49 protein-coding genes (2 of these 49 only partly in view) are annotated in these 57,671 nt (G+C 63.1%); 22 read left to right on the plus strand and 27 right to left on the minus strand.

Translation table 11 applies throughout. The features are described 5' to 3' along the window. The 5 genes from NMG70_RS09575 to NMG70_RS09595 all read left to right on the plus strand — a co-directional run. A protein-coding gene (locus tag NMG70_RS09575; protein ID WP_254024258.1) for a UDP-glucose dehydrogenase family protein crosses the window boundary here: on the plus strand, positions 1–74 show its 3' portion. The gene continues 1,258 nt to the left of window position 1, outside the view; 74 of the gene's 1,332 nt are visible here — the last part of the coding sequence; its start codon lies off the left edge, out of view; its stop codon occupies positions 72–74. Positions 75–161: 87 nt separating this feature from the next. Beyond that, positions 162–1,622, plus strand: a complete 1,461-nt coding sequence (locus NMG70_RS09580) for a GMC oxidoreductase (RefSeq protein ID WP_254024259.1) — start codon at positions 162–164, stop codon at positions 1,620–1,622. Beyond that, positions 1,619–2,068 (plus strand): hypothetical protein, encoded by a 450-nt coding sequence (locus tag NMG70_RS09585; RefSeq protein WP_254024260.1) that lies wholly within the window; start codon positions 1,619–1,621, stop codon positions 2,066–2,068. The genes NMG70_RS09580 and NMG70_RS09585 overlap by 4 nt, the downstream gene beginning before the upstream one ends. Before the next feature lie 187 nt (positions 2,069–2,255). Continuing rightward, entirely contained in the window at positions 2,256–2,441 is a 186-nt protein-coding gene (locus NMG70_RS09590; protein WP_254024261.1) for a hypothetical protein, read from the plus strand. Next, positions 2,438–3,508 carry a glycosyltransferase gene (locus NMG70_RS09595; protein WP_254024262.1) on the plus strand — a complete coding sequence of 357 codons (1,071 nt, stop codon included), beginning with the start codon at positions 2,438–2,440 and terminating at the stop codon, positions 3,506–3,508. Before NMG70_RS09590 ends, NMG70_RS09595 begins: the two co-directional genes overlap by 4 nt. 310 nt (positions 3,509–3,818) lie before the next feature. Here NMG70_RS09595 and NMG70_RS09600 read toward each other — a convergent pair whose 3' ends face one another. The 3 genes from NMG70_RS09600 to NMG70_RS09610 form a co-directional block, all read right to left on the minus strand. Beyond that, positions 3,819–4,697: a glycosyltransferase family 2 protein gene (locus NMG70_RS09600; protein ID WP_254024263.1), complete on the minus strand. Its 879-nt coding sequence runs from the start codon at positions 4,695–4,697 to the stop codon at positions 3,819–3,821. A gap of 71 nt (positions 4,698–4,768) precedes the next feature. Beyond that, the gene (locus tag NMG70_RS09605) at positions 4,769–5,794 is read right to left on the minus strand and encodes a phosphoribosyltransferase family protein (protein WP_367185515.1); all 1,026 of its coding nucleotides are present in this window, start codon (positions 5,792–5,794) and stop codon (positions 4,769–4,771) included. Positions 5,795–5,865: 71 nt separating this feature from the next. After that, a complete protein-coding gene (locus NMG70_RS09610; RefSeq protein WP_367185516.1) occupies positions 5,866–7,362 on the minus strand; it encodes a lipopolysaccharide biosynthesis protein in 1,497 nt (498 codons plus the stop codon). Positions 7,363–7,553: 191 nt separating this feature from the next. On the opposite strand from NMG70_RS09610, the gene NMG70_RS09615 reads away from it, so the two are divergent. From NMG70_RS09615 to NMG70_RS09640, 6 genes are all read left to right on the plus strand, one after another. Then, positions 7,554–8,723 (plus strand): glycosyltransferase family protein, encoded by a 1,170-nt coding sequence (locus NMG70_RS09615; RefSeq protein ID WP_254024266.1) that lies wholly within the window; start codon positions 7,554–7,556, stop codon positions 8,721–8,723. 25 nt (positions 8,724–8,748) lie between these two features. After that, positions 8,749–9,747: a glycosyltransferase family 2 protein gene (locus NMG70_RS09620; RefSeq protein ID WP_254024267.1), complete on the plus strand. Its 999-nt coding sequence runs from the start codon at positions 8,749–8,751 to the stop codon at positions 9,745–9,747. Further along, the gene (locus tag NMG70_RS09625) at positions 9,747–10,697 is read left to right on the plus strand and encodes a glycosyltransferase family 2 protein (protein ID WP_254024268.1); all 951 of its coding nucleotides are present in this window, start codon (positions 9,747–9,749) and stop codon (positions 10,695–10,697) included. The genes NMG70_RS09620 and NMG70_RS09625 overlap by 1 nt, the downstream gene beginning before the upstream one ends. Beyond that, entirely contained in the window at positions 10,687–11,655 is a 969-nt protein-coding gene (locus NMG70_RS09630; RefSeq protein WP_254024269.1) for a glycosyltransferase family 2 protein, read from the plus strand. The genes NMG70_RS09625 and NMG70_RS09630 overlap by 11 nt, the downstream gene beginning before the upstream one ends. A gap of 56 nt (positions 11,656–11,711) precedes the next feature. After that, entirely contained in the window at positions 11,712–12,608 is an 897-nt protein-coding gene (locus NMG70_RS09635; RefSeq protein ID WP_254024270.1) for a UTP--glucose-1-phosphate uridylyltransferase, read from the plus strand. 267 nt (positions 12,609–12,875) lie between these two features. Beyond that, on the plus strand, positions 12,876–15,257 hold the full coding sequence (locus NMG70_RS09640; protein WP_254024271.1) for a polysaccharide biosynthesis tyrosine autokinase: 2,382 nt from the start codon (positions 12,876–12,878) through the stop codon (positions 15,255–15,257). A gap of 300 nt (positions 15,258–15,557) precedes the next feature. Here the strand turns inward: NMG70_RS09640 and NMG70_RS09645 are convergent, their stop codons facing one another. From NMG70_RS09645 to NMG70_RS09715, 15 genes are all read right to left on the minus strand, one after another. Continuing rightward, complete coding sequence (locus tag NMG70_RS09645; RefSeq protein WP_254024272.1) at positions 15,558–16,640, minus strand: acyltransferase family protein; 1,083 nt, start codon at positions 16,638–16,640, stop codon at positions 15,558–15,560. Positions 16,641–16,774: 134 nt separating this feature from the next. Then, complete coding sequence (locus NMG70_RS09650; protein WP_254024273.1) at positions 16,775–18,682, minus strand: propionyl-CoA synthetase; 1,908 nt, start codon at positions 18,680–18,682, stop codon at positions 16,775–16,777. 196 nt (positions 18,683–18,878) lie between these two features. Further along, complete coding sequence (dhaK, locus tag NMG70_RS09655) at positions 18,879–19,865, minus strand: dihydroxyacetone kinase subunit DhaK (RefSeq protein ID WP_254024274.1); 987 nt, start codon at positions 19,863–19,865, stop codon at positions 18,879–18,881. A 36-nt stretch (positions 19,866–19,901) separates the two neighbouring features. Further along, positions 19,902–20,327 (minus strand): hypothetical protein, encoded by a 426-nt coding sequence (locus NMG70_RS09660; RefSeq protein WP_254024275.1) that lies wholly within the window; start codon positions 20,325–20,327, stop codon positions 19,902–19,904. An 8-nt stretch (positions 20,328–20,335) separates the two neighbouring features. Then, positions 20,336–21,937, minus strand: coding sequence for a phosphoenolpyruvate--protein phosphotransferase (gene ptsP / locus NMG70_RS09665; protein ID WP_254024276.1), 1,602 nt, complete (start codon positions 21,935–21,937; stop codon positions 20,336–20,338). Beyond that, positions 21,921–22,223, minus strand: a complete 303-nt coding sequence (locus tag NMG70_RS09670) for an HPr family phosphocarrier protein (RefSeq protein WP_254017504.1) — start codon at positions 22,221–22,223, stop codon at positions 21,921–21,923. Before NMG70_RS09670 ends, ptsP begins: the two co-directional genes overlap by 17 nt. Positions 22,224–22,244: 21 nt before the next feature. Then, positions 22,245–22,634: a dihydroxyacetone kinase phosphoryl donor subunit DhaM gene (dhaM, locus tag NMG70_RS09675; protein ID WP_254024277.1), complete on the minus strand. Its 390-nt coding sequence runs from the start codon at positions 22,632–22,634 to the stop codon at positions 22,245–22,247. Beyond that, a complete protein-coding gene (dhaL, locus tag NMG70_RS09680) occupies positions 22,631–23,266 on the minus strand; it encodes a dihydroxyacetone kinase subunit DhaL (RefSeq protein WP_436798365.1) in 636 nt (211 codons plus the stop codon). The genes dhaM and dhaL overlap by 4 nt, the downstream gene beginning before the upstream one ends. Next, complete coding sequence (locus NMG70_RS09685; protein ID WP_254024278.1) at positions 23,263–24,282, minus strand: ABC transporter ATP-binding protein; 1,020 nt, start codon at positions 24,280–24,282, stop codon at positions 23,263–23,265. The genes dhaL and NMG70_RS09685 overlap by 4 nt, the downstream gene beginning before the upstream one ends. Further along, positions 24,275–25,402, minus strand: coding sequence for an ABC transporter ATP-binding protein (locus tag NMG70_RS09690; protein WP_254024279.1), 1,128 nt, complete (start codon positions 25,400–25,402; stop codon positions 24,275–24,277). Before NMG70_RS09690 ends, NMG70_RS09685 begins: the two co-directional genes overlap by 8 nt. Before the next feature lie 3 nt (positions 25,403–25,405). Beyond that, a complete protein-coding gene (locus tag NMG70_RS09695) occupies positions 25,406–25,612 on the minus strand; it encodes a hypothetical protein (RefSeq protein ID WP_029347717.1) in 207 nt (68 codons plus the stop codon). Beyond that, positions 25,609–26,559, minus strand: a complete 951-nt coding sequence (locus NMG70_RS09700; RefSeq protein WP_254024280.1) for a carbohydrate ABC transporter permease — start codon at positions 26,557–26,559, stop codon at positions 25,609–25,611. Before NMG70_RS09700 ends, NMG70_RS09695 begins: the two co-directional genes overlap by 4 nt. Further along, a complete protein-coding gene (locus NMG70_RS09705; RefSeq protein WP_254024518.1) occupies positions 26,556–27,503 on the minus strand; it encodes a carbohydrate ABC transporter permease in 948 nt (315 codons plus the stop codon). The genes NMG70_RS09700 and NMG70_RS09705 overlap by 4 nt, the downstream gene beginning before the upstream one ends. 124 nt (positions 27,504–27,627) lie before the next feature. Beyond that, the gene (locus tag NMG70_RS09710) at positions 27,628–28,959 is read right to left on the minus strand and encodes an ABC transporter substrate-binding protein (RefSeq protein ID WP_254024281.1); all 1,332 of its coding nucleotides are present in this window, start codon (positions 28,957–28,959) and stop codon (positions 27,628–27,630) included. A gap of 237 nt (positions 28,960–29,196) precedes the next feature. Beyond that, positions 29,197–29,886 (minus strand): PIG-L deacetylase family protein, encoded by a 690-nt coding sequence (locus NMG70_RS09715; protein WP_254024282.1) that lies wholly within the window; start codon positions 29,884–29,886, stop codon positions 29,197–29,199. A gap of 360 nt (positions 29,887–30,246) precedes the next feature. On the opposite strand from NMG70_RS09715, the gene hrpB reads away from it, so the two are divergent. The 4 genes from hrpB to nhaA all read left to right on the plus strand — a co-directional run bounded on the left by hrpB (position 30,247) and on the right by nhaA (position 36,444). Continuing rightward, positions 30,247–32,865 (plus strand): ATP-dependent helicase HrpB, encoded by a 2,619-nt coding sequence (hrpB, locus tag NMG70_RS09720; protein ID WP_254024283.1) that lies wholly within the window; start codon positions 30,247–30,249, stop codon positions 32,863–32,865. A gap of 32 nt (positions 32,866–32,897) precedes the next feature. Then, positions 32,898–34,223, plus strand: coding sequence for an ActS/PrrB/RegB family redox-sensitive histidine kinase (locus tag NMG70_RS09725; RefSeq protein WP_254024519.1), 1,326 nt, complete (start codon positions 32,898–32,900; stop codon positions 34,221–34,223). Between the two features lie 64 nt (positions 34,224–34,287). Further along, positions 34,288–34,851, plus strand: coding sequence for an ActR/PrrA/RegA family redox response regulator transcription factor (locus tag NMG70_RS09730; RefSeq protein ID WP_254024284.1), 564 nt, complete (start codon positions 34,288–34,290; stop codon positions 34,849–34,851). A 396-nt stretch (positions 34,852–35,247) separates the two neighbouring features. Continuing rightward, positions 35,248–36,444 carry a Na+/H+ antiporter NhaA gene (gene nhaA, locus NMG70_RS09735; protein ID WP_254024285.1) on the plus strand — a complete coding sequence of 399 codons (1,197 nt, stop codon included), beginning with the start codon at positions 35,248–35,250 and terminating at the stop codon, positions 36,442–36,444. Positions 36,445–36,670: 226 nt separating this feature from the next. On the opposite strand, the gene NMG70_RS09740 is transcribed toward nhaA, so the two are convergent. Continuing rightward, the gene (locus tag NMG70_RS09740; protein ID WP_254024286.1) at positions 36,671–37,171 is read right to left on the minus strand and encodes an MmcB family DNA repair protein; all 501 of its coding nucleotides are present in this window, start codon (positions 37,169–37,171) and stop codon (positions 36,671–36,673) included. A 176-nt stretch (positions 37,172–37,347) separates the two neighbouring features. On the opposite strand from NMG70_RS09740, the gene NMG70_RS09745 reads away from it, so the two are divergent. Further along, the gene (locus NMG70_RS09745; RefSeq protein ID WP_254024287.1) at positions 37,348–37,581 is read left to right on the plus strand and encodes a hypothetical protein; all 234 of its coding nucleotides are present in this window, start codon (positions 37,348–37,350) and stop codon (positions 37,579–37,581) included. Positions 37,582–37,661: 80 nt separating this feature from the next. Next, on the plus strand, positions 37,662–38,480 hold the full coding sequence (locus NMG70_RS09750; RefSeq protein ID WP_367185518.1) for a TSUP family transporter: 819 nt from the start codon (positions 37,662–37,664) through the stop codon (positions 38,478–38,480). A 115-nt stretch (positions 38,481–38,595) separates the two neighbouring features. On the opposite strand, the gene cueR is transcribed toward NMG70_RS09750, so the two are convergent. After that, positions 38,596–39,018: a Cu(I)-responsive transcriptional regulator gene (gene cueR / locus NMG70_RS09755; RefSeq protein ID WP_254024288.1), complete on the minus strand. Its 423-nt coding sequence runs from the start codon at positions 39,016–39,018 to the stop codon at positions 38,596–38,598. A gap of 226 nt (positions 39,019–39,244) precedes the next feature. Here cueR and NMG70_RS09760 point away from each other — a divergent pair, with 226 nt between their 5' ends. Continuing rightward, positions 39,245–39,862, plus strand: a complete 618-nt coding sequence (locus tag NMG70_RS09760) for a L,D-transpeptidase (RefSeq protein WP_254024521.1) — start codon at positions 39,245–39,247, stop codon at positions 39,860–39,862. Between the two features lie 114 nt (positions 39,863–39,976). On the opposite strand, the gene NMG70_RS09765 is transcribed toward NMG70_RS09760, so the two are convergent. The 5 genes from NMG70_RS09765 to NMG70_RS09785 all read right to left on the minus strand — a co-directional run bounded on the left by NMG70_RS09765 (position 39,977) and on the right by NMG70_RS09785 (position 47,286). Continuing rightward, positions 39,977–40,546 (minus strand): NifU family protein, encoded by a 570-nt coding sequence (locus NMG70_RS09765; protein ID WP_023796710.1) that lies wholly within the window; start codon positions 40,544–40,546, stop codon positions 39,977–39,979. Positions 40,547–40,735: 189 nt separating this feature from the next. Next, a complete protein-coding gene (locus tag NMG70_RS09770) occupies positions 40,736–41,227 on the minus strand; it encodes a universal stress protein (protein WP_095483040.1) in 492 nt (163 codons plus the stop codon). A gap of 88 nt (positions 41,228–41,315) precedes the next feature. Then, positions 41,316–42,383 (minus strand): tryptophan--tRNA ligase, encoded by a 1,068-nt coding sequence (gene trpS, locus NMG70_RS09775; protein WP_254024289.1) that lies wholly within the window; start codon positions 42,381–42,383, stop codon positions 41,316–41,318. 456 nt (positions 42,384–42,839) lie between these two features. Continuing rightward, on the minus strand, positions 42,840–44,438 hold the full coding sequence (gene murJ / locus NMG70_RS09780) for a murein biosynthesis integral membrane protein MurJ (protein WP_254024290.1): 1,599 nt from the start codon (positions 44,436–44,438) through the stop codon (positions 42,840–42,842). Between the two features lie 46 nt (positions 44,439–44,484). Beyond that, positions 44,485–47,286, minus strand: a complete 2,802-nt coding sequence (locus NMG70_RS09785; protein WP_254024291.1) for a [protein-PII] uridylyltransferase — start codon at positions 47,284–47,286, stop codon at positions 44,485–44,487. Positions 47,287–47,595: 309 nt separating this feature from the next. Here NMG70_RS09785 and NMG70_RS09790 point away from each other — a divergent pair, with 309 nt between their 5' ends. The 3 genes from NMG70_RS09790 to NMG70_RS09800 all read left to right on the plus strand — a co-directional run bounded on the left by NMG70_RS09790 (position 47,596) and on the right by NMG70_RS09800 (position 51,480). Next, a complete protein-coding gene (locus tag NMG70_RS09790; RefSeq protein WP_254024292.1) occupies positions 47,596–50,100 on the plus strand; it encodes a heavy metal translocating P-type ATPase in 2,505 nt (834 codons plus the stop codon). Positions 50,101–50,143: 43 nt separating this feature from the next. Then, positions 50,144–50,545 carry a CopM family metallochaperone gene (copM, locus tag NMG70_RS09795; RefSeq protein WP_254024293.1) on the plus strand — a complete coding sequence of 134 codons (402 nt, stop codon included), beginning with the start codon at positions 50,144–50,146 and terminating at the stop codon, positions 50,543–50,545. An 89-nt stretch (positions 50,546–50,634) separates the two neighbouring features. Then, positions 50,635–51,480: an aldo/keto reductase gene (locus tag NMG70_RS09800; protein WP_254024294.1), complete on the plus strand. Its 846-nt coding sequence runs from the start codon at positions 50,635–50,637 to the stop codon at positions 51,478–51,480. Between the two features lie 205 nt (positions 51,481–51,685). On the opposite strand, the gene mutS is transcribed toward NMG70_RS09800, so the two are convergent. Further along, complete coding sequence (gene mutS / locus NMG70_RS09805; RefSeq protein WP_254024522.1) at positions 51,686–54,373, minus strand: DNA mismatch repair protein MutS; 2,688 nt, start codon at positions 54,371–54,373, stop codon at positions 51,686–51,688. Positions 54,374–54,576: 203 nt separating this feature from the next. Between mutS and NMG70_RS09810 the strand changes: the two genes are divergently transcribed. Continuing rightward, complete coding sequence (locus NMG70_RS09810; RefSeq protein ID WP_254024295.1) at positions 54,577–56,856, plus strand: NADP-dependent malic enzyme; 2,280 nt, start codon at positions 54,577–54,579, stop codon at positions 56,854–56,856. Positions 56,857–57,034: 178 nt separating this feature from the next. Here NMG70_RS09810 and NMG70_RS09815 read toward each other — a convergent pair whose 3' ends face one another. Beyond that, on the minus strand, positions 57,035–57,671 hold the 3' portion of the coding sequence (locus NMG70_RS09815; protein WP_254024296.1) for an adenosine kinase. 356 nt of this gene lie beyond the right edge of the window; only the last 637 of its 993 coding nucleotides appear in the window; its start codon lies off the right edge, out of view; its stop codon occupies positions 57,035–57,037.

A 57,671-nucleotide genomic window follows, 5' to 3' on the forward strand; every position in this document is an offset into this window, starting at 1 on the left:
GAAACCTCTACGATCCCAAGGTCATCACTCGCTACGGCATCGAATATCACTCGATCGGCAGGATGGCGGCGTGAGATCACGCGGGAAAGGCCGGTGGCAAGACCGGCTGGGGCACCAAGGACGCTGATGAACGCGCTCGTATCAACAAAGGGTTTTATCTGATGGTGCTGGGCATCAGGCCGGAACAGATCGCCAACGAGCATTTTGATCTGGTCGCTGTCGGTTCCGGTTTCGGTTCGGCCTTCTTCCTGCATGCGTTCGCCAAGCAGCGAAAGGCGCGCATTCTGGTTCTGGAATGGGGCCGGCACAACACGCATGAATGGCAGCTCGAGCAGAACGTCAACACCGACATCGAGGACGAGACCACCTACAAGACCAACTCTGACAAGCCGTGGAACTATACCATCGGATTGGGTGGCGGGACGAATTGCTGGTTCGCGCAGACGCCTCGCTTTCACCCGAACGACTTCAGGCTGAAAAGCCTCTACGGCGTCGGTAACGATTGGCCGATCAGCTATGACGAGCTCGAGCCGTTCTACTGCGATGCTGAGGACGTCATGTCGATTTCAGGCGACCCCGACATGGCGGCGATGATGCCGCGTTCCAGGCCATTTCCCCAGCCACCGCATCACATGTCGACGCCGGACCGGATGATGAAAGCGGCGCAGCCGGACCAGCATTTTGTCATGCCGACAGCCCGGGCGCGCGTGCCGACTGCGCAGCGGTCTTCGTGCTGCGCCAACTTGCGATGCGGATTATGCCCGGTCGATGCCAAATTCACCGCCAACAATGGCCTGATGCACGTCTTCGAGCATCCCGACGTTTCGGTCTGCCTTGGCGCTGAAGTGCGCCGGCTCGACCATATCGGCGGTTCGGTCCGTTCGGTCGCATTCCTGCATGAGGGCAAGGAATATTCGGTCAGCGGCGATCTCTTCATTCTGGGCGCCAATGCCATCCACAGCCCGGCGATCATGTTGCGGTCCGGCCTGTCGGGCGAATTCGTCGGGCGCGGCCTGCACGAATCCTACGGATGGAATTTCGAAGCCTATCTCGACGGTGTCGACAATTTCGACGGAAGCACCATCACCACCGGCTTGAATTTCGGCCTTTATGACGGCGCCCATAGATCAGACCATGCGGCGGCGCTGGTCTATTTCGAAAACCGCTGGCAGCACGGGATGCGCCCCGAAAAGGGACGTGTCCGTCAGACGCTTCCCCTCATCATTGTTACCGAAGACCTGCTCGACCCGGAAAATCTCGTGATTCTCGACGAGGATGAAAACGCCTTCGTCAGTTTCGCGGGAGCATCCGACTATGCCGTCAAGGGCATGGCGCGGGCAAAGGAGAAATTGGCGGCGCTTCTGGCGCCGCTGCCGGTCGAAGAGATCTTCGATCGCGGCATCCGGCGCACCGAGTCACATGTCCAGGGCACGTTGCGGATGGGCTCGAGCCCGGCGGATTCGGTCGTCGATCGGGACATGATCCACCATCAGCTGAGGAACCTGGTTGTCGTCGGCTCGAGCACATATCCAAGCTGTTCCTGCGCCAATCCGAGCCTGACGGCGGCAGCCCTCTCCTTGCGGGCGGCGAGCCGGATAGCAGGAAAGGAAATGGCCGGATGATCAAGGTTTCGCGACGCGGGGCACTGGCCATCATGGCTGGCGGAGTTGCTTCGACCGGCATCGCCTACGCCACCGTTTCCTCGCTTTCGGACGAGGACCTGGTGCGCGTCACGCTCGAAAGATATTTCGGCAGGCTGAACATGCGCATCGAGCATTTGCAGCAGTTCGTCCTGGAGTTTCAGAAGCGGAACCCCTGGATATTTCCGAACACAAAGCTGGGCGATGCTGTCACTCTGCTTGAGGAGTTGAAATTGGGCGCCGCACGCCGGTTTCTGCCCGAACAGAAAAAAGCGGACCTGAGGCATTTCGACCGTTGGGTCATTGCCGAGTTCCATATGCTGACCGACTACGCCCGGCGCAGTTCCCCAGCCGACCCGGTCCGGTTCACCGGATGGCAGCCATGCACCAATCCGTTCGCCAATTTAGAGGCGCAGCAGGATGCTTGAAGGCGGGTTGACAAAACATGCGCCATAAAACTTCGAGAATGCGACAAGGAGCCGAAATCCATGAAAGTCCTTTTTGCAGGTGGCAACGGTTACACGCCGCGGGCCGAAGGCGTCCCCTTGGTCGTTTGTCCCACGAATGTCGAGTTCCATGAATTGGGCGACGATCTGCGCGAGTTGCATTCAGCTCTTGATCGCGGCGGAATGGACGAGCTTGCGCGTGCCTTCCTTCGACGCGCTGAAGGATGCGCCGACCGCGCCGGTCATCTTCGACGGCCGAAATCTGTACGACCCGAAGGTTATCGCTCGACATCGCGTCGAATACCGCAGCATCGCCAGGATGGCGGCTGAGGGGCTGGAACGGAGAGCGGAATGAACATCCTCCTTGCAAGCGCCCATCCTTACATCCCCCAGATTTCAGGGGGCGCCCAATCGAGCACGCACGAACTTGCGATCGAATTCATTCGTCGCGGCCACAATGTCAGCGTCCTGTCGGGGTTAACGGCCGACGGGTTGCTTGGCTTCAGTAGCCGACTGAAACTGAAACTTCTGTCCCAGCGCTACGTCGTAGACAACGCTCTCGGCTATGCGGTTTTTCGTTCATGGTTCTCCTGGGAGGTTGCCGATGAGGTGGCTGCCCGCCTCAACGCCAATGTCGTCGTTCTGCAGTCCGGATATCCGGTCAAGATCGCCTTGGCTCTGAGAAAAGCAAAAGCGAGACTCTTCATTTATCTGCGAAACGTCGAATTGGAAGACCTCGGGGGTGACCTACGCGCGCTGAAAAATGTTTCCTACATTGCAAACTCGCGGTTTACGGCCAAACGGTACAACGATCTGTTTGGAATAGATGCCGAGATGGTCCACCCACTCGTACGGCGCGAAAACTACGAAACCAGATCAACCCGCGAGAACGTGACCTTCATCAATCCACACCCCTTGAAGGGGCTGGAAACTGCACTCTCCATCGCCGAGCGATGCCCGGAAATACCGTTCAGTTTCATCGAAACGTGGACCCTTAGCGCCGAGCAGAAAGAGCTACTGAAGCAACGGATCGCGGCGTTAGGCAACGTGACCCTGAGGCCTGGGACCAAGGACATGAAATCAGTCTATGGAAAGGCGAAGATCGTTCTTGCGCCAAGCCAATGGGAAGAAGCGTTCGGCCGGATTGCGGCTGAAGCGCACTTCAGCGGCATACCGGTCGTCGGGTCCAGTTGCGGTGGCCTTCCCGAAGCGATCGGCCCGGGAGGCATCCTTGTAGATAGAGAGGCGTCTGTGGAGGAATGGATTTCCGCAATCAAGAGGCTTTGGCACGACGAGACCTACTATGCGGAGAAATCGGCCATTGCACGATCCTATTCAAACCGCCCGGAAATGGATCGCGAAAGGCAACTCGATCGCTTGTTGCATCTGTTCGAAACGCCGCTCGAATTGGCTACGATCTAACAATCCGTATCCTGTTTACGAGTGATAGTGCCTATTTTTCGCAACAGTCGGGAGGGGCTTCAGTTGAGCGCCCGCCACCGGCAATCGGGCTCAAATGGCAGGGAAGCGACGTTGGCCTGCTGTGCAGGCCGCAGCGGCGGCTGGACTGAGATTCGGTGGCGGCACTCCGATTCGGAGGAGCCGCGATGAATCCCGCACGGCAACTTGTCTAGTCTATTTTCTGGCGGTATTGGAACGCGCTACACAGGGGCAGTCGCGCGAAGGCGCTTAGCCGGCGTCGCGCGAGCCTAATGCCTTGTTGATCGAAACTTCAGGATCGATACGCCGGTCGCCCCACAGCGAGGCGCACCAACTCGAATTGCGCCGTCAGCATTAGAACCACTATGACGGCAACGACACCGGGCTTGGCCCACATTTCCATGCCCCCCCTGATCGTCCACCGCGCCTGCTCGATCGATTCCCTTGCAAACATCCTGGCTGCGCCGGCTATCTTTTCGGCCTTCATCTTTTCGAGATGCCAGCGCCCCCCCACAACTCGCCGACGCTTGCGGATGAGATCCATGAGTTTCGCGCGGGTTGGATGCTTAACGGTCATCTCGGGTACGTAGAGCAGCTTGTATCCCGCCGCCACGATCCGCCGCGAACAGTCGATGTCGCCGCCGGACAGCAGGTCTTGGTTGAAGCCGCCGATCGAACGCAACAACTCGCGCCTACAAAGCCAGTTGGCTGTCACGCAATGGCCAAACTGGACATTGACCTCTTGATTGAAGGCGATCAGCTCCTCGTAGCGAGCGCTGAACGGCCCGGCCTTGTCCTCACGAAACAGTGTAATGTGCCCGGCATAGACGTCTACGTCGGGTAGGCGCTTAGTCGCAGAGATCGCTTGCATAACCCAGTCGGGATCAGCCACGCAGTCGCCGTCGGTAAACAGCACAAATTCGCCACGCGCGGCGGCGAGCCCAAGATTTCGCGCCCGGTAGGAACCGGGCTGCGGCTCAGACAGAAATTTGACGAAGGGAAAGCGTCGCACGACTTCGGCGGTGCCATCCGTCGAGCCATTGTCCACGACGATGACTTCGAAACAACTCTTGGGAGCGGTCTGGTTCGCTATCGATTGGAGTGTGGCCACAATCCGGCCTTCGCCGTTCCACACCGGGATTATGATGCTCACGTAAGGATCGTCAACCATGAGAACGCTCCTCGTAGTCGCCGCAAATCAAAACTGGTTCCCGTAACCCGGGACAGGTCCGGCCGCGCAAATCAATTGGCTCCTCTGAGCTTATCCTTGAGTGCCCTGTACCCACTTTCGCCAAGCATCGCCCGCGCTGCTTTTTTCAGGACCGCCTGACGACCTGCGGGCTCGCCCACCTGCTTGAGCCGGTTGGGAAGATTTCTGGTCGCCTGGCTCAGCGCTGCCAGCGACAGCGGCTGCGGCAAGCATACCTGATGTGTTTCAACGCAAAGCACGGGCTTTCCCGAGAGCTTCGCGATCTTGGCAGCCTGATGGTGCTCGCTTTCGATGAACAGGATGGCATCGGATTTAACGTAGAAATCCGCCTTGAAACTGCCATGCACGCCAAGCCGCTGCCGCTCCGCCTTGCTTGGCAGGTCGAGCATGATCAGTTCGTCGTATTTGATGCCGTGCTTTTCGAGCCAAGCTTCGGTGAGCCTTCGGTATTTCTCGAGCCGGCTGGTGACCAGCCAACCGATCTTGCGGGTTGGCCCATACATTGGCAACGCTTCGCTGAGGAATTTTTCGTAGGCGGGTCCGTCGTCGTTTTCCGCGTCGGTAGGATCCAGACAAAGCACGCCGTCAATATCAACGCAGCTTTGTTCAAGGAAAATATGGTGCATGAAATTCCATTGGAACATGCGCGGATGTGGCGCTACCTCGAATACGAAGTCGATATCCTGGTGTCGGGGAAGATGTCCATACACAGCCGCAAAAATGAATTCCGCACTTATCCCTGCCGCCTGTATACGCCGTCGCGCATCGCGCATGGCGTCCCCGCGGTTCACGCTGTCGTCGATCACCAGGATTTTGCGCATTTCGACTACCGGGCGATCAAGCGCAGCGCGGCGCTTGGTGCTGATCCCGGAAGTGTATGTCTTTCCTGCAATGAAGTTGTCGAGATCGGTCATTTGAATGTTCGCGGCCAGACTGAGCAGATTTGCCGCCAAGATGCCGCTGCGCGGAATGCCAACGACGAGATCGATATCACGAGGCAGCCGATGCAGGTTGCCGACGATAGTGTCGTTCATGTCTGCGATCGATCGATAGTGCATGATCCAAATCCTTGTCTTCTGTTCATGGCGAACGTTTGAAACCGCGAATTCGGTCGAAACCGCAAACACGACTATTTTGCGTCCCTTTCCACGAAGCACGGCCTCCTGGCCGGGAGAAATTTCAGCACCTCGCGCATAGCTTCTCGGCCAAACGGAAACAGCATGGCCACGGCGAAGGCCACTGCATAGGAAAGGAGCGCGGCTGCAATCAGGGCCGCGAGATGGGAATCGGGCAGCGAAGGCCTCGCAAACCAGACAGCCGCCAAGGCGAGATGGCCGCCCAGAACAAATGGCGTGGCTGCGCGTAACATGTCGCCTGCCCGAAGCGGCCCGGTCCTGCCGATATACATCCACAGGAAAGGCGTTCTCAGATATTCGCTGACCGCATAGGCGATCGCCACGCCCAGCGCGCCATAGGGCAGACCGAGTAGGAAGGCCAGCACCGAGGTCACGGCTGTGACGATGCCCCAGCGCATGAAATCGCCCGAACGGCCCTGGCTGATGAAAAGCCATCCCGCCGGGTTGTTGAGCGGCTGCAGCAGCCCGGCAAAACCGAGCGCCAGGAAGATGCTGGAACTCTGCCGCCACTGCTCGCCGAGCACGAACGGTATCAGCACGTCGGCCATGGCGGTGGCGAAGGCGACACCTGGAAGTGCAACCAGCAAGATCAGCGGCATGACGCGAAGATAGGCGCTGCGGTAGCGATCCGGCTCGTCCTTCAGCCTGGAAAGAGCCGGCACCATGACCTTCGACAGCGGGTTGGTGATCTGGCTCAGCGGAAACAGAAGCAGCTTGTAGGCGCGGTCATAGAGGCCGAGCTGGGCCTCGCCCCAATATTTGCCAATCAGCACATTGTCGAGATTGCGGGCAAAGTAATTGGCGAAATTGAATCCGGTGATGCCGGCGCCGAAATTGATCAGTTCGCTGATGCCGTCGACCTTGCGCGGCAGGCTGGGGCGCCACCGCGAGCTTGCCCAGAAGCAAATCGTGGGCAGCACGGCTGCTGTCAGCGTGCCAGCAAAAAGCGCCCAGTAGGAACGGTCGATGAAAGTCCAGGCGATCGATACGATGAGGCCGGCGACTGCACTTGCGACGTCGATGATGGCCAGGCGCGCGAACTGCATGCGGCGTGTCAGCAGCGCCAGATGCTGGGCGCCCAACCCATAGGTTATGATCTGCAGCCCAAGTGCTGCCACCAGACCTGCAACCCGCGGTTCGCCGTAGAAGGCGGCGACCAGCGGCGCCGCGCCGGCCAGCACGCAGGCGAGCAGTGCGCTGACCGCGACATTGACCCAGAAGAGGTAATTGACCTCCTCATGCTTGATTCCGCTTTTCTGGACCGTCGCCTGGGTCAGCCCGAAATCCTGGAACAGCGCGATGAAGGCCAGCACCGGCGCGCACATCGCCACGACGCCGAAGTCCTGCGGCGACAGCAGGCGCGACAGCACGATGACGGAGACGATCTGTGTCGCAACCCGCACCGATTGCGCCAAAGCCGTAATGATAGCGCCGCGTCCGACCGATCTGCGGAGAGAGCCCTCTGGCGGGTCGAATGCATTGGCTTGCAAATTCAGGGTCCCTGATTTTCGTGGCGGGTCCCGGAGTCCCGACCCATGCCCGATACCACCACCAAACTACGGCAATAATTTTGCAACGCAACAAAAAACGTGGATTCTTGCTACACTGCACCAAAAATGTTGCGATGCAGCACGAGCTGTACTAGGATTCTTTCGGGTGGGCCAACAGCGGTCGAGTTTTCATGCTGCATGTCTTGTACTTGGTGCACGACGTCTCCGATCCGGCAGTGCGCCGGCGGATCATAATGCTCAAGGCAGGCGGTGCCCAGGTCACACTGGCAGGCTTTCGCCGGTCAGCAAGCCCGATCGCCGAGGTCGAGGGCTTGCATCCGATCGATCTTGGCGCAACGCGCGACGGCCGATTCGCCCAGCGGCTGGCAGCGGTCACCAAGGCGGCGGTTTCGATCGGGTCGAAACTCGGTTCGATGCCCAGACCAGACCTCATCATCGCGCGCAATCTGGAAATGCTGGCGCTTGCCCGGCGTGCCAAATCGGCGTTCCAGGCAACGGTGCCGATCGTCTATGAGTGTCTCGACATCCATCGTCTGATGCTTCGCAACGATTTTCTGGGCAAGGCGATGCGCGGCGCGGAGCGCTATCTGGCCAGGGATGTAAAGCTGCTGGTCACCAGTTCGCCGGCCTTCATCGCCAACTATTTCAAGCCGTTCGGGCAGATTTCTGCGCCGGTCGAACTGCTCGAAAACAAATATTTCGAGCCTGCCGCGGTTTCGCTGAATGATCGCACAGCGGCGGAGCCCGTCGCTCCGCCTTGGCGGATCGGCTGGTTCGGCGCGCTCCGGTGCCGCCGCTCTCTGGAACTGCTGGCCGAATTTTCCCGACGATTCGAGGGCCGCTTCGAAATCATCCTCAGGGGCCGTCCGGCGCTTTCCGAATTTCCGGATTTCCACGGTTTCGTCGAATCTGAGCCTTGGCTCTCGTTTGGCGGACCCTATCGGAATCCCGAAGATATGGCGACGATCTACCGTGAGGTTCACTTTTCCTGGGCCATCGATTTTTTCGAGCAGGGGCTGAATTCTGAATGGCTGCTGCCCAACCGCCTCTACGAGGGCTGCCGCTTCGGCGCCGTGCCGATCTCGATGGGTAACACCGAAACCGGCCGGTTCCTCGACCAGCAGGGAATCGGCGTTCTCTTGCCTCAAGCCACTCCCGAGGCACTCGAAGCCGCCTTGGGCGAGTTGGAGGAGCATCGTTTCGGGAAATTGCGGGCGCGTGTTCTTGCCCGCAATCCGCGAACCTGGAGCCACGATCGCAGCGATTGCCGGGCGCTTGTCGAGAAGCTTCGCGGGCTGACGGTCGCGCCCGGTTCATATGCTGCCGAGGCACTGGCTTAGGATGGCTAGGGAAGGACATGGGCCCATGATGCAGACCGAAATGCTGCCGTCCAACCTGATCGTGATTCCGTGCCTGAACGAAGCAGCTCACATCGGTGCGCTTGTTCATGAGCTTCGACCGGCGGCCGAGAGGCTCGGCGCCCGGATCATCGTTGCCGATGGCGGTAGCACGGACGGCACTAGGGCGATCGTCGAGGAGATCGCCGGGAAGGATCCGAGGATCATCCTTCTTAACAATGAAAAGCGCCTCCAGAGCGCGGCGATCAATCTCGCCATCGCCCGTTACGGCGATGGCGCTGAATATTTCATTCGCATCGACGCGCATGGCGGCTACCCACCGGATTATTGCGACCGGCTGATCGAAGAGGCGCTGGCCACCGGCGCGGATTCGGTCGTCGTCTCGATGCTGACCAGCGGCAGCGGCATGGTGCAGAAAGCGGTGGCGGCTGCACAGAATTCCAAGCTCGGCACGGGCGGGTCCAAGCACCGGCATCTCTCGGCGGGAGAGTGGGTCGACCACGGTCACCATGCGCTGATACGAATATCGGCCTTCAAGGCGGTGGGCGGCTATGACGAAACGTTCAGCCACAACGAGGATGCGGAGCTCGACTACCGGCTCCGTCGGGCCGGCTACCGGATCTGGATGAGCGGCAAGACGCAAATGATTTATTACCCGCGCTCGTCGCTCGCCGACCTCTATTTCCAGTATCTCGGCTATGGCCGCGGCCGGGCAAAGAACGTTCTCAAGCACCGCATGATACCAAAAGTCCGGCAGCTGGTGCCGCTTCTGGTGTTCCCTGTCGTCCTTCTCTCTGCCTTTTTCTTCGTGCATTGGCTGGCAGTCATGCCGCTTCTGGTGTGGGCGTCGGTTTGTCTCGGCTATGGCGTGTGGACTGCCATCAGCCAGCGCAATCCGGACAGTGCCCTTGCCGGGATTTCGGCTATGGTCATGCATTTCGGCTGGTCCGTCGGTTTCTGGCTGCAACTGCTTGGACCGGGATCGCAGCCTAGGAGGATGGCGTGATGGGTGTGGCCGAAAAAAACCGCAGCGTCGACGTCTGCGTCTGCACGTTTCGGCGGCCGGAGCTTGCCGACACGCTTCGCTCCATAGCCACCCTCGACGTGCCTTCGGGATTCGACATCCGCGTCATCGTCGCCGACAATGATGACGGGCCGACGGCCGAACTGCTGGTGGCGACGCTGGCGGAGACGCTGAAGCTGCCGATCAGCTATCGTCATTGCCCGGCACGCAACATCTCGATAGCCCGCAACGCCTGCCTCGACGCCAGCATGGCGGATTTCGTCGCCTTCCTCGACGACGACGAAACGGCATCGTCCAGATGGCTCGCCGAACTGGTTGCGACGGCGGACGTCAGTGGCGCTGCCGCCGTGCTCGGGCCAGTGCGGGCGCGCTATCGGCCGGACGCGCCCGACTGGATGCGCCGCGGCGATTTTCACTCCACCTTGCCCGTCTGGGTGGGCGGCGAGATCCGCACTGGCTACACCTGCAACGTCCTGCTCAGGATGGGCGCCGACAGCCTCCGCGGCCGGCGATTCAGCCTGGCGCGTGGCCAGACCGGCGGCGAGGACACCGAATTCTTCGACCATATGGTCAAGGCCGGCGGTCGCATCGCCTTTTCGCCGCACGCCTGGGTCGATGAAGTGGTGCCGCGCGCCAGGGCCGCTTTCGACTGGCTGCGTCGCCGCCGGTTCCGCGTCGGGCAGACGCATGGGCACCTGCTGGGGCGCGACGCGCATGGCCTCGCGCTGGTGAGGCAAGTTGGTCTTGCCTCGGCAAAGGCGGTCTTTTGTTTCGCATCGGCAATCCCGGTCGCCATCAATCCCGTGCGCAGGAACCGCAGCGTGCTTCGCGGCGTCATGCATGTCGGCGTCGTGAGCGGTCTAATCGGTGTGCGTGAAATCCGCCAGTACGGCCTGCCCTCGCCGCAGGAAGGGGGCAAGCGTGCAGCCTGACGTCACCTTTGTCATTGCAGCCTATAATGCGGAGCTGACCATCGAGCGGGCGATCGCCAGCGCCATCGCCCAGAGTAATGTCAGCGTCGAAATCATCGTCGTCGACGACCAGTCGCGCGACCGGACGCTCGATCTGGCGCGATCCTACCCCGAAGACATCGTACGCGTTGTCGCACTTGAGCAAAACCGTGGTCCCGGCGGCGCAAGGAATGCCGGCCTTGAGCTTGCCCGCGGCAGGTGGGTCGCGGTACTCGATTCCGACGACGCCGTCTATCCCGAGCGAATCTGCACCATGATCGACCGCGCCGAGAAAGCGGGCGCCGAGATCGCGGTCGACAATCTTCAGGTCGTTCGCGAGGACGGCGTTGCCGAGGAGACGATGTTCCCGGCCGACTACCTGGAGGGGCTCGGTGAAATCTCGCTGGCGGACTATATCGCCGGCAACGTGGTCTTCGAATCCAGGTTCAATCTCGGCTATCTCAAACCGATCTTCCAGCGACGCTTCCTGAGCGAAAACGGGCTTCGCTATGACGAAGGCCTGATCATCGGAGAAGATTACATCCTGCTGGCCAGTGCTCTGGCCAAGGGCGGCAAATGCGTGGTCGAGCCGACGACCGGCTATGTCTACCATATCCGGACCGGCTCCATTTCCCGCGTGCTTGAACTTCATCACGTCGAGGCGATGCGCAAGGCCGACCTCGTTTTCGCCAGGACCCATTCGATGGACGCAGCCGCCGAGGCCGCTTTCGCGAGGCGCACGCGCAGCCTGCGCAAGGCGGCGTCTTTCCTTTCGTTGGTCCAGCACATCAAGGCCCGATCCCCCCTCAAGGCGGTGTGGACGGTGCTCAGCGATCCGGCAGCGGTTCGGCATATGGGCATGCCGATCGCCGTTCGGCTGCGAAGGGTGGCGGCGCAATTTGCCGCGGGTGCGGGGGAGGTGAAGGGTGCAGGCAGCTGAAAAACAGTTTGGCGGCCTGCGACAGGTTGAAGTGATCTCCTCAGAAGGAATATGCAATGAAGAAAGTCAGGAAGGCAGTCATACCGGTAGCGGGGCTTGGAACGCGATTCCTGCCGGCGACCAAGTCGATGCCGAAGGAAATGCTGCCGGTCGTCGACAGGCCTGTCGTGCAATACGCGGTGGACGAGGCGTTCGAAGCCGGCATCGAGCACATTGTCTTCGTGACGGGCCGCAACAAGGCGGTCATTGAGGATTATTTCGATCTGCATCCCGAACTGATCGGGACCTTGGAGCAGACCGGCAAAACGGCTCAGCTTCAGGCGCTCGAAAGCCTGCTTCCCGTGGCTGGCGCGACGAGCTTCATCCGGCAGCAGTCGCCGCAAGGTCTCGGGCATGCGGTATGGTGCGCCCGGGAGGTCATCGGCGATGAGCCTTTTGCCTTGCTGTTGCCGGACATGGTGTCCTTCGGCGGGCGCGGATGTCTCGCCGAAATTGCCGACCTCTATGCGCAGACCGGTGGAAACGTTATCGCCGTCGAGCGCTGTGATCCGACCGAGACCAGCAAATATGGCATTGTCGGCTGCGGCGCGGATGTCGGCTCGGGTTTCGAGGTCACCGCCATGGTCGAAAAGCCGGCTCCGGCCAATGCGCCGTCGAACTACTACATCAACGGCCGCTACATCCTGCAGCCCGAGATCTTCGCGCTGCTCGGCAATCAGCAGCGCGGCGCCGGCAACGAGATCCAACTGACCGACGCCATGGTCCGCCTTGCGCAGAGCCAGGCTTTCTTCGCCCAGCCCTTCAACGGTCGAATGTTCGACTGCGGCTCGAAGGAGGGGTTCATCCAGGCCAATGTCGCGTTCGCGTTGGCGCGTGACGACATGAAGGCGTCGATCTTCGAGATGCTTCAGGAGTTCGTCCGGACGCATGAGCGCCGGGTGGAAGCCGCATAAAGCCCATTATTTGGGAGCATTAGCAAATGGATGATGACGCAAGACACGCCGATATGTTTTGCTGCCCAGGTCGCGCGGTGTCTGGCATGAAGCTTGCGTCGTATATATGCTGATGCTCTCGATTTTGCTCTAGCGTCTGCAACTTGAGCATCGGACCCAAAGTGGAGACCGGTTTTGGGAAAATCCGATGTTGGAAAAAAATAGAGCGGCGACACAGTTCGACTTGAGAGACCGCCGCTCTTAATGCAAACTTGAATTGGACCGAAGATGAATTATGCCAATTTTCCTCTCGACAGGAGGAAACCATTGCCGAGTTCGGACGCAGTCGGCGCCGACGATTTCATCGATGTCGAGCGCCTGCTCGGCATGGCGGCAAGGCAGGCAAAGGTGGTTGCGGCATGCGCCGCCATCGGTCTTTTTCTGGGCGTGCTCTATTTGCAGACCACGCCCCCCACCTACATGGCGACGAGCCGTGTGCTGATCGACGAAGGCTTGAACAAGGTCGTTGACGAGGTCTCGGCGGCGTCGGTGAGCATGCAGACCGACTCCGCCATTCTCAGCCAGATTGAAATTCTCCACTCGGCGAGGCTGGCGGCGGTGGTCGTCGACAAGCAGAAGCTCGATCAGAACGACGCTTTCATGGACCCTCCGACGTCGGCCGTGTCGAAGGCTGCCGATTTTGTGCGCGGCGTGGTCCGGTATTTCCGTCCCAGTCCCGCCGTGGGTACTACCGACGTTACTCAGCTTGATCCGGCGACGCGTGACGCGATGATTGCGTCGTCACGCCGCGATTACGCTATCCTCAAACTGCAAAACGAGGTGCAAGCCGAGCGCATTGGTCGAAGCTATGTGATCTCCATCGCCTACCAGGCGACGGACCCCGCACTTGCGACCGCGGTCACCAAAGCCTATGCCGACGCCTATCTCGCGGATCAGCTCGATGCGAGCTTCGATGCGACCGAGCGGGCGGCGGTCTGGCTGCAGGGCCGGCTGACTGATCTTCGCGAAAGTTCCCAGGCAGCGGCGCTCGCCGTCGAGAAGTTCAGGGCCGAACATGGGCTGGCCGTCGATGACGGCCAGTTGATCAGTGACAAGCAACTGTCGGACCTCAATGGCCAGCTCATTGAGGCGCAGGCCGATACCGCCCGCGCCAGCGCCCGCTACCAGCAATACAAGTCGATCGTCGAAAGCGGTTCGGACAACGCATTCAGGGACGCCGCCATATCCGCCGACCAGCCGAGCAACTCGGTCATTTCAACGCTCAAGACCCGCTATCTCACTGTCGCTAAGCGGCAGCAGGATATCGAAGCCAATTTCGGGGCTGAGCATCCCCAGGCGGTCGCACTTGCCAAGGAAAAGGCCGACATTTCGGCGCAGATATTCGGCGAGCTGAAGCAATTGACCGAAAGCTACCGCAACGAATACGAAGTCGCTCTCGCGCGCGAGACGGCGCTCCGCGCAAATGTCGCGTTGGCGGCTGGCAAGAGTTCCATCGACAACCAGTCTCAGGTCAAGCTGCGCGAACTGGAGCAGAAGGCAACGGCGCTCTCGACGCTCTATCAGACGTTCCTTGGCCGCTACGAGGAGGCCTCCCAACAGCAATCCTTCCCGGTCGGCAAGATCCGCGTCATCTCGGACGCGACGATGCCGAAGTCCGCGGCAACCCCGCGCACGTCCATAGTGCTGGGACTTTCGCTCGTGCTTGGCGTGATGATGGGAGTCGGGTTTGGTGGCCTGAATGAATTCAGGGAGCGGTTCTTCAGGACCGGCGAAGACGTTCGCGATCGCGTCGGCCTCAAATTCCTCGGCTACCTGCCGATCATTGGCAGCAAGGTCGCCAAGGACGATAAGCGCGATGGCGGTCAGGCGAATATCAAAACCGCCCAATCACCGTCGGCGGCTGAAAGACGCGCGCGCATGCGGGTGAGCATCGACGCCCCGGCATCGATGTTTTCCGAGACGCTTCGCAGCGCCAAGATTGCCTTCGACGTGGTGATGGAAGGGCAAGGCAGCCGGGTCATTGGCGTGATCTCGGTCCTTCCCGGCGAGGGCAAGTCGACCGTGGCGGCGAATCTGGCCGGATTGCTCGCCGCCAATGGGTCGAAAACCCTGCTGGTGGACGGCGACCTGCGTAACCCCGGCCTCAGCCGCAGCCTTGGCATGGAGGCCGAGCAAGGCCTGATGGAAGCGGTAGTGAGCGGGCAGACCTGGCAGTCCGTCGGCAAGATCGACCGGCAGACCAAGCTGGCGATCGTTCCGGCCGTGCCGCGCGGTCATTTCTCGCACACAAGCGAGCTCCTGTCGTCGGCCGGGATGCGGCGTTTCATCGACAATGCCAAGGAGACCTTCGAGTACATCATCGTCGATCTGCCGCCGCTCGGCCCCGTGGTCGATGCCAAGGCCTTTGCTCCGCTTGCCGACGGCTTCGTGCTCGTGACCGAGTGGGGGCGCACGCCGCGTGCGATGGTGCAATCCATATTGAGTTCGGAATCCTATATCGCCAACAAGATCGTCGGCGTGGTCCTCAACAAGGTCGATTTGAAGAAGCTGGCGAAGTATGGATCGATCGGCGGCTCGGAAAAATTCTTCGACAGATATTCGTCATACTATCTGGAGAAGTCGGAAGCGCGGACGAAGGTGAACAGCTGAGGCCCGTCGGTAGTACGGATACTGAGCAGATCGGCGTCGTCCTGCGCGACCAGGCCAATACCGGGCCCGAAACCGTCGCGAGCGAAGACGAATGCCCCTCGAACAGACCATGACCGGCAGGCCTGCGCACGAGCCGGCAGGGTCGGCGATGTCCCTTAGGGTGCCGGTCGATTTCCTCGCTTGACTTGACTAGTAGAGGTCGCCGAGCCGCGACGGGTCGCGCAAAAGCGTGCGCTCATGCTTTGTGCCAGATACCGTAGGACGTTTGCAGCCAGGAACCGGCATGACAACGCTGGCGCGTTACGCCGCCTTGAGACGGTAGCGGAAGATGGTGTGGTCGAGCAGAAGCCGGATACGCGGTTCGGCCTCGATCGCAATCAGCCAGCTCGCGGCGATCATGGTCGCGCCGACGATGACCAGCGAAAGCAGGTATGGCACTCCCGCGCGCGTCAACGCCCCGAGGATAGCCGCGCCGACGACATTATGGATCAGATAGAGAGGGTAGGTCATCAGGCCAATCCGGCGCCAGCCGCGCCAGGACAGGTCGAGCCGTAATGACCACGCCATCAGCGCCATGGCAGCGAGAAACAGGACGATCGGCGGCGCGTAGGGCATCGCGGCTTCGACCTTGATGCTGCGGACGTCGACAGCACTGATGATCTGCAGCACGCCGCCGGCCAGGAACAAGGCGCAGAAAACAAGGCGGGCGGGCGTCACTGCCTTGAAACGCATCAGCCAGAGCAGCACACCTGTCGCGAAAAAACATCCGTGATGCACCAGGAGCAGGTCGAGCCAGCGCGCCTCGGCAAGGTCCGACCAGTCGAATGGATAGTACAGGCACCAGAAAAGCGTGCTGATCGCGCCGAGCGCGATTGCCACCGCCTCCATCAGATCGAAGCGGCCGAGCCGCAGCAGGATCCAGACGACGGCATAAAAGGCGATCTCGATGCCGAGCGTCCAGTAGACGCTGTCGGCCCAGGGGTTGTACGGAACGAACAGGGCGGTGCGCATGAGCCTGGTGACAGCGTCCGTCGGCCAACTGAGATCGACGAAAAGCAGCACCATCGCGGTGATCGGCGCACAGATCCAGACGGCCGGCACCAATCGTTTCACCCTTGCCTCGAAAAACCGCAGCGGTGTCGAATGCTCGGCGCTGAAGGCGATGACGAAGCCACTGATGACGAAGAATATCTGGACGCCGACCCATCCGAATTGGACCAGTCCGCCTATTTCTGGATGCGGCGGGATGCCGCCCGTCGCGCGCGCCGAAACGCCCTCGGGGAACGCCCACGCCCAGAAGCCGTAGTGGTAGAACATCACGAGGACAGCGGCGAGAAAACGCAGGATGTCGACGCCGCCGAATGTGGTTTTTTGCTGAGCCATGCCGTGCCTTCGGAACGGCCCCCCAGGCAAAGTTTTAAGGGCTATTGCTGCATTGCACAACAGACGATTGCACTGCAGGATGAATTCGTGGATTCGTCCTGCACTGCGATCCGCCTGCCGCTCTTCGAAAGCAACTAAAGCCCGATTCCGCGTCCCTTCAGCGCCGCGGTGATTTCGTCGAGAATGAGCGGGTCGTCGATGGTCGCCGGCATCGTCCATTCTTCCTTGTCGGCAATCTTCTGCATGGTGCCGCGCAGGATTTTGCCGGAGCGCGTCTTCGGCAGGCGCTTGATCGTGACCACCGTCTTGAGGGCGGCGACCGGGCCGATCCGCTCGCGCACCAGGCTGACGACCTCAATCTCGATGGTGCCGGTGTCGCGCGTGACACCGGCATTCAGCACGACGAAGCCGAGCGGCACCTGGCCCTTCATCGCATCGGCGATGCCGACGACGGCGCATTCGGCAACGTCGGGATGTGCGGCCAGCACCTCCTCCATGGCGCCGGTCGACAGCCGGTGGCCGGCGACATTGATGATGTCGTCGGTTCGGGCCATAACGAACAAATAGCCGTCCTCGTCCATCATGCCGGCATCCGCCGTTTTGTAGAAGCCGGGGAATTCGTCGAGATAGGCTTGGCGAAACCGGTCATCGGCGTTCCACAGCGTCGGCAGGCAGCCGGCCGGCAGCGGCAGCTTGACCACGACATTGCCCAACGTGCCGCGCGGCACTTCGTGGCCGGCATCGTCGAGCACACGGACGTCGTAGCCGGGCATCGGCACCCCGGGCGAACCGTATTTCACCGGCAGCAGGCCTAATCCGGCTGGGTTGATCGTCATCGGCGAGCCCGTCTCGGTCTGCCACCAATGGTCGATTACCGGCACGTTCAATTTCTGCTCCGCCCATTTGATGGTTTCCGGATCGGCGCGCTCGCCGGCGAGGAACAGCGTGCGGAATTTCGACAGGTCGTATTTCGGGACGAATTCGCCCTTGGGGTCCTGTCCCTTGATGGCGCGGAATGCGGTCGGCGCGGTGAACAGCGCGACCACGCCATGCTCTGATATCACCCGCCAGTAGGTTCCGGCGTCGGGCGTGCCGACCGGCTTGCCCTCGAACAGGACGGTCGTGCAACCATGCAGCAGCGGGCCGTAGACGATATAGGAATGACCGACCACCCAGCCGACGTCGGAAGCCGCCCAGAACACCTCGCCCGGCTTGACGCCGAACTCGTTCTCCATCGACCATTTCAGCGCGACCATGTGGCCGCCATTGTCGCGCACGATGCCCTTGGGCTGGCCGGTCGTTCCAGACGTGTAAATGATGTAGAGCGGATCGGTGGCGAGCACCGGAACGCAGTCGACATTGGCACCCGCGGCCCGCTCGCGGGCGACGGCGTCCGCATAGTCGATGTCTTGGTTCTCCTTTAGCTCGCAGCGCAGCTGATCGCGCTGCAGGATGAGGCAGGCTTCGGGCTTGTACCGCGACATCTCGATCGCCTTGTCGAGCAGCGGCTTGTAGGCAACGACGCGCCCGGGCTCCAGGCCGCAGGAGGCGGAAATGATCAGCTTCGGCCTGGCGTCGTCAATGCGCGTGGCGAGCTCGTGCGAGGCAAAGCCGCCGAAGACGACCGAATGCACGGCGCCGATCCGGGCGCAGGCGAGCATGGCAAACGTCGCTTCCGGCACCATCGGCATGTAGATGATGACCCGATCGCCTTTTTGGACGCCGCGGTTCTTCAGCACCGAGGTCAGTGCGATCACCTCGCGTTTCAATTCGGCATAGGTGAATTTCCTGATCGTGCCGGAAATCGCGCTGTCATGGATCAGCGCGATCTGATCGGCGCGGCCACCCGCCACGTGGCGGTCGACGGCGTTGAAGCAGGTGTTGCAGGAGGCGCCGCCAAACCAGCGTCCATAGACGCCGGCATTCGGATCGAAGACCGTGTCGAACGGCGAGAACCAATCGATGGCCTTGGCCGCATCCGCCCAGAATTTTTCCGGATCGCGTTTCCAGCCGTCATAGACCTCGTGGTAGCGTGACGCCATCCAGCTTCCTCCCCAAGAATGTTTCTGTCCTTGGAAATAGCGTATGCTGTTTTTGCAAGCACGTGCAAATTCGTCTTGGCGACCTCGTGGTCGAAATGGACGTGACCGCCACTTTGTCGCCGCAACCGGCCAGGTGCGTTGAAAGCGCCTGCTTGCTCAATACTGTTCCTATAGCCGTGGCGCGGTGTTGGCCGTGCTACATCCCCCAGCGCAGCGCAGCCGTATGCACCGGTGCGTCCCAAAATGCGGTCGTCTCGTCGTCGAGCATGGTCAGCGTGATCGAGCAGCCGGCCATGTCGAGCGAAGTCACGTAGGACCCGACCAGTGAGCGAGTGACCGTCACGCCGTTGCTCTCGAAGATTTTCCGGGCGCTGTTGTACATCAGGTAGAGTTCCATCAGCGGCGTGCCGCCGAAACCGTTGACGAAAAGCAGCGCCGGGCCTTTTGCCCCGTCCCCGAGATCGCCTGATATCGCCGCGCAGATCTCTTCGGCGATGGCGTCGGCGCTCTTCAACGCGTCGCGGCGGCGCCCCGGTTCGCCATGGATGCCGACACCGAATTCCATCTCGCCGTCGCCGATATCGAAGGTCGGCTTGCCGGCGGCCGGTACGGTGCAACTGGTCAGCGCAACGCCCATAGAGCGCGTCGCGCCATTGACGCGTTCGCCAAGCGCCTTCAACGGCTTCAGCGCCATGCCCTGCTCGGCCGCGGCGCCGAGGATCTTCTCGACCACCAGCGTGCCGGCAACGCCGCGTCGGCCAGAAGTATAGGAGGAGTTCTCGACCGCGACGTCGTCATTGGTCACCACTTGCATCACGTCCTCCGACATTTCGGCAGCCATGTCGAAATTCATCACGTCGCCCTCGTAGTTCTTGACGATGAACAGGCAGCCGGCACCGGTGTTGACCGCCTCCGCGGCCGCCAGCATCTGGTCCGGCGTCGGCGAGGTGAACACCTGGCCAGGGCAGGCGGCATCCAGCATGCCATGCCCGACCAGCCCGCCATGCAGCGGCTCGTGACCAGAGCCGCCCCCGGAAATCAGCGCTACCTTGCCCGGCTTGAGTGTCCTGCGGCGCACGAATTTATGCTGGTCGCCAAGCACAAGGACGTCGGCATGGGCGGCAACGAAGCCATCGAGGCTTTCGGTCAGCACCGTGTCCACAGAATTCAGAAACTTCTTCATGGCCGTCTCCTCCCGAAATAGCTGAACTTGGCGCGACTATGTCCCGCCCTTGCCGGCGATGCTGGTGATCTTCTGGATGAAATCGTTGACCGCCCTGTCGAGCGCCGCGTTCTGTTTGTCGTCGCCGAAATCGGGAACGATGAGCGAAACATGCCGCGTCTTGCGCATGCCGGATGCCAGCGACATTTTTCCCGGATGCGCCTGATGGTAGGCGGCCAGAAAATGGTCGCGTTCGGCCGTGCTGAAATGGCAGACGGCGAAAATAGCCGGCAAATGTTTTGACGGGATCGGGATCGAGTAGGCCGGGCTGGAAATCTGGGTGACGAAGCTGCGATGCTTGCCCAACGCGTCAGCGAGGCGCTGGCGCATGCCGGACGGGCGCTGGTCGAGGACCTGCGACAGGATCGTCTTATAGGCGCGGATCGCCTCTTCTGAGCCGGCTTCAGGCGTCTTGTCGGCCATGCCGGCGCCTAGATCGAGACGTCCGCAATGGCCGCCTTGGCCATTGCGAGCTGGGCGGGAACCACGGAAAGCTCGCGCAGGCCGGCCTCAATCAGCGCCGGGATCGCCGCCGGATCGCCGCCGGCGTCACCGCACAGGCTGACCGGAATCTCTTGCGCGCGGCCGAACGCCGCAACCGAGGCGATCAGCCGAAGCACGGCCGGGTTCCTGATCGAATTGAGATGCGCAACCGACGCGTTGTCGCGCGCCGCCGCCATCACATACTGGGTCAGGTCGTTCGAGCCGATCGAGAAGAAGGCGACCTCGGAAAAAACCTCAGGAGCGATCGCCACCGACGGCACCTCGACCATAATGCCGAGCGGCGGCATTATTTGCGCGACGCCGCGCACGGCAAACGCGGCCTGCTCTTCCGCGAACAGCGCGGCTGCTCGCTGATATTCGTCCCACACGGCGACCATCGGGAACATCACCTTGAGATTGCCATGCACGGCGGCGCGCAGCAGCGCCCTGATCTGCACGCGAAAAACCTCCGGTCTCGCCAGCGATAGCCTGATGCCGCGCAGGCCGAGAAACGGATTGCCCTCCTCGACGGTGAAGCCCGGCACCGGCTTGTCGCCGCCGGCGTCGACGGTGCGAATGGTCACCGGTTTGTCCCCAGCCCATTCGAGCACCTTGCGGTAGGCGCGATACTGCGTTTCCTCGTCCGGCAGCGTCTTGCCGAACAGGAACTCGGTTCGCATCAGCCCGACGCCGTCGCAGGTCGAGACATCGATACCGTCGACGTCGGACGGATCGGCGATGTTGACCTGCACCCGCACCGCGGTGCCGGCTTTCGTCACTGCCGGCCGGGCCAAAAACGTTTCCGCCCTGCTGCGACGTGCCGCGAAAGACGACGACGATTGCCGGAACGCCTCGACCTCTGCCCTTGTTGGCCCCAACACGATGCCGCCGTGCTCGGCATCGAGCAGGGCGACGCCGACAAGATCAGCCGGCGGAGCCCCGAGCCCGACTGCGCCGAGCCCCACGATCATCGGCACGCCGCGCGAGCGCGCCAGCATGGCGACATGGCTGGCGGCACTGCCCGCCTTCAGCGCAATGCCGCCGCCGGCGCTCCAGTCGGTTTCAAGAAAGCGCGTCGGCGCGATGTCCTCGCCGTAGAAGATGGCGCCTGCCGGCGCCGCAGCCGCACTGTCGTCGGACAGCGCCCGCAGCACCTGATCTCTGATGTCGCGCATGTCGGCGGCGCGCGCCCGGAAATAATCCTGGTCTGACGTTTCGTAACCTGCAATTTCGGCGTCGAGCGCCTGCCGCCAGGCCGCATCGGCTGGCTGGCCGGCGGCAATCGCGGCAAAGGCCGGGCCGGTCAGCGCATCGTCCTCCAACATAGCGAGCTGGAATTCGAGAATGTCGGCGGCATCGCCCTCGGTCGCCTGGATCAGCTTGGCAAGCCGCCCTGTCGCTGTGCCGATTGCCGTATCGAGCGCGAGCCTCTCGTCAGCTGCGGTCGCTTTACTTCTATAGCGCGCGACATCCGGGTCGAGGTTGAACAGCGGCCCTTCAGCATAGCCGGCCGAAGCCGGGATCCCCTTCAGTCTAAGCGGTTCGGGCATGGTCGACGCCCTCGTCGAAGTCGCGCCGCACCAGTTCGACGAGTGCGCCGACCGCCTCGCCGGCACCGTCGCCCTTGGCTCTGATATGCAGCACCGTGCCTTTCGGCGCCTTGGCTGCCATCACCTTCACGATGCTCTTGGCGTCGAACCACGGCCCGTTGGCGGCGAGCGCCACTTCGACTTCGGCCGAAAACGTCTTGGCGAGCTTGGTGAACTTCACCGAAGGGCGCGCATGCAGGCCGACCTCATGGGTGATCAGAACGGTGGCTTCGGCGGCTGCGGACATTGAGTCAAAATTCCTGTTCATTCACGACGGCGACAATTCGTGTGCTGTCGCCACCACTTCCCTGAGCGAAGCGCCGCCGGACGCCTCTGTCGCCGCCATCACCGCGCCCTCCACGATCGGCGCATTGCAGACGATGATCTTGTGCGCGCGCGGCTCGCCGATCATCTCGACCGCCATCTCGCTGTTGGTTTCGGCGCCGCCAAGATCGACAAGTATGGCGACACCTGCCTCCGACCAGGCCTTGTCGATCGCGGCCATGATCGCCTCGACATTGGTTCCCAGCCCGCCATGGCCGTTTCCGCCGCACCATGCAAGCGGCACTTCGTCGCCGACCATCTGGCGCACCATGTCGGCCGTGCCCTCGGCGACCAGCGGTGAATGCGATACGACGACGATGCCGACATTGCTCATGCTTGCCCCTCGATGATCTCAGTGACAGCCCGCACCAGAAGCGCGGTCGAGCGTGCCCCGGCATCCATATGGCCGATAGAGCGGTCACCGAGAAACGAGGCGCGCCCGCGCAAGGCCTTCATCGGCACGGTGGCAGCGGCAGCACTGTCGGCGGCGTCAGTGATTTCCGGTCCGGTCTTTCCCTGCAGCAGGGCGTCATGCACCGGCTGCAGCACGTCGAGCATGGTCTTCTGCCCGACCTGCGACTTGCCGCGTGCCGCCACCGCCTCAATCGCCTTGCCGAACGCTGCCGTCAGATTGGCGCGGTCTGGCTCTGCGGAAATTTCCTTGCCGAGCGCCATGAACAGCGTCCCGAACAAGGGACCCGAAGCCCCGCCGACGGTCATCACCAGCTTGGTGCCGATCGCTTTCAGAGCGTCCGGCAGCGGCTTTGTCGCGAACGTGTCGGCCTCGGCGCGCACCGCCTCGAAGCCGCGCTTCATGTTGAGCCCGTGGTCGCCGTCGCCGATCGCCTGGTCGAGCGAGGTCAGCTCTTCGGCGTGAGCGGCAATCGTGTCGGCGGCGACTGATATCAGCGTCTTCAGGTCGACCTTGTTCATCGTCCCGGTCTTGTCCAGTGTCCCAAGGCTCATCGGTTTGCAATCCTGTTTCCGGCCTGGTCGAAGAACAGCGGCGCCCGGTAGCGGATAATCACCCTGTCGCCCTTTTCCAATTGGATGTCGGGGTCGGTCAGCGTCACCAGCTTTCTGCTTCCCACCGTCACATGCAGGTGGTTCTGGTCGCCCAGATGCTCGACCCAATTAACAACGCCGTCGGCGGGGCCATTCGATGCCTTGCCGATCGACAGATGTTCTGTACGCGCGCCGATCGTTTTGGTTCCCGCCGGCATGTCGCCATCCGGCAGCAGGCCGGTCGGCAACAGATTGATCGCCGGCTGGCCGAGCCTTGCGGCGACATGAAGGTTTGCCGGCTCCGCGTAGATGGTGCGTGGCGTGCCGATCTGCACCAGCACGCCGTCGGCGAGAATGCCGATGCGATCGGCCATCGTCATCGCTTCGATCTGGTCATGCGTGACATAAAGCATGGTGGCGCCGACCTCGGCCTGGATGCGCTTCAGTTCGAGCCGGAGGTCGGCGCGCAGCTTGGCATCGAGCGACGACAACGGCTCGTCCATCAGGTAGATCGAAGGCTTGCGCACCAAAGCGCGGCCGATGGCGACGCGCTGCATCTCGCCGCCGGAAAGTTTGGTGGAGCGGCTGGAGAGCTTGTGATGGATGCGCACCATCCTGGCCACATCCTCGACGCGGCGGCGCACCGCGTCCTCGCTCAGCCGCCGCGCCGGCGAGCGCAGCGGAAAGGCCAGATTGTCGTAGACCGACAGATGCGGATAGAGCGAATATTGCTGGAAGACGAAGGCGGTGTCGCGCTCGGCCGGCGACAACGTTGTCGCATCGCGGCCGCCGATATGGATCAAGCCCGTGTCGGGCCGTTCCAATCCGGCGATCAGCCGCAGCGTCGTCGTCTTGCCGGCGCCGGTTGGGCCGAGCAGCACGACGAATTCGCCATCGGCGACGTGCAGATCGAGAGTGTCAACCGCGACATGCTCGCCGAAGCTCTTGGTCACGCCTTTGATCTGCACGTCAGCCACGATGCGCTCTTCCCTGGGAAGCCCCGTGATGGATTACGGTGTCATGGATTGCGGTTCGCACAGCGCGGCCGGAGCCCTTCTCGAACAGCGACAGCCGCGTGCTGCTCAGCGCCAGGCCGACTTGGTCGCCCGGATTGAGCCGGATTTCGGCCGGCACCCGCGCCTTGATGATGCCGCCGGACGTCTCCACCGCGACGATCTGCGTAGTGCCGAGATATTCGGTGCCATAGATGGCGCCGCGCAGCTTCGAGCCGTCGTCGAAGCGGATGTGCTCGGGCCGGATGCCGAGCGCCATGTCGGCCGGCGCGATATCCTCGCGCACCTCCGGAACCGCCACCTTGGCGCCTTGCACCACAATCTCGCTGGCGCCCTTTGAAAGCCCGCCGCCAAAGCCGAGAAAATTCATCGGCGGCGAGCCGATGAAATCGGCGACGAACATGGTCGCCGGCCGGTCGTAGATTTCGCGTGGCGTACCGAACTGCTCGATGACACCGTGGTTCATCACCGCGATCTTGTCGGCCATCGACATCGCTTCCATCTGGTCATGCGTGACGTAGACCGTGGTGGCGTGGATGCGGTTGTGCAGTTCGCGCAGCTCATGGACCATGAGATCGCGGAATTCGGTGTCGAGCGTGCCGAGCGGCTCGTCCATCAGGAAGCATTTTGGCCGCCGCACGATGGCACGGCCGAGCGCGACGCGCTGGCGATCGCCGCCGGAAAGGCCGGAGACCGATTTGTTGAGCAGATGGTCGATGCGCAACAGTTTCGCTGTCTCTTCGACGCGCTGGCGGATTTCGATGCCTGGCATGCCTTGCGCCAGCAGCGGGAAGCCGATGTTCTTACGCACATTCATATGCGGATAAAGCGCGAACAGCTGGAAGACGAAGGCGATGTCGCGCTCGCGGGCACGCCGCATGGTGACGTCCTCGCCACCGAGCAGGATCTTGCCGCCGGTCGGCAATTCCAGACCGGCGATCATGCGCAACGTCGTCGTCTTGCCGCAACCCGACGGCCCGAGCATGACGAAGAACTCGCCATCCCCGACCACGAAGCTGGAATCCTGCACGGCGACGAAATCGCCGAATGCCTTTCTCAGATGCTCGACCCTGATCTCCGCCATCGTCTACTCCGGAAACTTCGAGACGATGATGAACATCGCCGTGCCGGCCAGCATGGTGATGAAGGAATAGGTGTAGAGCGACAGCGCGAAGGGTTGGAACAGCATCAGGAAGCCAATGGCAATGATTACTGTGGCGATATTCTCCATCAGTCCGCGCCTGGCCCATGCCGGCCAGCGCGACTTGCGTTTCGCGGGTTGGGTCAGGCTCATTTGCGCACCGCGCCGAAGGTGATGCCGCGCAGCAACTGCTTGCGAAGCAGGATGGTGAACACCAGGATCGGCACCAGGAAGATCGTCGTGCCTGCGGCGACCGCTGGCCAGTCCTGGCCGCCTTCGCCGATGATGGTCGGGATGAAGGGCGGCGCGGTCTGCGCCGTGCCTGAGGTCAAAAGGGCGGCGAAGGCATATTCGTTCCAGGCGAAGATCAGGCAGAAGATGGCGGTCGCGGCAATGCCGGTGGTCGCCTGCGGCAGCACGGTGCGCCAGAAGGCCTGCAGCCGCGTATAGCCGTCGATCATCGCCGCTTCCTCATATTCGCGCGGGATCTCGTCGATGAAGCCTTTCAGCAGCCACACTGCGAGGGACACGTTGACCGCCGTGTAGAGGAGGATCATGCCGAGTGCGGTGTCCGACAGGCCAAGCTCGCGATACATCAGGTATATTGGAATCGCGACGGCGATCGGCGGCATCATCCGCGTCGACAGGATGAAAAACAGCAGATCGTCGGCCAGCGGCACCTTGAAGCGCGAGAAGCCATAGGCCGACAATGTGCCGAGGAACACCGCGCAGAAGGTCGAGCCGAAGGCGATGATCAGCGAGTTGACGAAGCGCGGCATGAAGTTGGACGGGCCGGCGATCACCATGTTGCGCTTGCGCACTGTCTCGTCGCAGACGCCCGTCGCCGGTCCCAGCGAGTTGATGTATTCCGGCGTCTGCCGGGTGCGGGTCGAGAACAGATTGCAGTAGCCCTCGAGGCTCGGCTGGAACAGGATTTTTGGCGGATAGGCGATCGAGTCCGGCGGCGTCTTGAAGCTGGTGGCGAAGATCCACAACAGCGGCACGATCGAAATCAGCGCGTAAAGCACGATGATCGTGCCGGCGACGCGCTTCGACACCACCGAGGGTGCGACGACCGAATGGGCTGACGTCAGGCTCATCTCTGCTTCACCTTGTTGAGTGCCTTGACGTAGATGTTGGCAAGGCCGAACACCGCGACGAACAGGATAATGGCGAAGGCCGAGGAATAGCCCGTTCGCCAGCTTTCGAAGGCCTGCCGCTTCAGCGTGATCGAGGCGACCTCGGTGGTCGAGCCGGGTCCGCCGCCGGTCAAGAGGTTGACCATGTCGAACATCTTGAAGTTCTCGATGCCGCGGAACAGCACTGCCAGCATGATGAAGGGCAGCGCCATCGGCAGCGTGATCGACCAGAACTGCCGCCAGTTCGAGGCGCGGTCGACCTCCGCCGCCTCATAGATGTATTCGGGGATCGAACGCAGGCCGGCGAGGCAGATCAGCATCACGTATGGCGTCCACATCCAGGTGTCGACGATGACGATAGACCACGGCGCCAGCGAGACGTTGGAGAGCATGCCGATCTGCGTTGCCGGAATGCCGGTGACGAACGAGATGGCATAGGCGAACAGGCCGATCTGCGGCTCGTAGAGGAAGCGCCAGAAATTGCCGACAACTGCCGGCGACAGCATCATCGGCACCAGAATGATGGTCGTCCAGAAGGCGTGGCCGCGAAACTTCCGGTCGATCAGCCAGGCCAGCGTGAAACCGATCAGCGTCTGCAGCAGGATGGTCCAGAACACGAAATGCGCCGTCGTCTGCATGGCAATCCAGATGTCCTGGTCGCCGAGGATGCGCCTATAGTTGGCGAGGCCGACGTTCTTCACCATCTCGTTGGGGCGATTGGCGCGGTAGTTGGTGAAGGAAAGATAGATCGCCCAGAACAGCGGGAAGATGTTGATGGCGAGAAGCAACAGGATCGTCGGCGAGATGAACAGCCAGGCAAGGCCCTTGTCGCTGATACCCCGGACCTTGCGGGCCAACGGCTCAGGCGTAGCCCGGGCAACGCTGTCCGCAGTCCGATTGAGCATGGTCAGTCCCGCTTCGGTCACTTGGATCGTCTCGACAATGGAATTTATCTGAACTGTGTCCCGTGCCAAGGGTGGCACGGGACACGCGGTCGTGGCTCGGGAGGAGCCGGTTACGTCTTGCCCGTTACATCTTGCCGTCGTCCTGGAAGACCTCGGTCCAGTCCTTGACCAGGCCGTCGAGCGCATCCTTGGCCGAACCCTGGCCGGCGACGACATAGTCATGGAAGCGCTTCTGCGACGCCTGCAGCAGCGGCGCATAGCTGGGCTCAGCCCAGAAATCCTTCACGATGGCCATGGAGTCGAGGAAGGTCTGCGCGTAAGGCTGGCTGGCTGCAAAGCCCGGGTCTTTGACGACTGCGTTGAGGCAGGAAAAGCCGCCGAGCGACCACCATTTGGCCTGCACGTCCTTGTTGGCGAACCACTTGATGTATTTGAGCGCGGCCTCCTGCTTGTCCGAGTATGAAACCACCGAGATGCCCTGGCCGCCGAGCTGGGCGAATTGATCGCCGTCGGGACCCTTGGGATTGGCGAAATAGCCAATCTTGTCGCCGCCGACATTCTCGTCCTTCTGCAGGCCTGGCCAGGTAAAGGCGAAGTTCATATGCATCGCCACCTGGCCGGATTTGAAAGCATCGACGCCTTCGCCCATGTAGCTGTTCGAGGCCCCGGGAGGCGTGCAGCAATCATAGAGCGCCTTGTAGAACTCCAGACCCTTCACCGATTTCTCGGAATTGACGAAGCCGTCCATCTCGTAGGGCTTGTCGGGGTTCTCATATTTGAAGCCGAAGCTGTAGAGCACGTCCATTGCGCCCATGGTAATGCCTTCGGAGCCGCGCTCAGTATAGATCGACGCGCCATAGACGGTCTTGCCGTCGATCTCGCGCTTCTGGAAGAACTCGGCGATCTGCTTCAACTGGTCGAAGGTCGTCGGCGCGGCGAGATCCCAGCCGTACTTTTCCTTGAATTCCTTCTGCAGTTCCGGCTTGGAGAACCAGTCCTTGCGATAGGTCCAGCCGACGACATCGCCCATGGCCGGCAGCGCCCAGTAATTCGGAGAGTTCTTCGGCCATTCCGAGTAGCCGACGACGGTCGCCGGCACGAAATCGTCCATGCTGATCTTCTCCTTGTCGAAGAAGTCGTTCAGCTTGACGTAGTGGCCGTTCTCGGCCGAGCCGCCGATCCACTGGCTGTCGCCGATGATCAGATCGCACAGCTTGCCCTTGGAATTCAGTTCGTTGAGGAAGCGATCGGCATAGTTGGTCCACGGCACGAACTCGAATTTCATGCCGATGCCAGTTTCCTTGGTAAAATCCTTGGACAATTCGACGAGCGCGTTGGCCGGGTCCCAGGCTGCCCAGCAAAGCGTCAGATCTTCAGCCTGCGCGACATTCGAAACGGCGGTCGACGCAAACATCGCCGAGGTCAATCCCAACGTCAGTTTCAAGGTCGATTTCATGCCTTCCTCCCATTTGCGAAACGCGCCCGGATGACGGTTCCAAAAACCTCAACCCCCCTCCTCAGGGGTCTAAACATGACGACACGCGGTGGAGCGTCCGATGTTTAGTAATTTGTTTAGTGATGCAATTTTTACTAAACAACGCAAGCGAATTCGTCGCTGCACTGCAGCATGACGCATCGGTCGCTGGTCAGGAGAGGCGTGTGTCAAATCGTTCGCCGCGCAGGTGCCGCCGGCTCATTTGACCGTTTTGGTGCTTACCGTCACCGGCCGGATCACGGGGGCCGGCGGCAGCAGGGCGCGGATATCGGCGAAGGGGAAGATCGGTTCGAAGCGGAAGGCCTCAGCGAAGGAACCGGCCGGGCCATTGCACTGGCCGGCCCGAAACGCGTTCTGCGTGCGCGCCGCATCGACGAAACGTTCGGGGTCCTGCGACTGGTGCGCCCGGATCGCCATCGCCTTGAGCTCGAAATGCCCGGAGATATCGACATAATGCGTCGGCGAAAATCCGGTGCCGCCGAGCGTATCGGCATGCAGAACCGGGACAGTGAAGGAGGCCGCGATGCGCACGCCGTCCGACAGCGCGCGATGGTCGCCATGATAGTCGTTCGGCGCATGGGTGATCGCCAGGTCCGGCTTCACGTCTCCGATCAACGCCTTCAGCGCCGCGATCAGCGCGGCATCGGCAACCAGCGCGCCGTCCGGAAAGTCGAGGAAGTGCGGTGTTGCGCCAAGCAGGTCCGCCGCCACAGCCGCTTCTTCGCGGCGGGCGCGGGTGAGTGATTGCGGTTCGCCCCTCCCGCCTTTGGCGCCATCCGTGGCTATCGCAAAAACCAGTTCTGCGCCTTGCGCGGCATAGGCTGCCATCGCACCGAACATGAAGATCTCGATGTCGTCCGGATGCGCACCGAGCGCCAGTATCTTCACTCTGTACTCTCCCTGGAACTGGATAGCGTGGACGAACGGAATTCTGCTCGCCCTGCTCCTCTATGCAAGCTGTTTATGCACGATGCCGTTGTCAAAAGCCTGGGCGGATCGCGCCGACGCATTCTTCGCAGATCCTCTGGGCGGTGATCTTGGTTGCGCTGTTCCTCCAGGATATCCGTCTTGCCTCGCCGTCGGCGGCTCCGGCCTTGACATGGTGCGCGAGGAGGTGAGGCTCGGCACCGGGCGCTGGAACCCGTTCTCACGGACCCGGTTTTGAGTTGGCCCGTTTGCGCAGCGACCGCCACGGCTGATATGCGGGCACTGCCGACCTGCGATTGGATGGATGCATCCTTGAAACAAATGACCAGAAAACCCTTGCCGGAGCTTCCGGTCGCCGCCGTCCTGCCGGCGCTCGCTGAAGCGCTCGGCCATGGCAACAGCGCCGTGCTGGTGGCGCCGCCCGGCGCCGGCAAGACGACGTTGGTGCCGCTGGCGCTGCTCGATGCGCCATGGCTCGGCACGGGCAAGATCATTCTGCTCGAGCCGCGCCGGCTCGCTGCCCGCGCTGCTGCTCGGCGCATGGCCGAACTGCTCGGCGAGGAGCCCGGCGAAACGGTCGGCTATGCCATGCGGATGGAGAACCGCACTTCTGCGAGGACCAGAATCCTTGTCGTCACCGAAGGTGTGCTGTCGCGGATGATTCTCAACGATCCGGAGTTGCCCGGTGTCTCGGCGGTATTCTTCGACGAGTTCCACGAGCGCTCGCTCGAAGGCGATTTTGGTCTGGCGCTGGCGCTCGATGTGCAAGGTGCGCTGCGGCCCGATCTGCGATTGCTGGTCATGTCGGCGACGCTCGACGGCGCCCGCGTTGCGCGGCTGCTTTCCGGCGCCCCGGTGATCGAGAGCGCGGGCCGCGCCTTTCCCGTCGACATCCGCCACGACGAACGGCCGGCCGGCATCGCCATCGAGGACGCGATGGCCAAGGCGATCCGCGCCGCCCTTGCCGATGAGCCCGGCAGCGTGCTCGCCTTCCTGCCCGGTCAGCGCGAGATCGAGCGCACCGCCGAGCGGCTGCAAGACCGCGTCAGTGCCGACACCGACATCGTGGCGCTCTACGGCATGCTCGACAACAAGGTGCAGGACGCCGCGATCAAGCCGGCGCCGCCCGGCCGCCGCAAGGTGGTGCTGGCGACCTCGATCGCCGAGACCTCGATCACCATCGACGGCGTGCGCGTCGTCATCGATTCCGGCCTGTCGCGCCTGCCGCGCTACGAGCCGGCCAGCGGCCTGACGCGGCTGGAGACGGTGAGGGTAAGCAAAGCCTCGGCCGACCAGCGCGCCGGCCGCGCCGGCCGCACGCAGCCGGGCGTCGCCGTCCGGCTGTGGCGGGCCGAGCAGACCGCGGCTCTTCCCGCCTTCACTCCGCCGGAAATCCTCGAGGCCGATCTGTCGGGGTTGATGCTCCATTGTGCCGCCTTCGGTGTCGTCGACCCGTCGAGCCTCTCCTTCCTCGATCCGCCGCCGGCGCCGGCGCTCAACGAGGCAAGGGCGCTGCTTCGTGCGCTCGACGCCATTGACGAGGCAGGGCGCCTGACGCAATCGGGTGCTGCGATGCGCAGGCTGGCACTGCCGGTGCGGCTGGCTCATATGGTCGCCGAGGCGGCAAACACCGGCCAGGCGTTCGAAGCGGCGATGCTCGCCGTGCTGCTCACCGAGCGTGGCCTTGGCGGCGATGGCGCCGACCTCGAACGGCGGCTGATGCGGTTCCGATCCGAAAGATCGCCGCGCGCCGCCGCGGCGCGGCAGCTCGCCGAGCGGCTGGCGAAACAGGCCTCACCCTCCCCCTCGAGGGGAGGGTCGGGGAGCGAGCCGACCGCAGCGAAGCGAGGGAGACGGGGTGGGGTCGCCGATGGCGTACCCGATCCGACCCCACCCCGCTCCGGTTCGCGGATCGACGTACCGGGGCGAGCCACGGGTCTCGCCCGTCCTTCGGACCCCCTTGAAGGGGAGGCTAGCGGCGCCGGCGCTCTCCTCATCCATGCCTGGCCGGATCGCGTCGCCAAGGCGCGCGGCGAGCGCGGCCGTTTCGTGCTGGCCAACGGTTCGGGCGCCATGCTCGACGCCGCCGATCCGCTGGCGGGGGCGGCCTGGCTCGTCGTTGCCGATCTGCAGGGCAAGGCGCAGAATGCGCGCATCACGGCAGCGGCGGCGATAGACGAGGTCGACATTCGCGCTTCGCTTGCCGACAAGATCGAGACAAACCGCGAAACCAGTTTTGACCGCGACAGGCGCGCGGTGCGCGTGCGCGAGACCGTTCGCCTCGGCGCCATCACCCTTTCCGAACGCATGCTGCCGGCTCCGACTGGCACTGAGGCGGATCGCGCCATCCTCGACGCCTTGCGCCAACACGGGCTGTCGCTTTTGTCGTGGGGCAGGGAGGCGGAGACGCTGCGCCAACGGCTCGGCTGGCTGCATCGCGGTCTTGGCGCGCCCTGGCCAGATGTTTCCGACGCGGCGCTCGTCGACCGCCTCGACGACTGGCTGCTGCCCTTCCTTTCCGGCGCGGCGTCCTTTGCCGCGATCGATCCGGGCGTGCTTTCGGCTGCCCTGATGGCATTGGTGCCGCACGATCTGCAGCGCCGGATCGAGGCGCTGGCGCCGACCCATTTCGACGCGCCGACGGGCAGCCGCGTGCCGATCCGCTATGACGGCGAATGGCCGGTGCTGGCGATCCGCGTTCAGGAGCTGTTCGGTCTCGACCGGCATCCCGCAATCGCCAACGGCAGCGTGCCGCTGACGCTCGAGCTGTTGTCGCCGGCGCACCGGCCGATCCAGACGACGCGCGACCTCCCCGGTTTCTGGCGCGGCTCCTGGGCCGATGTGCGGGCCGAGATGCGTGGCCGCTACCCCCGGCATGTCTGGCCGGAGAACCCGCTTATCACCACCGCCACCAGCCGTGCCAAGCCGCGGGGGACCTAGCCTTTATCCTTTTCCGGCTATAATCCTTGGCCATGATAAACATTCTGCGGGCACCCGACTTCCAGCAAAGCCAGCGGCTGCGCCTCAACACGCTGATCAGGCTGCGCTGGCTTGCCATTGTCGGCCAGAGTCTGGCGGTTCTTGTCGTTGCGTACGGGTTGAAATTCCCGCTGCCGGTCAGTCTCTGCTTCGCGCTGATCGCCTGTTCGGCCTGGATGAACCTGTTGCTGACATTCCGTTATCCGGCGGCGCACCGGCTGACCCCGCTTCAGGCTTTCGCCATCCTGACCATCGACAGCCTGCAGCTTGCCGGTCTGCTCTACCTGACTGGCGGCCTCACCAACCCGTTTTCAGTGCTGGTCACCGTGCCCGTGGTCATCTCGGCGACGTCGCTGCCGCTGCGCCTGACCGCCATCCTCGGCGCGCTGGTGATGGTGATGGCGAGCCTGCTGGTGTTCTTCCATCTGCCGCTGCCCTGGTACGAGGGCGCGCCGCTGGAGATGCCGTTCATTTACGTCGCCGGCATGTGGATGGCGGTGTTTTCCTCGGTCGCCTTCACCGCGATCTACGCCTTCCGCGTGGCCGAGGAAGCCCGGCTGCTCGCCAACGCGCTGGCCGCCACCGAGCTGGTGCTGCAGCGTGAGCAGCATTTGTCGGCGCTGGACGGTCTTGCCGCCGCCGCCGCGCATGAGCTCGGCACACCGCTCGCCACCATCACGCTTGTTGCCAAGGAGATGGAGAAGGCGCTCCGCAATGACCCGAAATACGGCGAGGACGTGACGCTGCTGCGCTCGCAGAGCGAGCGTTGCCGCGAAATCCTCAAGCGCCTGACCAGCCTGTCGTCCGAGGGCGAGGCGCATCTCTCCCGCCTGCCGCTGACCTCGCTGGTCGAGGAGATGACGGCCCCGCACCGCGATTTCGGCATCTCGATCAAGCTTCGCCCCGGCGAGCGCATCGGCCCCGAACCGGTGGGACAGCGCAATCCCGGCGTCATCTACGGCCTCGGCAATCTGGTCGAGAACGCCGTCGATTTTGCCCGCAAGAGCGTCACCGTGCGCTGGAGCTGGAACGAGGCCACGGTCACCTTCTCGATCACCGACGACGGGCCGGGTTTTCCTCCCGAAATCACCGATCGCATCGGCGAACCCTACATGTCGACGCGCCAGGGCACCGAGGCCGGCGGCGGCCTGGGACTGGGGCTGTTCATCGCCAAGACCCTGCTTGAACGCTCGGGGGCCACGCTCGATTTCCGCAATTCAAACGAGCCGGGCGAGGGCGCCGTGGTGCGGATATCGTGGCCGCGCAGCGTCTTCCTCAATCCTGAATCGGCTTCGGCCACCATGTTTGACACGGCTTGAATTGGACAATAGCGCTCCAAAACTATATCTGCGTAAAATTAAGGCAGCAGGAAACTAGAAGACCATGAATGGCGACGAAACGATTGGCGCAATGGTTGAGGGCGAGGACACCTCGCTGCTGATCGTCGACGACGACAGGCCGTTCCTCACGCGCCTTGCCCGCGCCATGGAGACCAGGGGTTTCGTGGTCGAGACGGCCGAGAGCGTCGAGGAGGCGGTGGTCAAGGCACGCGCCAATCCGCCAGCCTACGCGGTGGTCGACATGCGGCTCGCCGACGGCAACGGCCTCGACGTCGTCGCCGCCATCCGCGAGAAGCGCGACGACGCCCGCGCCGTCATCCTCACCGGCTATGGCAACATCGCCACCGCGGTTACGGCGGTGAAGCTGGGGGCCATCGACTATCTGTCGAAGCCGGCCGATGCCGACGAGGTTTTCGCGGCTCTTACCCGCACTGCGGGTGAACGCGCCGCGCCGCCTGAAAACCCGATGTCGGCCGACCGCGTGCGCTGGGAGCACATCCAGCGCGTCTACGAAATGTGCGACCGCAACGTCTCCGAAACCGCGCGCCGGCTCAACATGCATCGCCGGACGCTGCAGCGGATACTCGCCAAACGCGCGCCGCGCTGAGATGCTGAACACGCAGGCCATCGCTTCAGAGTTTCCAACTCGCAGCGGAAGCCACCAATTGTCGAACTCAGCGCTGCCCCTCATCGCCCTGCCAGGCACTTCTCCCCGTATAGTGACGGGGAGAAGGCACTGGCCGCAATTTCGGCGCCCTTCTTGCAACGCTTGTGATTGGCGAAATCGTCTACGAGAGCGTCCCTCTCCCCGTCGCTATACGGGGAGAGGATGCCGGCAGGCAGGTGAGGGGCGGCGCCAGCGCTCGGAGATAGGTGATGGGGCGAATTCGAACCTGAAGCAATTTGCCTTGGCTAAACACGGCCCGCTGCTTGCCTCGTTGCCGGGCTTTGCGCATCATCCCGCAAAGTGATTTCGTCCGACCGGGGACACGACGGAGACGACATGCAGGACGAGAAGCCGCGGCCGATCTCCATTTTTCGCGAATTCCTCGACAGCGAGGCGGCGGGCGGCATCATCCTGATGGCAGCCGCGGCACTGGCCCTGATCGTCGCCAATTCGCCGCTGGCCGAAGCCTATTTCGACGCCCTTCACGCCTATCTGGGACCGCTCAGCGTATCGCATTGGATCAATGACGGCCTGATGGCGGTGTTTTTCCTGCTGGTCGGCCTCGAGATCAAGCGCGAGGTGCTGGACGGCCAGCTCTCGACCTGGCCACGCCGCGCTTTGCCCGGCATCGCCGCCGCCGGCGGCATGCTGGTGCCGGCGCTTGTCTATGTCGCCATCAACCGCGACAATCCAGCCGCCCTGTCCGGCTGGGCGATCCCGACCGCCACCGACATCGCCTTTGCGCTCGGCGTGCTGTCGCTGCTCGGCAGCCGCGTGCCGGGGTCGCTGAAGGTCTTCCTCACCGCGCTCGCCATCATCGACGACCTTGGCGCCGTCATCATCATCGCGGTGTTCTACACGAGCGGCCTGTCGCTCGCCTATCTCGCCGCCGCCTTCGCCGTCATCGCTGTGCTCGTCGTGCTCAACCGCATGAAGGTGCTGACGCTGCTGCCCTATCTGTTGCTTGGTGTCGTCCTGTGGGTGCTGGTGCTGAAATCGGGCGTCCATGCCACGCTCGCCGGCGTGGCGCTGGCCCTAATCATACCTTTGAAGATCACCCCGGGCATCAGCCAGGATTCGGACCATTCCCCGCTGCACCGGCTCGAGCACGGCCTGCACAGGATAGTGCCCTTCGTCGTCGTCCCGATCTTCGGCTTCGCCAATGCCGGCGTCTCGCTCGCCGGCCTGAGTGCTGCCACCCTGGTCGAGCCGCTGACGCTGGGCGTCGCCGCCGGCCTCGTCGCCGGCAAGCTGGTCGGCGTGTTCGGTTCGTCCGCGCTTGCCATCCGGCTCGGCCTCGCCGATCTGCCGGTCAATGCCGGCTGGCTGCACATGGTCGGCATTTCGCTGCTCTGCGGCATCGGCTTCACCATGAGCCTGTTCATCGGCCTGCTCGCCTTCGCCAGCAATGTCGAGCTGCAGGACGCGGTCAAGGTCGGTATCCTCGCCGGCTCCTTCCTCGCCGCCATCCTCGGCGCCGCCGTGCTGCTGGTGGCGCCGGCGGCGAATGGGGCGGACGAGGAGGAAGAGTAGCCGACGAACGTTCGCGCCGCCCCTCATTGCCCTGCCGGGCATTTCTCCCCGTATAGAGACGGGGAGAAAGGCGCCTTCGCAAAGGATTTCGTCAATCTCCAGCGTTGCAGAAAGTCTGCCGAGGTTGCGGCCAGCGTCCCTTCTCCCCGTTCACGGGCAGAAGGTGCCGGCAGGCAGATGAGGGGCAGCGCAAAGGTCGAAGGTTACAGGGAGATCCGAAAACCCTCTACTCGCTCTCGCCCTCCAGCGCCGGCACCGCCACACCGGCGAGTTCCGCCGCCAGCAGCCGCGCTGCACCCGCCCGAGCGATCCTCAGGATCAGCGCCTTGCGCGTCGCCGCCGCCATGCGGTGCTCGGGCGCATCGCGCAGGATTTCGGCACCGTAGCCGTCGGAAAGGATAAAGCCGCATTCCTGCGGAAAGATCTCCGGGGGCACGCCGGGATGGGTGGCGAAGAAGAATCGGTCGGAGTGCAGCCGGTAGTCTGGCCATTTGCGATCGACCCTGAAATCCTCGATCGAGGATTTGATTTCGATGATCCAGATGTCGCCCTGGCGAGTCAGCGCGACGAGGTCGGCGCGGCGGCCGGTCGCCAGCGACAGCTCGGGCAGCACATGCGCGCCCATTTGCTTGAGCAGCCGCTGCACGCCGCGCCGAACCAGCATCGCGCGCTCCGACTGGCGGCCGTCGATCAGCGGATTGAGGAGTGCAGGCGATATGATTGGCATGGGAGCACCATGCCAGACATTGTTCACGGTTTGAACCCGTTTTCTTGAGGCGCCCAAGGCGCGCTTGAAATGTGGTTTTTACGTGAAATCTTGGCACTCAAACGGACACTGCACGTTCCACACATTAGCAATATGAGATACTGTGCGAATGCGGGTGGCTCTAGGGAGTTTGGATGATGAACGCGGACGAGATGCAGGCGATAGCCGACACCCTGATGCGGGTCGTGACGCCTGACATGGCACCCAAGCAATTGATCAAAGCGGCCAGGAAGGAACACCCGAATGCGTCAAAGAAGGACATCGCCCGTTCGGCGTTCTTCTCGATTATCGCCAACGCCGAAGCAGACCACGGCAAGGCAAGGAACCTGCAGGCATTCGCTATTGCCGAGCGTGTCGACAGTACCGCTTGATCGGCACTGTAACTTCATCAAGCATTGACCCTGCCGCCCAATAGCGATTGTAGAGCTGACCAACCCAACCCGCAAAACGGCTGGCATTCCGGGTCTCGCCACGGCATAGCGGTTCCACGATTGAGCGGCGTGGCCTTGGTGCATTTGCAGTTGGAACTGGTGTTGGTTCGCTTGGCGGCTTGATCGGGCTTGGCGGTGCAGAATTTCGCCTGCCGTTCCTGATCGGTTTGTTTCGATTTGCCGCCCTTGAAGCCGTGATCTTAAACAAGGCCGCCAGCCTGGTGGTCGCCGCTGCAGCGCTGCCATTCCGGGCCGCCACGGTGCCGCTAGCCTCGGTAGCCGCACAATGGCCAATCATACTCAATCTCCTGGCAGGCAGCCTTCTAGGCGCCTGGTTTGGGGCAGGATGGGCAACGCGCCTCAACTCCGCAACGCTTTACAAGGTGATAGCCGCGCTGCTGATCCTTATCGCGATTGTCCTGGTTTTCGGCCATGATCCTGGTGCTGCAGGATTGGTCACCGGAGCCGCATTGATCGTTGCCGGGATCATTGCAGGGTTTGCCATCGGCGTCGTGGCATCCCTGCTCGGCGTGGCAGGCTGTGAACTGCTCGTCCCGGCACTTGTCCTGCTGTTCGATGCCGACATCAGGCTGGCGGGCTCTCTATCGCTGGCGGTAAGCCTGCCGACGATGCTGGTCGGCTTCACCCGCTACAGCCGCGACCAAAGCTTTTCGGTCATCGGCAGGAATAAGGCGTTCTTGCTGGCCATGGCTGCCGGTTCGATTGTCGGGACATATATCGGCGGGCAATTGCTTGGAGTGGTCCCCGAGCAAATCCTGCTCCCGCTGCTGGCGGCAATTCTGGTGATCTCAGCCTACAAGATCTGGCGGCACGAATAGCACCACCGGAGCTCGCGCATGGTCTCTTCATGCTGACGGCACAGGCTCATTTATCTGCGGCGATTATCCCTTTGAGGTCGGGCCTTCCCATCCGCGTCCGCCAGCCGCGCAACCTTCACACCTGTGCGGGAACGACTTTGTCAGATGGCAAAACCGCCCCCGCAATATCGTCAAGGATCGGGCAGTCCGGCCTGTCATCGCCGTGGCAGGCATGGATCAGCTTCTGCAAGGTCGAGCGCATCGACTGCAGCTCGCGCACCTTCTCCTCGATTGCCGTCACATGCGCGGCGGCAATCTCGCGCACGTCATGGCTGGCGCGGCTGCGGTCCTGGTAGAGCGCCATCAGCTGGCGGCAGTCGTCGATCGAAAAGCCGAGATTGCGCGCGCGGCGCAGAAAAGTCAGCCGGTGGATGTCGTCGCCGCAATAGTCGCGGTAGCCATTGCCGGCGCGTGCGGGACGGATCAGGCCGATCTCCTCATAGTAGCGAATGGTCTTGGCCGGCAGGCCGGAACGCTGGGCGGCATCTCCGACATTCATGATTGGTTCCTTGATTTCCGGCGGCCTGGCGAACCGCCCCATTGAATTTCCTACATAATCTTATGAGTGCCGTTGCCGAAAAGCCACAGGAGCCGACTTACCGGCATGTAAGCCCCTGCATATAGGCATCGCGCGCTTGGCAAGCAAAGCAAATGCCAGCATGAATGATGGCGACAAGGCGGCCGTCTCGTGCCGCTATCTTTCGGGCGGGGCATCGGACCTTTTCATGCGCATGAAGTCATTCGCAATCGTCGCCGCACTTGCGCTGTCGACGGCAATTGCTGGTTGCAGCACCATCGGCTCGCAGATCTTCACCAACAACTATGGGCCGATGACCGATGCAGGTTATCAACTGCCGCGCGTTCCGATCGAAAAGGTGCCGTTCAAGTACCGCCGGCAGGTGGTGAGCTACGACACCGATGAAAAGCCGGGCACCATCGTCGTCGATACGCAGAACAAGTTTCTCTATTACGTCATGGGCGGCGGCGAGGCGATGCGTTATGGCATCGGCGTCGGTCGCGAGGGTTTTGAATGGCGCGGCACCGCCCGCATCGCGGTGAAGCGCGAATGGCCGACCTGGACGCCGCCTTCGGCGATGATCAAGCGCCAGCCGGAACTCGCCAAATTTGCCGGCGGCATGGATCCCGGATTGACCAACCCACTCGGCGCGCGCGCCCTGTATCTGTTCAACAAGGGCGGCGATTCAGGCTACCGCCTGCATGGCAGCCCGGAGTGGAACTCGATCGGCAAGGCGATGTCGTCGGGCTGCATCCGGCTGATGAACCAGGACATCATCGACCTTTACGACCGCACCTCCGTCGGCGCCAAGGTCATCGTTCTCTAGAGCTCATACGCGGACCGTCTAGGCAACAACTGACGTCCCAAAACAGAAAACCGGGCAATTCGGCCCGGTTTTTTGTTTTGGCTCGTGCGCGAATTGTTCCTAGACGTTTGTCTCTCAAGAGACCTGTTCGACCTGCTGCACCTCGGGCACAAAATGCCGGAGCAGGTTCTGGATGCCGTGCTTCAGCGTCGCCGTCGACGACGGGCAGCCGGCGCAGGCGCCCTTCATGTGCAGGAACACGGTGCCGTTCTCGAAGCCGCGGAAGGTGATGTCGCCACCGTCCTGGGCGACCGCCGGGCGCACCCGCGTGTCGAGCAGTTCCTTGATGGTGATGACCAGTTCCTCGTCGGCCTTGTCGTAGAATTCTCCAGTCTGGCTGGTTTCGGCGGCGGGGCCGGCCCTGGCCATGACAGGCGCGCCGGACATGAAGTGCTCCATGATGGCGCCGAGGATCGCCGGCTTCAGATGCTGCCAGTCGGGGCCGTCCTTGGTCACGGTGACGAAATCATAGCCGAAGAACACGCCGGTCACGCCGGGGATCTCGAACAGCCGGCCGGCCAGCGGCGAAGCCGCGGCAGCGCTGTCGGCATCGCGGAAATCGGCGGTGCCTTCGACAAGCACTTCCTTGCCAGGCAGGAACTTCAATGTCGCCGGATTTGGCGTCGATTCGGTCTGGATGAACATGGATGTCTCCGTGCCCATTCGGGCGCATAGTTTGGAATAGTTCTAAATAGGCTTTATCAGCAGGACATTCAAGCGAAACGCATCGCCGGAACCGCCGCCCGAGAGAATGATTTTTCTTCTACCGCGCCGCACCGGAAGCGCAGGAAGCCGCCGTTCGCAGGCCGGCCTCACCTGAATATCAACTTTACCTCAGGCCAGGCTGTCGATTTCTTCGTCCGAGAGGTTCTGCGGCACCACTGTCACCGGGATGGGGAAGGCGGCGCCCTTGCCGGCGACCGCGCCGACCAGCGGCCCCGGCCCCTCCTTGCCGGCGCCGGCGGCCAGCACGAGGATGGCGATATCCTGGTCCTCCTCGATCAATTTGTGGATCTCTTCCGTCGGCTTGCCTTCGCGGACCACCAGTTCCGGCTCGATGCCGAGCTTCTGGCGCACCTTGTTGGCATAGCTGTCCAGTGCGGCGCGCGCGGTGGCGGTGGCCTCCTCGCGCATGATCTTCTCGACACCCAGCCAATGCTGGAAATCGTCCGGCTCGATCACATAGAGCAGCACCAGTACGCCGTTGGTGCTCTGCGCGCGCTTCGAGGCGTAGACGACCGCCCGTTCACATTCGGGCGTGTCGTCGATGATCGCCAAAAACTTGCGGCGATGGCCGGCTTCGCGGCTGAGGCGTTTGGAGACCATTTTCTACCTTCGATGGTTTCGGTCGCAATCTGCCACCGCCACAGCCCGGCCGCAAGCGACCGGCGGATGTAGCAATATTGGCTGCGGATTAACCCTGCAGCAGGCCGATGATGTCGCGCACGGTCTTCATCGTCGCCTCGGCCAGCAGGCCGGCCCGCTCGCCGCCGTCGCTCAGCACCGCGTCGACATAGGCGCGATCGCCGGAAATGCGGCGCATTTCGCCGGCGACCGGCGCCAGCTTTTCCACCGCAAGGTCGGCCAGCGCCGGCTTGAACACCGAAAACTGCTGGCCGCCGAACTCCTTCAGCACCGCCTCTTTCGAGATCTCGGCGAGACCCGCATAGATGCCGACCAGGTTTTCGGCTTCCGGCCGGCCGGCCAGGCCGTCCAATTCGCCAGGCAACGCCTCCGGGTCGGTCTTGGCCTTGCGGATTTTCTTCGAGATGCTGTCGGCATCGTCGGTCAGGTTGATGCGCGACAGGTCCGACGGATCCGACTTCGACATCTTCTTCGACCCGTCGCGCAGCGACATGATGCGCGCCGCCGGTCCGCCGATGATCGGTTCGGTGAGGGGGAAAAAGCCGTTGACCGTCTCCTCGCCGACCTTCATCTCGACGCCGACGCCAAGGCCGGCAATCCGATCCGAAAAGTCGTTGTTGAATTTTTGCGCGATGTCGCGTGTCAGCTCCAGGTGCTGCTTCTGGTCATCGCCGACCGGCACATGGGTGGCGCGGTAGACGAGGATGTCGGCAGCCATCAGGCTCGGATAGGCAAGCAGCCCAAGCGAGGCGTTCTCGCGATCCTTGCCGGCCTTGTCCTTGAACTGCGTCATCCGGTTCATCCAGCCGATGCGGGCCACGCAGTTGAAGATCCAGGCAAGCTCGGCATGCTGCATGACCCGCGACTGGTTGAAGACGATGTGCTTCCTCGGGTCGATGCCGGAGGCGAGAAACGCTGCGGTGATCGCGCGCGTTTGGTCCTTGAGATCCTCATGGACAAGCTGCGCGGTCAGCGAATGCAGGTCGACGACGCAATAGATGCAATCGGAGGTGTCCTGCAGGGCGACGAATTTCTTGATGGCGCCGAGATAGTTGCCGAGGTGCAGATTGCCGGTCGGCTGGACGCCGGAAAAGACGAGTGGCTTGAAGGCGGTCATGGATATTTCCTAGGCTTGTGGAGGGCCGTTTCGCGCGCGGCGAAAGTCTTTCGACGGCGCGCTTATGGACGAGAGCGAGGAGACGATCAAGGGGCTGTAGGCTGGGCGGCGCAGGGCTTTGGCCTCGGCTGGGTAAGACGCCGCAAGAGGCCCTGTTTGAAGCTTCAAGCTGGGGAACGTGAAATATAAGAACCCGCCTCAACGGCAGGTCGCTGGCGCGACTCGGCACTATGAATAAATTCCTAGCATAGCTGCCGTCATCTGTCAAGTTGAAACTACACACAGTTCAGGGCAATCACTTCAGGTTTGCGCTGCCCTCACCCTTACCCTCTCCCCGTGAAAAACGGGGAGATGGGTCGCCAACGATGAGACCAGCCCCTTCTCCCCGTACTTGACGGGGAGAAGGTCCCGGCAGGGGGTTGAGGGGCGGCGCCGAAATCGACAATCGGCTTCGACTTACGGATCTGGAGATTGTTTCTCGATCGGCGGGGAGCCCTTCCGCCTGATATTGCGCCGGATCATGCCGGAATCCGCCCCACCGGTGACGAAGGCTGTGACGAAGTAAAGCAGCGCCCCGCCGGCTACCAGCGCAAGAAGCGTCGTAGCCTTGATTGCCAGCGGTGAGCCCGAGGAAAGCTGGGCGGCAAACCAGTGTTCGGCAAAATACAGCGCCGCCGCCATCACCGCCGCCGACAGCACCAGCCGTGGGATGCGTTTCATGAGCGGTAAGTCGCGGCCCCAATGGCCGCGCCGGATCAGCACGCCGAGCAGCATCAGCGCATTGACCCAGCCGGCAACGGCCGAGGCGACGGCGATGCCCGGCGCGCCCATCGACGGAAACAGCGTCAGCGCGGTGGTGATGTTCACCGCCACCGAGATCGCGGCGAAGATCATCGGCGTGCGCGTGTCTTCGCGGGCGAAATAGCCGGGGGTGAACGCCTTGATCAGCACGAAGGCCGGCAGCCCCAAGCCGAAGATCGCCAGGATCGCCGCCACGATCGGCGTCGAGTTGTTGGCGGCAAACGCGCCGCGTTCGTAGACCAGCCCGACGATCGGCTCCGCCATGACCAGCAGTGCCGCCGCCGCCGGCAAGGTCAGGAACAGCGTGAACTCCACCGACCGGTTCTGCAGATTGGCCGCCTCGATCAGATTGCCCGACTTCAGCGCCCGCGACAGTTCGGGCAGAAGCACGATGGCGACGGCGATGCCGACGACGCCGAGCGGCAGCTGATAGATGCGATCGGCATAGGCGAGCGACGACACCGCGCTGTCCTGCGCCGAGGCGATCGCGGTGCCGATCAGCTGGTTGATCTGGGTGATGCCGCCGGTGATCGCCGCCGGGAGCGCCAGGATCAGCAGCCGCTTGACATTGGGGGTCATCCTTGGCCGACGAAAGCCGATCGAGATGCCGGCATGACGCACCGCCACCCAGACGATCGCCAGTTGCACCAGCCCCGCCGCCAGCACGCCCCAGGCCAGTGCGAAGCCAACGCTGCGCGCGTCCGATCCCTTGTGCCAGGCATAGGCGAGCACGCCGATCAGAATGATGTTGAGGAACACCGGCGCCACCGCGGCGGCGAAATAGCGGCGCAGCGAATTCAGCATGCCGGCCATCATCGCGCCGAGCGACATGCAGATCAGATAGGGGAACATGATGGTCGCAAGCCCGACCGTCATCTCGAATTTTCCCGGCGAGTCGGCAAAGCCCGGCGCCACCAGGTAGCGCACGATCAGCGGCATCGCCAGTTCCATGGCGATGGTCAGCGCCAGCAGCGCGGTGAACAGCACGCCGAACACCTCTTCGGAAAAGCGCTTGGCGCCGTCGGTGCCGTGCGTCTCGATCTCCTTGGCGAAGAGCGGCACGAAGGCGGCGTTGAAGGCGCCTTCGGCAAACAGCCGGCGGAAGGTGTTGGGAAACTGGAAGGCGGCGTTGAAGGCGTCGGCGATCGGCCCGGTGCCGAGCGCGGCCGCCATCAGCATCTCGCGGCCGAAACCGAGGGCACGGCTCATCAGCGTGCCGGAAGCGACCGTCGCGAACTTTTTGACAAGGCTCATGCGTCTGGAGACTGCCTGCAGGATTGGGACAAATGAATGGTGGCTGTCACTCGGCCGCGGCCTTGGCCTTGCCGCCGCGCTCGGGCACGGTGCCTTCGAGGACCGCGACCAGCCTGTTTTGGATGGCGGCCATGCGCGTCGGGCTGTCGATCTTCTGGCCGGTGAGATCGGTGACATAGAAGGTATCGATGACCTTTTCGCCGAAGGTGGTGATGTGTGCCGAGGCGATGTCGAGCGACAGGTCCGACAACGCCCCGGTGATCTCGGACAGCAGGCCCGGCCGATCCAGCCCCTCGACCTCGATCACCGAGAACCGGTTCGACAGCGTGTTGCGGATTTCGGCGCGCGGCGGGATGCGGAAGACCTTGGCGCCGCGCCGCGGCTTGGTGCGCTTCTCGATCATCTCCGGCAGCCAACTCTTGCCCGACAGCACGTCCTCGATCAGACGGCCGACGCGCTCGGCGCGGCGGCGTTCGTCCTCGTCGCGGTCGAATTCCCTCGAGATCAGGATGGTGTCCAGCGCGCGGCCGTCGGAGGTCGTGAAGATCTGCGCGTCGACGATGTTGCCGCCGGCCGCCACGCAGGCGCCGGCAATGACCGAAAGCAGGCGGGGATGGTCCTGCGCCAGCACGGTGATCTCGGTGACCGCCTCGAACTGGTAGGTCTTGATCATCGTGGCGAGCTTCTTGCCCGCAGCATCCGCCTCGCGGATGAATTCGGCGTGGCGAAGCTGGTCGGCGAGATCGACCGCCAGCAGATAATTCTCATAGTGCTTGGCGACATAGCGCTTGCGGGCCTTTTCCGGCCAATCGGCGAGCGCCTCGGCCAGCTTTTCGCGGGCAGCCGCGGTGCGCATCGCACGCGACACTTCCGAAAACCCGCCGGTCAACAGCAATTCGGTTTCGTAGTAGAGCGTGCGCAGCAACTGCCCCTTCCAGCCGTTCCAGACGCCAGGCCCGACGCCTCTGATATCGCAGACGGTCAGGACGAGCAGCAGCTTCAACCGTTCGACCGACTGCACGATTGCGGAAAAGTCCTCGATCGTCTTGCGATCGTTGAGGTCGCGGGTCTGCGCCGTCATCGACATGGCGAGATGGTTCTCGACCAGCCAGGAGACCGTTTCGGTGTCGGCCGCCGACAGCCCCATATGCGGGCAGATCCGCCGCGCGATCCGGGCGCCCGCTTCGGAATGGTCCTCGGGCCGGCCCTTGGCGATATCGTGCAGCAGCACCGCGACATAAAGCGCCTCGCGACTTTTCTTCAGCCCCGGCATCAGCGAGTGAGCAAGCGGGTGGATCTTTTCACCGTCGCCACGCTCGATCTCGGCCAGCACGCCGATACAGCGGATCAGGTGCTCGTCCACCGTATAGTGGTGGTACATCGAGAACTGCATCATGGCGACGATCTTGCCGAAATCCGGGATCAGCTTTGCCAGCAGTCCCGCCTCGTTCATGCGCCTGAGATTGAGTTCGGCATTGCGGTCCGAGGTCAATATGTCGAGGAACAGCCGGTTGGCTTCCTCATCGCGCCTGAGCGCCTTGCCGACGAGGCCGAGCGAACGGGTCAGCAGCTTCAGCGCATCGGGGTGAAATTCCAGCCCGTGCTTGTCGGCGAACCAGAACAGCCGCAAGAGATTGACCGGATCGCGCTCGAACACCAGGTCGTCGGCGACGTTGATGCGATGGTTGTCGATTATGAAATCAGACGTGCCGGCAAGCTTACGCTTGCGGCGCGAGAAGGTGAGGAAGATACGGTTGAAACCCGGCACATGCTTGCCCTGCTCTTCCTCGAGCGCCGCGCAGAAGATGCGGGTCAGATCGCCGACGTCCTTGGCGACGAGGAAGTAGTGCTTCATGAAGCGCTCGACCGCCGACAGGCCCGGATGTGTGGTGTAGCCCAGCCGCTCGGCGATCTCGCGCTGGATGTCGAAATGCAGTCGTTCCTCGGCCTTGCCGGTGAGGAAATGCATGTGGCAGCGCACCGCCCACAGGAAGTCCTCGGCCTTCTGGAATTCCCGGTATTCGGTACCGGTGAAGACGCCCTTGTCGACCAGTTCCTCGCCGGTGCGCACCCGGTAGAAATACTTGCCAATCCAGAACAGCGTCTGCAGGTCGCGCAGGCCGCCCTTGCCGTCCTTGACGTTGGGTTCGACCAGATAGCGGCTTTCGCCGGCCTTGGCATGACGCTCGTCGCGTTCGGCAAGCTTGGCCTGCACATATTCGGGTCCGGTGGTGCGCACCACCTCGCGGTCGAAGCGCTGCAGGAGCTCGTCATAGAGCTTCTGCTCGCCCCACAGGAAACGCGCCTCCAGGATCGAGGTGCGGATGGTGATGTCGGTGCGCGACTGCCGCAGGCATTCGTCGATGTTGCGGGTAGCGTGGCCGACCTTCAGCCCCAGGTCCCACAGCACGTAGAGCATGTATTCGACGATCTGCTCGCCCCATGGCGTCTGCTTGTAGGGCAGCAGGAAGAGGAGATCGATATCGGACCCCGGCGCCAGCGTGCCGCGGCCATAGCCGCCGACCGCGACGACGGCCATGCGTTCGGCCGATGACGGGTTTCTGACGCGATAGACATGGGTGGCGGCGAACTCGTAGAGCGCGCGGATGACCTCGTCCATGAGATGCGACAGCCGGGCGGCGCAGGCAGTGCCGCTGCCGTCGTCCATCAGCATGCGTTCGGCGATGCTGCGGCCGGCGGCCAGCCTGCCCTTGAGAAGCTGGAGAACACCGGTGCGCGCAGCCTTGCCGGAGCCGTCGCCTGCCGTGGCCGCAGTCAGCGCGGTCATCTCGCGGCGCAAGGCTTCGCCGTCGATCAGTTCGTCGAGCTTTAGAGAGATTCTTGCCATAAGTGCCGTTCGGCCTCGCCGTTTTGGCGGCGTCTATAGCGCGTTTTCGCGGCGCTGGGTATGGGGCGGACGGACACGCTCTCCACGGGAGTCGAAACCGGATGATCGTCTCCTGCCGCAGTTGATAGATGGTCTTGTTGGACGACTTTGCCAAGCCCAGAAGTGGCGGCGGCCATAAGCATGGATGCTTGGGTTTCCCCCAGGCTGGCCGGCATGCACCACGGCACCAAAGATCGAAATGGCCCTTGACCTTCCAGTGACTGGAAGCACTACCTCGGTTCCAGGTTCGAGACAGAGAGGCCATTCGGCATGAAGCATTCCGACCACGACCATCACGCGCACAACGGCTGCTGCTCGCCGAAAGCTGCTCCGTCCGTCGCCGACGCCGTCATTCGTGATCCGGTCTGCGGCATGACCGTCGATCCGGCCGCCGGCAAGCCGACCGCCGATCATGGCGGCCATCGCTATCATTTCTGCAGCGAGCGCTGCCGTTCGAGGTTCACGGCCGAGCCGGAAAACTACCTTGCCGCCACCGACCCGGTCTGCGGCATGCGTGTCGAGCGTGCCGCCGCGAAGCACTTTTCCCGGCATGAAGGCCAGGGCTTCTATTTCTGCTCGGCCGGCTGCAAGGTGAAATTCGAGGCGGAGCCGGCAAAATATCTTGGCGACAGGCCGGCGCCGCAGGCGATGCCGAAAGGCACGCAATACACCTGCCCGATGCATCCCGAAATCGTCCGCGACAAGCCAGGCGCCTGCCCGATCTGCGGCATGGCGCTGGAACCGATGGGCGTGCCGACCGGCGATGAGGGACCGAACCCGGAACTGGTCGATTTCACCAGGCGCTTCTGGGTCAGCGCCGTGTTGTCGGTGCCATTGCTGATATTCGCCATGGCGCCGATGCTCGGCCTGACGTTTAGCGCCTTCATCGAGGATTCGACCAGGATCTGGGTGGAATTGGCGCTGGCCAGCCCGGTTGTGCTGTGGGCGGCTTCTCCTTTCTTCCATCGCGGCTGGGATTCTGTTCTCAACCGCAGCCCCAACATGTGGACGCTGATTTTGCTCGGCGTCGGTGCGGCCTATCTCTACAGCGTCGCCGCCACGCTGTTCCCCGATCTATTTCCGCACCAGTTCCGCGGTCATGAGGGCACGGTGCCGGTCTATTTCGAGGCAGCCGCCGTCATCGTGGCGCTGGTTTTCCTCGGCCAGGTGCTGGAATTGCGCGCCCGTGAAAAAACCGGCTCGGCGATCCGCGCGCTGCTCGACCTCGCGCCGAAGACGGCGCGGCTGATCGGCGAGGACGGTTCCGAAAACGACGTGCCGCTCGACACGGTCAAGGCCGGCGACCGCCTGCGCATCCGCCCCGGCGATGCCGTGCCGGTCGACGGCATCGTGCTGGAAGGCCGCTCTTCCGTCGACGAATCGATGCTGTCCGGCGAGCCGCTGCCGGTCGAAAAGACTGAAGGCGACCCCGTCACCGGCGGCACGCTCAACAAGAACGGTTCGCTGATCATGCGCGCCGAGAGGATCGGCGCCGAAACCACGCTGGCGCGGATCGTCGAGCTCGTCGCCAAGGCGCAGCGTTCGCGTGCGCCGATCCAAAGCCTGGCCGACCGCGTTTCCTTCTATTTCGTTCCGGCCGTCGTCGTGGTTGCGATCGTTGCGTTCATCGCCTGGGCGATCTTCGGGCCGCAGCCCAGCCTGATCTTTGCCATCGTCGCGGCGGTCTCGGTGCTGATCATCGCCTGTCCTTGTGCGCTTGGTCTTGCCACGCCGATGTCGATCATGACCGCCACAGGGCGCGGCGCGCATAGCGGCGTGCTGATCAAGGACGCCGAGGCGCTCGAACGCTTTGCCTCGGTCGATACGCTGATCGTCGACAAGACCGGCACCTTGACCGAAGGCCGGCCGAGATTGACGGACGTCGTCGCCGCCGAGGGTATGGCGGAAGATGATCTGCTGGCACTTGCCGCCGGTCTCGAAAAAGGCTCGGAGCATCCGCTGGCCGAGGCGATCGTCGAAGGTGCCAGTGAGCGCGGGGTAAAAATTCCCAACGCCGGCGGTTTCGAGGCGGTCACCGGCAAGGGCGTCTCCGGCACGGTGTCGGGAAAGAAGGTCGCGCTCGGCAACGCCGCGATGATGGCCGATCTCGGCATCGATATCGCATCCATCTCGCCCAGCGCCGAAGCGCTGCAGGCCGAGGGCAAGACCGCGATGTTCGTCGCCATCGGCAACAAACTGGCCGGCATCGTCGCCGTCGCCGATCCGATCAAGGCGACGACATCAGAGGCGATCAAGGCGCTGCACGGGCGCGGTCTGAAGATCATCATGGCGACCGGCGACAACGAACGCACGGCGAAGGCCATCGCAAGCAAACTCGGCATCGACGAGGTGCGTGCCGGCCTGCTGCCGGAACAGAAGAGCGCGCTGGTCGAGGAGTTGCGCGCCAGGGGCGCCGACGTCGCGATGGCCGGCGACGGCGTCAACGATGCGCCGGCGCTGGCTGCCGCCGATGTCGGCATCGCCATGGGAGCCGGCGCCGATGTCGCGGTCGAAAGCGCCGGGATCACGCTGGTCAAGGGCGATCTCAACGGCATCGTCCGGGCCCGCACGCTCGCCCAGGCGACGATCCGCAACATCCGCCAGAACCTGTTCTTCGCCTTCCTCTACAATTTGCTTGGCGTGCCGGTCGCTGCCGGCGTGCTTTATCCGCTCACCGGCACGCTGTTGTCGCCGATGCTGGCGGCGGCGGCGATGAGCCTGTCCTCGGTTTCGGTGATCACCAACGCGTTGCGGCTCAGAACGTTGAAACTCTGAGCGAAGTCCCCAGATAGCAATTCGTTCAAAAAGGAGATCATGAATGACGTTGGCCAAGAAGATCGTGCTGCTGCTGATGGCGGCCGGAATGCTGCTTGCGGTTTTCCTGGAAAGCATTCCGTCGCAGGCCCAGGAGACGAAACACGACATGGGGGCGCACGACATGGGCGCGATGGGCGCGCAGGGTGCCTCGACCGATGGCTACAAGGCGGCGATGGACAAGATGCACACCGCGATGATGGCGATCGAACCTTCCGGCAATGCCGATGTCGATTTCGCCCGCGGCATGATCCCGCATCATCAGGCCGCAATCGACATGGCCAAGGTCGAGCTTGCCAATGGCAAGGATCCGGAAATGCGCAAAATGGCCGAAGCGGTGATCGCGGCGCAGGAAGCCGAGATCAAACAGATGCGGGATTGGCTGGCCGCCCATCCGGGGAAGTAGCATCAGGCAGCTCGCGGGAAAAATCCTGGACTTTCATCTGGATTTCTCCCCGGGGGTGTGGTGCCATCCGGCCTCGACTGGAGCGCGCCATGCCATCAATGATAAGAACCACCACATTGCCCTCGGGCGAAGCCGTTCCCGTGCTGGGCCAAGGCACGTGGAAAATGGGCGAGGACGCCCGCCGCCATGCCGATGAGGTCGCCGCGCTGAAGCTTGGGCTCGATCTCGGCATGACGCTGATCGACACCGCCGAAATGTATGCCAGCGGCGGGGCCGAGGAGGTGGTGGCGGATGCCATTGCCGGGCGCCGCGACGAGGTGTTCCTGGTCTCCAAGGTGCTGCCGTCCAACGCCTCGCGCACCGGCGTGCCGGCTGCCTGCGAGGCAAGTCTCAGGCATCTGCGCACCGACCGGATCGATCTCTATCTGCTGCACTGGCCCGGCAGCGTGCCGCTGACGGAAACGGTCGAGGCCTTCGAGGCGTTGAAAAGGTCCCGCAAGATCCGCCACTGGGGCGTCAGCAATTTCGACACCCATGAGATGGAGGAACTGGTCAGCCTGCCGGCCGGCGACAGCGTCCAGACTAACCAGATCCTCTACAACCTGTCCCAGCGCGGCCCCGAATTCGACCTTGCGCCCTGGAGCCGGCAGCGCGGCATTCCGCTGATGGCCTATTCGCCGGTCGACCAGGGCGTATTGGCGCGCAATGCCAGCCTCGAAGCCATCGCCGCCCGCCACGATGCGACGCCGGCTCAGCTGGCGCTGGCCTGGGTGATGGCACAGGACGGCGTCATCGCCATTCCAAAGGCCAGCAGGCAAGAGCACATCCGCCAGAATGTCGCTGCGTTGGACATCGAGCTCACCTCGGAAGATTTCGCCGAAATCGACCGCGCCTTCCCGCCGCCGAGGCGGAAGCTGGGCCTGCAGATGATTTGAGCGGGGAATAAAACTAAGGCCGCGTTCCTTCGCGCCCCCTCTGTCCTGCCGGACATCTCCCCCACAGGTGGGGAGATCGGCTATCACCATCGCTTTCGCCAATCTCCAACGCTGGAGAAAAGATGCTGTCTGCGAAGCTGCCAATCTCCCCCCTCGTGGGGGAGATGTCCGGCAGCGCCGTAGAGCGCCATCTTACGAAGCCCAGCTATTTCCCCGCCATTCCCTTCAATCTGTACAGCGCCTCCAGCGCCTCCCGGGGCGTCATCTCGTCGGGATTGATCTCTCCCAGCGCTGCGCTCAGCCCATCGCTCTTCACCGGCTTTGGCGCTTCCCGCCTCACCGCCACTGAAAACAGCGGCAGATCGTCGACCAGCCGGTTGGCCTTGCCCGAAACCTCGCCCGCTTCCAGCTGGTGTAGCACTTCCCTGGCCCGCCCGACCACGGCTTCCGGCAGGCCGGCCAGACGCGCCACCTGCACGCCGTAGGAGCGGTCGGCGGCACCCTTGCCGACCTCGTGCAGGAAGACGACGTCGCCCTCCCATTCCTTGACCCGCATGGTGACATTGTGCAGCCGAGCGAGCTTGCTGGCCAGCGCCGTCATTTCGTGGAAATGGGTGGCGAAGATCGCCCGGCAGCGGTTCTTCTCGTGCAGATACTCGACCGCCGCCCAGGCGATCGACAGGCCGTCGAAAGTGGCGGTGCCGCGGCCGATCTCGTCGAGGATCACCAGCGCGCGTTCGCCGGCCTGGTTGAGGATCGCCGCCGTTTCGACCATCTCGACCATGAAGGTCGAGCGGCCGCGCGCCAGATCGTCGGAGGCGCCGACACGTGAAAACAGCCGGTCGACGACGCCGATATGGGCTGATGCCGCCGGCACGAAGGAGCCGGTCTGGGAGAGGATGGCGATCAGCGCGTTCTGCCTGAGGAAGGTCGATTTGCCGCCCATATTGGGGCCGGTCAGCAGCCAGATCGCGCCGTTTTTGGCATTGCCTTCCGGCGATAAATCGCAATCATTGGCGACGAACGGTCCTTCGCCCGCACGCCGCAGCGACTGTTCGACCACCGGATGCCGCCCGCCCGAAATGGCGAAGGCGAGGCTCGCGTCCACCACCGGCCGGCTCCAGGCCTCGCTTTCGGAAAGCAACGCAAGTGCCGCCGACACGTCGAGCACGGCGAGTGCTTCGGCGCCGGCGCGGATCTTGTCCGCCTGCCCGACCGCTTCCGCCGTCAGCCTGTCGAAGGCGGCAAGCTCGATCGCCAGCGCCCGGTCGGCGGCATTGGCGATCTTCGATTCCAGCTCGGCCAGTTCGGTGGTGGTGAAGCGCAGGGCGTTGGCCATGGTCTGGCGATGGATGAAGCGCGCCTTCGCCCCGTCGCTGCTCGTCATGATCGCATGGTGATTGGCGGTGACTTCGATGTAGTAGCCAAGCACATTGTTGTGCCGTATTTTCAGCGAGCGGATGCCGGTTTCGTCGATCAGCGAGCGCTCCAGCCCGGCAATGACCTTGCGTGATTCATCGCGCAGCGCCCGCATCTCGTCGAGCTCAGCGTTGTAGCTGGAACGGACGAAGCCGCCGTCGCGCTTGAGCAGCGGCAGCTCGTCGGCGAGCGCCCGCGTCAGATGCTCGGCCAGCGGGCGCGGCAGCGCCTCGATCGCCGCCAGCGCCGCCGCCAGTTCTGGCGGCAGGGCGGTCGCCCCAAACAGTTCGGCAATGGCGCCGGCTGCCTCGAACCCGGCACGCAGCGCGCCCAGATCGCGCGGGCCGCCGCGGTTGAGCGCCAGCCGCGACAGGGCGCGTGGCATGTCGGCGACACTTTTCAGGCTCGCCCGCACCGCTTGGCACAGCCGTGTCTCGGACCGGAAGAACGACACCGAATCCAGCCTTGCGCCAATTGCCCCCGGATCGGTCAACGGCGCCATCAGCCGGTCGGCGAGCAGCCGCGCGCCGCCGCCGGTCACCGTGCGGTCGATCGCCTTGAACAGCGAACCCTCGCGGGTGCCGGACAGGGTGCGCAGCAGTTCCAGATTGGCGCGTGTCGCCGGATCGATGAACAGCGTCGAACCCTGCTCCTCGCGCTCGGGCCGCGACAGCGGCGGCCGCTCGGCCTTCTGCGTCTTTTCGACATAGGCGATGGCGCCTGAGATCGCCGACAGCTCAGCGCGGGAAAACGTGCCGAAACTGTCCGGCGTCGCCACCTCGAAGAAGCGGGCGATGCGCCCGGCGGCCGACGCCGAGTCGAACAGGCTCGGCGGCTGCGGATTGGCGACGCGGCCGAGCACATCGAACACCGGTTTCAGCTCCGGATCGTAAAACACCGGCTCGGCGACGATCAGCTCGCGTGGGTCGACGCGAAAGACATCGGCGAGCAGCCGGTCGGCGCTGGTCTCGGCAACGCGGAAGGTGCCGGTCGAGATCTCGATCCAGGCCAATGCAAAACTTCCTTGGTTCCCCGTCGCGCTGCCGCGTTCCCCGGCACTTGGCTCGGCCCCGCTCTTGACCCGGCCAAGCGCCATCAAGAAACTCGATTCCGACGGCGCCAGCAATTTGTCCTCGGTGATGGTGCCGGGCGTCACCAGCCGCACCACGTCGCGACGCACCACCGACTTGCCGCCGCGCTTCTTCGCTTCGGCCGGATCCTCGATCTGCTCGCAGACGGCGACGCGGAACCCTTGTCCGATCAGCTTCTGCAGATAGTCGTCGGCGGCATGCACCGGCACGCCGCACATCGGGATGTCGAGGCCCTGATGCTTGCCGCGCTTGGTCAGGACGATGCCGAGCGCCCGGCTCGCCTTCTCGGCGTCGTCGAAGAACAGTTCGTAGAAATCGCCCATGCGGTAGAACAGCAGCGAATCCGGGTTCGCCGCCTTGATCTCGATATACTGCTCCATCATCGGCGTTGCCGGCGCAAAGGCCGGCGTAGAGCTGTCGCTGCGAATGGGCGTTTCGTCGTTCAAGAAGCTGCTTCCAAAATTCCCAAGCCATCTGCTTGGCGGTTTACAGCGGCGAAGTGTAGCCTTAATCCCGAACGTTCCACAAAAGAAAGCATCGCGCCCGTCTCAACGAGGTGCCGCACGGGTGAGGAAACGAAAGCGTCATGGCCAGGAAAACCGAAAGCAACGGCCCCTCCGTCAGCGCGCAGGAGGCGCTGGAATTCCACGCCATGGGCCGGCCCGGCAAGCTGGAGATCGTCGCCACCAAGCCGATGGCCACCCAGCGCGACTTGAGCCTCGCCTATTCGCCGGGCGTCGCGGTTCCCGTCCTCGCCATTGCCGAGGATCCCAGCCGCGCCTTCGACTACACGACGCGCGGCAACATGGTCGCCGTCATCTCCAACGGCACCGCCATCCTCGGCCTCGGCAATCTTGGCGCGCTGGCCGCCAAGCCGGTGATGGAAGGCAAGGCGGTGCTGTTCAAGCGCTTCGCCGATGTCGATTCCATCGACCTCGAGGTCGACACCGAGGATGCCGAAGAGTTCATCAATTGCGTGCGTTTCCTTGGGCCGTCGTTCGGCGGTATCAATCTGGAAGATATCAAGGCGCCGGAATGCTTCATCATCGAGCAGCGGCTGCGCGAACTTATGGACATACCGGTCTTTCATGACGACCAGCACGGCACCGCCATCATTTCGGCGGCCGGCCTGATCAACGCGCTGGAAATCACCGGCCGCGACATGAAGACCACCAAAATGGTCTGCAACGGCGCCGGTGCTGCCGGCGTCGCCTGCATCGAGCTGATGAAGGCGATGGGCTTTGCGCCCGAGAACATCATCCTGTGCGACACCAAGGGCGTCGTCTTCCAGGGCCGCACCGAAGGCATGAACCAGTGGAAGTCGGCGCATGCCGTCAAGACCGACGCGCGCTCGCTGGCCGAGGCGCTCGACGGTGCCGACGTGTTCCTCGGGCTCTCGGCCAAGGGCGCGCTGACCACCAGGATGGTGCAGTCGATGGCCGAGAAGCCGATCATCTTCGCCATGGCCAACCCCGATCCCGAGATCACGCCGGAGGAAGTCGCCGAAATCCGCGCCGATGCCATCATGGCCACCGGGCGTTCGGACTATCCGAACCAGGTCAACAACGTGCTCGGCTTCCCTTACATCTTCCGCGGCGCGCTAGACGTGCGGGCGACCACCATCAATGACGACATGAAGATCGCCGCGGCGCGTGCGCTCGCCGAACTGGCGCGCCAGGATGTGCCCGACGACGTCGCCGCCGCCTACCAGGGCATGCGGCCGAAATTCGGCCCCAACTACATCATCCCGGTGCCGTTCGATCCGCGCCTGATCTCGGCCATTCCGATCGCGGTTGCCAAGGCCGCGATGGATTCCGGCGTCGCGCGCAAGCCGATCCTCGACCTCGACCGCTACGCGCAGGAGCTTTCCGCTCGCCGCGATCCGATCGCCTCGACCCTGCAGCGCATCTACGACCGCGTGCGCCGCCAGCCCAAGCGCATCGTTTTCGCCGAGGGCGAGGAGGAGCAGGTGATGCGCGCCGCCGTCTCCTATGTGAACCAGCGGCTCGGCACCGCCATCCTGCTCGGCCGCGACGACATCATCAAGGAGAACGCCAGGAACGCCGGCATCGAACTGAACAAGCAAGGCATCGAGATCATCAACGCCAGGCTGTCGCGCCGCAACGGCGTCTACACCGACTATCTGTACGAGCGCATGCAGCGCAAGGGCTTCCTGTTTCGCGACTGCCAGCGCCTGATCAACAACGACCGCAACCATTTCGCCGCCTGCATGGTGGCGCTTGGCGATGCCGATGGCATCGTCACCGGCGTCACCCGCAACTACTCGACGGCGCTCGACGACATCCGCCGCATCATCGACGCCAAGCCCGGCCACCGCGTCATCGGCGCCTCGATCGTGCTGGCGCGGGGCCGAACCGTGATCGTCGCCGACACCGCCGTGCACGACATGCCGAATGCCGAACAGATCGCCGACATCGCCGAGGAGGCCGCCGGCTTTGCCCGCCGCATGGGTTATGAGCCACGGCTCGCCATGCTTGCCTATTCCACCTTCGGCCACCCGCAGGGCGAGCGCTCCGAGCGCGTCCAGGAAGCGGTGCGCATCCTCGACAAGCGGCGCGTCGATTTCGAGTATGACGGCGAGATGGCCGCCGACGTGGCGCTCAACGCACGCGCCATGGCGCAATACCCGTTCATCCGGCTGACCGGCCCGGCCAATGTGCTGATCATGCCGGCCTTCCACTCGGCCTCTATCTCGACCAAGATGCTGCAGGAACTCGGCGGCTCGACCGTCATCGGCCCGCTGCTGGTCGGCTTGGACAAGCCGGTTCAGATCGTCTCGCTCAACGCCAAGGACTCAGACATCGTCAACATGGCGGCGATTGCCGCGTACACGGCGGGGGCCTGAGGAGCGAGCGCCTCTTCCTTCTCCCCTTGTGGGAGAAGGTGGATTGGCGCGTAGCGCCAAGACGGAAGAGGGGTGTTGGAGGAAATGAGGCGTCGGCATTCCCTGGAACACCCCTCATCCGACCGAGCTTCGCTCGGCCACCTTCTCCCACAAGGGGAGAAGGAAGAGGCTTCGAGCCCTACAGCAGCCCTGCCTGCTCAGCCTCGTGGCGCAGATTCTGCCGCGGCCTTGGCCCGATCTGCTGGATCACCAGCCCGGCCGCCAGCGAGCCGAGATCGCCGCAATGCTTCAGGCTGCGCCCTTGCGTGTAGCCGTAGAGGAAACCGGCGGCATAGAGGTCGCCGGCGCCGGTGGTATCGACCAGCTCGCGGATTCTCGTCGCATCGATGGTGACGGTCTCGTCGCCGCGCACGATGACCGAGCCCTTTTCGGAGCGGGTGACGGCGGCGATCTTGCAGTCCTTGCGGATCTGCGCCAGCGCCTCGTCGAAGGAGGCGGTCTGGTAGAGCGCCTTGATCTCGTGGCTGTTGGCAAAGACGATATCGACGGTGCCCGAGCGCATCAGCTCCAGAAACTCGTCGCGGTAGCGGTCGACGCAGAACGAATCCGACAATGTCATCGACACCTCGCGCCCGGCGGCATGGGCAAGCTTCGCCGTCTGCCGGAACGCTTCCTTGGCGCGCGGCGGGTCCCACAAATACCCCTCGAAATAGGTGACGGCGGCGCCTGACGCCTTGTCGGCTTCGACGTCCTCCGGCCCGAGCTCGACGCAAGCGCCGAGATAGGTGTTCATCGAGCGCTCGCCGTCCGGCGTG

Origin of the sequence: Mesorhizobium ventifaucium (assembly GCF_935822925.1) — a bacterium.
GTDB classification, from domain to species: Bacteria; Pseudomonadota; Alphaproteobacteria; order Rhizobiales; family Rhizobiaceae; genus Mesorhizobium; species Mesorhizobium ventifaucium.

Bases quoted from the DNA above. Each gene is read 5' to 3' on its own strand.
- NMG70_RS09740 (WP_254024286.1), bottom strand. From the start codon at position 37,171: ATGCCAATCATATCGCCTGCACTCCTCAATCCGCTGATCGACGGCCGC.
- NMG70_RS09580 (WP_254024259.1), top strand. From the start codon at position 162: ATGGTGCTGGGCATCAGGCCGGAACAGATCGCCAACGAGCATTTTGAT.
- dhaL (WP_436798365.1), bottom strand. From the start codon at position 23,266: ATGAGCCTTGGGACACTGGACAAGACCGGGACGATGAACAAGGTCGAC.
- NMG70_RS09700 (WP_254024280.1), bottom strand. From the start codon at position 26,559: ATGAGCCTGACGTCAGCCCATTCGGTCGTCGCACCCTCGGTGGTGTCG.
- NMG70_RS09670 (WP_254017504.1), bottom strand. From the start codon at position 22,223: ATGTCCGCAGCCGCCGAAGCCACCGTTCTGATCACCCATGAGGTCGGC.
- nhaA (WP_254024285.1), top strand. From the start codon at position 35,248: ATGCAGGACGAGAAGCCGCGGCCGATCTCCATTTTTCGCGAATTCCTC.
- NMG70_RS09690 (WP_254024279.1), bottom strand. From the start codon at position 25,402: ATGGCGGAGATCAGGGTCGAGCATCTGAGAAAGGCATTCGGCGATTTC.
- NMG70_RS09600 (WP_254024263.1), bottom strand. From the start codon at position 4,697: ATGGTTGACGATCCTTACGTGAGCATCATAATCCCGGTGTGGAACGGC.
- NMG70_RS09760 (WP_254024521.1), top strand. From the start codon at position 39,245: ATGCGCATGAAGTCATTCGCAATCGTCGCCGCACTTGCGCTGTCGACG.
- ptsP (WP_254024276.1), bottom strand. From the start codon at position 21,937: ATGCCCGAACCGCTTAGACTGAAGGGGATCCCGGCTTCGGCCGGCTAT.
- NMG70_RS09605 (WP_367185515.1), bottom strand. From the start codon at position 5,794: ATGCACTATCGATCGATCGCAGACATGAACGACACTATCGTCGGCAAC.
- dhaK (WP_254024274.1), bottom strand. From the start codon at position 19,865: ATGAAGAAGTTTCTGAATTCTGTGGACACGGTGCTGACCGAAAGCCTC.
- NMG70_RS09790 (WP_254024292.1), top strand. From the start codon at position 47,596: ATGAAGCATTCCGACCACGACCATCACGCGCACAACGGCTGCTGCTCG.
- NMG70_RS09595 (WP_254024262.1), top strand. From the start codon at position 2,438: ATGAACATCCTCCTTGCAAGCGCCCATCCTTACATCCCCCAGATTTCA.
- NMG70_RS09645 (WP_254024272.1), bottom strand. From the start codon at position 16,640: ATGGCTCAGCAAAAAACCACATTCGGCGGCGTCGACATCCTGCGTTTT.
- trpS (WP_254024289.1), bottom strand. From the start codon at position 42,383: ATGACCGCCTTCAAGCCACTCGTCTTTTCCGGCGTCCAGCCGACCGGC.
- NMG70_RS09785 (WP_254024291.1), bottom strand. From the start codon at position 47,286: ATGGCAAGAATCTCTCTAAAGCTCGACGAACTGATCGACGGCGAAGCC.
- NMG70_RS09620 (WP_254024267.1), top strand. From the start codon at position 8,749: ATGATGCAGACCGAAATGCTGCCGTCCAACCTGATCGTGATTCCGTGC.
- NMG70_RS09725 (WP_254024519.1), top strand. From the start codon at position 32,898: ATGATAAACATTCTGCGGGCACCCGACTTCCAGCAAAGCCAGCGGCTG.
- NMG70_RS09635 (WP_254024270.1), top strand. From the start codon at position 11,712: ATGAAGAAAGTCAGGAAGGCAGTCATACCGGTAGCGGGGCTTGGAACG.
- NMG70_RS09765 (WP_023796710.1), bottom strand. From the start codon at position 40,546: ATGTTCATCCAGACCGAATCGACGCCAAATCCGGCGACATTGAAGTTC.
- mutS (WP_254024522.1), bottom strand. From the start codon at position 54,373: ATGATGGAGCAGTATATCGAGATCAAGGCGGCGAACCCGGATTCGCTG.
- hrpB (WP_254024283.1), top strand. From the start codon at position 30,247: ATGACCAGAAAACCCTTGCCGGAGCTTCCGGTCGCCGCCGTCCTGCCG.
- NMG70_RS09585 (WP_254024260.1), top strand. From the start codon at position 1,619: ATGATCAAGGTTTCGCGACGCGGGGCACTGGCCATCATGGCTGGCGGA.
- murJ (WP_254024290.1), bottom strand. From the start codon at position 44,438: ATGAGCCTTGTCAAAAAGTTCGCGACGGTCGCTTCCGGCACGCTGATG.
- NMG70_RS09625 (WP_254024268.1), top strand. From the start codon at position 9,747: ATGGGTGTGGCCGAAAAAAACCGCAGCGTCGACGTCTGCGTCTGCACG.
- NMG70_RS09705 (WP_254024518.1), bottom strand. From the start codon at position 27,503: ATGCTCAATCGGACTGCGGACAGCGTTGCCCGGGCTACGCCTGAGCCG.
- NMG70_RS09660 (WP_254024275.1), bottom strand. From the start codon at position 20,327: ATGGCCGACAAGACGCCTGAAGCCGGCTCAGAAGAGGCGATCCGCGCC.
- NMG70_RS09810 (WP_254024295.1), top strand. From the start codon at position 54,577: ATGGCCAGGAAAACCGAAAGCAACGGCCCCTCCGTCAGCGCGCAGGAG.
- cueR (WP_254024288.1), bottom strand. From the start codon at position 39,018: ATGAATGTCGGAGATGCCGCCCAGCGTTCCGGCCTGCCGGCCAAGACC.
- NMG70_RS09640 (WP_254024271.1), top strand. From the start codon at position 12,876: ATGAATTATGCCAATTTTCCTCTCGACAGGAGGAAACCATTGCCGAGT.
- dhaM (WP_254024277.1), bottom strand. From the start codon at position 22,634: ATGAGCAATGTCGGCATCGTCGTCGTATCGCATTCACCGCTGGTCGCC.
- NMG70_RS09770 (WP_095483040.1), bottom strand. From the start codon at position 41,227: ATGGTCTCCAAACGCCTCAGCCGCGAAGCCGGCCATCGCCGCAAGTTT.
- copM (WP_254024293.1), top strand. From the start codon at position 50,144: ATGACGTTGGCCAAGAAGATCGTGCTGCTGCTGATGGCGGCCGGAATG.
- NMG70_RS09730 (WP_254024284.1), top strand. From the start codon at position 34,288: ATGAATGGCGACGAAACGATTGGCGCAATGGTTGAGGGCGAGGACACC.
- NMG70_RS09615 (WP_254024266.1), top strand. From the start codon at position 7,554: ATGCTGCATGTCTTGTACTTGGTGCACGACGTCTCCGATCCGGCAGTG.
- NMG70_RS09695 (WP_029347717.1), bottom strand. From the start codon at position 25,612: ATGAGCCTGACCCAACCCGCGAAACGCAAGTCGCGCTGGCCGGCATGG.
- NMG70_RS09800 (WP_254024294.1), top strand. From the start codon at position 50,635: ATGCCATCAATGATAAGAACCACCACATTGCCCTCGGGCGAAGCCGTT.
- NMG70_RS09710 (WP_254024281.1), bottom strand. From the start codon at position 28,959: ATGAAATCGACCTTGAAACTGACGTTGGGATTGACCTCGGCGATGTTT.
- NMG70_RS09650 (WP_254024273.1), bottom strand. From the start codon at position 18,682: ATGGCGTCACGCTACCACGAGGTCTATGACGGCTGGAAACGCGATCCG.
- NMG70_RS09745 (WP_254024287.1), top strand. From the start codon at position 37,348: ATGAACGCGGACGAGATGCAGGCGATAGCCGACACCCTGATGCGGGTC.